The 57,671-nt window shown below is 62.0% G+C and carries 45 protein-coding genes and 1 pseudogene (2 of these 46 only partly in view); 40 read left to right on the forward strand and 6 right to left on the reverse strand.

From position 1 onward, the window contains the following. From bchB to hemA, 12 genes are all read left to right on the forward strand, one after another. Window positions 1-347, forward strand: the 3' portion of a protein-coding gene (gene bchB / locus IYY11_RS06960; RefSeq protein ID WP_196403189.1) for a ferredoxin:protochlorophyllide reductase (ATP-dependent) subunit B. Its footprint begins 1,183 nt before the window's first position; 347 of the gene's 1,530 nt are visible here — the last part of the coding sequence; its start codon lies off the left edge, out of view; its stop codon occupies window positions 345-347. After that, window positions 319-4,053 carry a magnesium chelatase subunit H gene (locus IYY11_RS06965; RefSeq protein ID WP_196403190.1) on the forward strand — a complete coding sequence of 1,245 codons (3,735 nt, stop codon included), beginning with the start codon at window positions 319-321 and terminating at the stop codon, window positions 4,051-4,053. Before bchB ends, IYY11_RS06965 begins: the two co-directional genes overlap by 29 nt. Continuing rightward, the gene (gene bchL / locus IYY11_RS06970) at window positions 4,050-4,931 is read left to right on the forward strand and encodes a ferredoxin:protochlorophyllide reductase (ATP-dependent) iron-sulfur ATP-binding protein (protein WP_196403191.1); all 882 of its coding nucleotides are present in this window, start codon (window positions 4,050-4,052) and stop codon (window positions 4,929-4,931) included. The genes IYY11_RS06965 and bchL overlap by 4 nt, the downstream gene beginning before the upstream one ends. Next, window positions 4,931-5,632, forward strand: coding sequence for a magnesium protoporphyrin IX methyltransferase (bchM, locus tag IYY11_RS06975; protein ID WP_196403192.1), 702 nt, complete (start codon window positions 4,931-4,933; stop codon window positions 5,630-5,632). The genes bchL and bchM overlap by 1 nt, the downstream gene beginning before the upstream one ends. Beyond that, entirely contained in the window at window positions 5,629-7,071 is a 1,443-nt protein-coding gene (locus tag IYY11_RS06980) for an MFS transporter (RefSeq protein WP_196403193.1), read from the forward strand. The genes bchM and IYY11_RS06980 overlap by 4 nt, the downstream gene beginning before the upstream one ends. Then, complete coding sequence (gene puhA / locus IYY11_RS06985; RefSeq protein WP_196403194.1) at window positions 7,068-7,835, forward strand: photosynthetic reaction center subunit H; 768 nt, start codon at window positions 7,068-7,070, stop codon at window positions 7,833-7,835. Before IYY11_RS06980 ends, puhA begins: the two co-directional genes overlap by 4 nt. After that, complete coding sequence (gene puhB, locus IYY11_RS23280; protein ID WP_196403195.1) at window positions 7,832-8,500, forward strand: photosynthetic complex putative assembly protein PuhB; 669 nt, start codon at window positions 7,832-7,834, stop codon at window positions 8,498-8,500. The genes puhA and puhB overlap by 4 nt, the downstream gene beginning before the upstream one ends. 21 nt (window positions 8,501-8,521) lie before the next feature. After that, window positions 8,522-9,007, forward strand: a complete 486-nt coding sequence (gene puhC, locus IYY11_RS06995) for a photosynthetic complex assembly protein PuhC (RefSeq protein WP_196403196.1) — start codon at window positions 8,522-8,524, stop codon at window positions 9,005-9,007. Beyond that, window positions 9,004-9,309, forward strand: a complete 306-nt coding sequence (locus IYY11_RS07000; protein ID WP_196403197.1) for a hypothetical protein — start codon at window positions 9,004-9,006, stop codon at window positions 9,307-9,309. Before puhC ends, IYY11_RS07000 begins: the two co-directional genes overlap by 4 nt. After that, entirely contained in the window at window positions 9,306-10,367 is a 1,062-nt protein-coding gene (gene acsF / locus IYY11_RS07005) for a magnesium-protoporphyrin IX monomethyl ester (oxidative) cyclase (RefSeq protein WP_196403198.1), read from the forward strand. The genes IYY11_RS07000 and acsF overlap by 4 nt, the downstream gene beginning before the upstream one ends. Before the next feature lie 10 nt (window positions 10,368-10,377). Continuing rightward, window positions 10,378-11,217: a putative photosynthetic complex assembly protein PuhE gene (gene puhE / locus IYY11_RS07010; protein ID WP_196403199.1), complete on the forward strand. Its 840-nt coding sequence runs from the start codon at window positions 10,378-10,380 to the stop codon at window positions 11,215-11,217. 63 nt (window positions 11,218-11,280) lie between these two features. Beyond that, the gene (gene hemA / locus IYY11_RS07015) at window positions 11,281-12,579 is read left to right on the forward strand and encodes a 5-aminolevulinate synthase (protein ID WP_246719734.1); all 1,299 of its coding nucleotides are present in this window, start codon (window positions 11,281-11,283) and stop codon (window positions 12,577-12,579) included. A 145-nt stretch (window positions 12,580-12,724) separates the two neighbouring features. On the opposite strand, the gene IYY11_RS07020 is transcribed toward hemA, so the two are convergent. Next, window positions 12,725-13,912, reverse strand: coding sequence for an MFS transporter (locus IYY11_RS07020; RefSeq protein WP_246719723.1), 1,188 nt, complete (start codon window positions 13,910-13,912; stop codon window positions 12,725-12,727). Between the two features lie 102 nt (window positions 13,913-14,014). Then, window positions 14,015-14,308 carry a general stress protein gene (locus IYY11_RS07025; RefSeq protein ID WP_196403201.1) on the reverse strand — a complete coding sequence of 98 codons (294 nt, stop codon included), beginning with the start codon at window positions 14,306-14,308 and terminating at the stop codon, window positions 14,015-14,017. Between the two features lie 553 nt (window positions 14,309-14,861). Between IYY11_RS07025 and IYY11_RS07030 the strand changes: the two genes are divergently transcribed. From IYY11_RS07030 to IYY11_RS07050, 5 genes are all read left to right on the forward strand, one after another. Further along, on the forward strand, window positions 14,862-15,254 hold the full coding sequence (locus tag IYY11_RS07030) for a hypothetical protein (protein WP_246719724.1): 393 nt from the start codon (window positions 14,862-14,864) through the stop codon (window positions 15,252-15,254). A 680-nt stretch (window positions 15,255-15,934) separates the two neighbouring features. Then, the gene (locus IYY11_RS22930) at window positions 15,935-16,219 is read left to right on the forward strand and encodes an ATP-binding protein (RefSeq protein WP_246719736.1); all 285 of its coding nucleotides are present in this window, start codon (window positions 15,935-15,937) and stop codon (window positions 16,217-16,219) included. Then, window positions 16,216-16,836, forward strand: a complete 621-nt coding sequence (fixJ, locus tag IYY11_RS07040; protein WP_196403203.1) for a response regulator FixJ — start codon at window positions 16,216-16,218, stop codon at window positions 16,834-16,836. The genes IYY11_RS22930 and fixJ overlap by 4 nt, the downstream gene beginning before the upstream one ends. A 141-nt stretch (window positions 16,837-16,977) precedes the next feature. Beyond that, on the forward strand, window positions 16,978-17,421 hold the full coding sequence (locus tag IYY11_RS07045; RefSeq protein WP_281431684.1) for a response regulator: 444 nt from the start codon (window positions 16,978-16,980) through the stop codon (window positions 17,419-17,421). Between the two features lie 484 nt (window positions 17,422-17,905). After that, window positions 17,906-21,292 carry a PAS domain S-box protein gene (locus IYY11_RS07050; protein ID WP_246719738.1) on the forward strand — a complete coding sequence of 1,129 codons (3,387 nt, stop codon included), beginning with the start codon at window positions 17,906-17,908 and terminating at the stop codon, window positions 21,290-21,292. A gap of 24 nt (window positions 21,293-21,316) precedes the next feature. Here IYY11_RS07050 and IYY11_RS07055 read toward each other — a convergent pair whose 3' ends face one another. Beyond that, complete coding sequence (locus IYY11_RS07055; protein WP_026222724.1) at window positions 21,317-21,658, reverse strand: antibiotic biosynthesis monooxygenase family protein; 342 nt, start codon at window positions 21,656-21,658, stop codon at window positions 21,317-21,319. A gap of 422 nt (window positions 21,659-22,080) precedes the next feature. On the opposite strand from IYY11_RS07055, the gene IYY11_RS07060 reads away from it, so the two are divergent. From IYY11_RS07060 to IYY11_RS07130, 16 genes and pseudogenes are all read left to right on the forward strand, one after another. Next, window positions 22,081-24,120, forward strand: a complete 2,040-nt coding sequence (locus IYY11_RS07060) for a heavy metal translocating P-type ATPase (protein ID WP_246719726.1) — start codon at window positions 22,081-22,083, stop codon at window positions 24,118-24,120. 407 nt (window positions 24,121-24,527) lie between these two features. Beyond that, window positions 24,528-26,960, forward strand: coding sequence for a TonB-dependent siderophore receptor (locus IYY11_RS07065; protein WP_196403206.1), 2,433 nt, complete (start codon window positions 24,528-24,530; stop codon window positions 26,958-26,960). Between the two features lie 15 nt (window positions 26,961-26,975). Beyond that, window positions 26,976-27,263 carry a hypothetical protein gene (locus IYY11_RS07070; RefSeq protein WP_196403207.1) on the forward strand — a complete coding sequence of 96 codons (288 nt, stop codon included), beginning with the start codon at window positions 26,976-26,978 and terminating at the stop codon, window positions 27,261-27,263. Then, on the forward strand, window positions 27,260-27,544 hold the full coding sequence (locus IYY11_RS07075; RefSeq protein WP_196403208.1) for a hypothetical protein: 285 nt from the start codon (window positions 27,260-27,262) through the stop codon (window positions 27,542-27,544). The genes IYY11_RS07070 and IYY11_RS07075 overlap by 4 nt, the downstream gene beginning before the upstream one ends. Before the next feature lie 15 nt (window positions 27,545-27,559). Then, on the forward strand, window positions 27,560-29,161 hold the full coding sequence (locus IYY11_RS07080; protein WP_196403209.1) for a PepSY domain-containing protein: 1,602 nt from the start codon (window positions 27,560-27,562) through the stop codon (window positions 29,159-29,161). Beyond that, on the forward strand, window positions 29,158-30,528 hold the full coding sequence (gene fes, locus IYY11_RS07085; protein WP_246719727.1) for an enterochelin esterase: 1,371 nt from the start codon (window positions 29,158-29,160) through the stop codon (window positions 30,526-30,528). The genes IYY11_RS07080 and fes overlap by 4 nt, the downstream gene beginning before the upstream one ends. Continuing rightward, window positions 30,525-30,749: an MbtH family protein gene (locus tag IYY11_RS07090; RefSeq protein WP_196403210.1), complete on the forward strand. Its 225-nt coding sequence runs from the start codon at window positions 30,525-30,527 to the stop codon at window positions 30,747-30,749. The genes fes and IYY11_RS07090 overlap by 4 nt, the downstream gene beginning before the upstream one ends. A gap of 43 nt (window positions 30,750-30,792) precedes the next feature. Continuing rightward, window positions 30,793-37,992 carry a non-ribosomal peptide synthetase gene (locus IYY11_RS07095; protein ID WP_312029713.1) on the forward strand — a complete coding sequence of 2,400 codons (7,200 nt, stop codon included), beginning with the start codon at window positions 30,793-30,795 and terminating at the stop codon, window positions 37,990-37,992. Between the two features lie 3 nt (window positions 37,993-37,995). Further along, window positions 37,996-39,423 carry an enterobactin transporter EntS gene (entS, locus tag IYY11_RS07100; RefSeq protein ID WP_196403211.1) on the forward strand — a complete coding sequence of 476 codons (1,428 nt, stop codon included), beginning with the start codon at window positions 37,996-37,998 and terminating at the stop codon, window positions 39,421-39,423. 72 nt (window positions 39,424-39,495) lie between these two features. Continuing rightward, window positions 39,496-40,686: an isochorismate synthase MenF gene (locus IYY11_RS07105; protein ID WP_196403212.1), complete on the forward strand. Its 1,191-nt coding sequence runs from the start codon at window positions 39,496-39,498 to the stop codon at window positions 40,684-40,686. Beyond that, the gene (locus IYY11_RS07110) at window positions 40,677-42,299 is read left to right on the forward strand and encodes a (2,3-dihydroxybenzoyl)adenylate synthase (RefSeq protein WP_196403213.1); all 1,623 of its coding nucleotides are present in this window, start codon (window positions 40,677-40,679) and stop codon (window positions 42,297-42,299) included. The genes IYY11_RS07105 and IYY11_RS07110 overlap by 10 nt, the downstream gene beginning before the upstream one ends. Before the next feature lie 19 nt (window positions 42,300-42,318). Then, window positions 42,319-43,206 carry an isochorismatase family protein gene (locus tag IYY11_RS07115; protein ID WP_196403214.1) on the forward strand — a complete coding sequence of 296 codons (888 nt, stop codon included), beginning with the start codon at window positions 42,319-42,321 and terminating at the stop codon, window positions 43,204-43,206. A 17-nt stretch (window positions 43,207-43,223) separates the two neighbouring features. Then, a complete protein-coding gene (dhbA, locus tag IYY11_RS07120; protein ID WP_196403215.1) occupies window positions 43,224-43,970 on the forward strand; it encodes a 2,3-dihydro-2,3-dihydroxybenzoate dehydrogenase in 747 nt (248 codons plus the stop codon). Between the two features lie 206 nt (window positions 43,971-44,176). Then, window positions 44,177-45,289, forward strand: coding sequence for a transporter substrate-binding domain-containing protein (locus tag IYY11_RS07125; RefSeq protein WP_196403216.1), 1,113 nt, complete (start codon window positions 44,177-44,179; stop codon window positions 45,287-45,289). Between the two features lie 188 nt (window positions 45,290-45,477). Continuing rightward, a pseudogene (locus tag IYY11_RS23795) lies at window positions 45,478-45,576 on the forward strand (GCG_CRPN prefix-to-repeats domain-containing protein); the annotation flags it as partial. Between the two features lie 406 nt (window positions 45,577-45,982). Beyond that, entirely contained in the window at window positions 45,983-46,441 is a 459-nt protein-coding gene (locus IYY11_RS07130) for a MucR family transcriptional regulator (RefSeq protein WP_196403217.1), read from the forward strand. Window positions 46,442-46,518: 77 nt separating this feature from the next. Here IYY11_RS07130 and IYY11_RS07135 read toward each other — a convergent pair whose 3' ends face one another. Next, window positions 46,519-47,133: a ParB-like protein gene (locus tag IYY11_RS07135; protein ID WP_196403218.1), complete on the reverse strand. Its 615-nt coding sequence runs from the start codon at window positions 47,131-47,133 to the stop codon at window positions 46,519-46,521. 384 nt (window positions 47,134-47,517) lie between these two features. Between IYY11_RS07135 and IYY11_RS07140 the strand changes: the two genes are divergently transcribed. Together IYY11_RS07140 and IYY11_RS07145 are read left to right on the forward strand one after the other, a co-directional pair. Beyond that, window positions 47,518-47,937, forward strand: coding sequence for an MAPEG family protein (locus IYY11_RS07140; protein WP_196403219.1), 420 nt, complete (start codon window positions 47,518-47,520; stop codon window positions 47,935-47,937). Window positions 47,938-48,119: 182 nt separating this feature from the next. After that, the gene (locus IYY11_RS07145) at window positions 48,120-49,115 is read left to right on the forward strand and encodes a glycoside hydrolase family 3 N-terminal domain-containing protein (RefSeq protein WP_196403220.1); all 996 of its coding nucleotides are present in this window, start codon (window positions 48,120-48,122) and stop codon (window positions 49,113-49,115) included. 41 nt (window positions 49,116-49,156) lie between these two features. Here the strand turns inward: IYY11_RS07145 and IYY11_RS07150 are convergent, their stop codons facing one another. Beyond that, window positions 49,157-50,104: an N-acetylmuramic acid 6-phosphate etherase gene (locus IYY11_RS07150; protein ID WP_196403221.1), complete on the reverse strand. Its 948-nt coding sequence runs from the start codon at window positions 50,102-50,104 to the stop codon at window positions 49,157-49,159. 175 nt (window positions 50,105-50,279) lie between these two features. Here IYY11_RS07150 and IYY11_RS07155 point away from each other — a divergent pair, with 175 nt between their 5' ends. The 5 genes from IYY11_RS07155 to IYY11_RS07175 all read left to right on the forward strand — a co-directional run bounded on the left by IYY11_RS07155 (window position 50,280) and on the right by IYY11_RS07175 (window position 57,118). Beyond that, window positions 50,280-51,311 (forward strand): SIS domain-containing protein, encoded by a 1,032-nt coding sequence (locus IYY11_RS07155; protein ID WP_196403222.1) that lies wholly within the window; start codon window positions 50,280-50,282, stop codon window positions 51,309-51,311. After that, window positions 51,308-52,471 (forward strand): N-acetylglucosamine-6-phosphate deacetylase, encoded by a 1,164-nt coding sequence (gene nagA / locus IYY11_RS07160; RefSeq protein WP_196403223.1) that lies wholly within the window; start codon window positions 51,308-51,310, stop codon window positions 52,469-52,471. The genes IYY11_RS07155 and nagA overlap by 4 nt, the downstream gene beginning before the upstream one ends. Window positions 52,472-52,629: 158 nt before the next feature. Then, window positions 52,630-54,282 (forward strand): hypothetical protein, encoded by a 1,653-nt coding sequence (locus tag IYY11_RS07165; RefSeq protein ID WP_210331261.1) that lies wholly within the window; start codon window positions 52,630-52,632, stop codon window positions 54,280-54,282. 131 nt (window positions 54,283-54,413) lie between these two features. Beyond that, window positions 54,414-55,721 carry an ABC transporter permease gene (locus IYY11_RS07170; protein ID WP_196403224.1) on the forward strand — a complete coding sequence of 436 codons (1,308 nt, stop codon included), beginning with the start codon at window positions 54,414-54,416 and terminating at the stop codon, window positions 55,719-55,721. Next, on the forward strand, window positions 55,718-57,118 hold the full coding sequence (locus IYY11_RS07175; RefSeq protein ID WP_196403225.1) for an ABC transporter ATP-binding protein: 1,401 nt from the start codon (window positions 55,718-55,720) through the stop codon (window positions 57,116-57,118). The genes IYY11_RS07170 and IYY11_RS07175 overlap by 4 nt, the downstream gene beginning before the upstream one ends. A gap of 36 nt (window positions 57,119-57,154) precedes the next feature. On the opposite strand, the gene IYY11_RS07180 is transcribed toward IYY11_RS07175, so the two are convergent. Beyond that, window positions 57,155-57,671 carry the 3' portion of a YkgJ family cysteine cluster protein gene (locus IYY11_RS07180; protein WP_196403226.1) on the reverse strand. It continues 218 nt past the right edge of the window, so the window shows 517 of its 735 coding nt (coding positions 219-735); its start codon lies beyond the right edge, outside the window; its stop codon occupies window positions 57,155-57,157.

Here is a 57,671-nt window from a genome sequence, read left to right on the forward strand (position 1 = left end):
TGGGCTTCGAAGGCGCGAATGTGATCTTCGATTCATGGGTGCATCCGCTGATGATGGGCCTTGAGGAGCATCTTCTGACGATGTTCCGCGACGACGCCGAGTTCCATGACGCCGCCGCGCCCTCGCATCTTGGCGAGAAGCAGCCACACCGGCAGCCGTCCGCGGCGGCGGTCGTGAGCGACATCATCCTCGCCTGGGCCGACGACGCCGAGAAGGAGCTCAAGAAGATCCCCTTCTTCGTGCGCGGCAAAGCGCGCCGGAACACCGAGAAATTCGCCGCCGAGCGCGGCCTTTCGACTATCACCGTCGAGACGCTCTATGACGCAAAAGCGCATTTCGCACGCTGAGGCGACGCCCGTGAAAGTCGTCATTGTGACGATGGACACGCATGTGGCGGCCGCGACTGATCGCGCCCGCCGTGCGCTTTCGCGCGAAATTCCCGGTCTTACGCTCAGCGTCCACGCAGCGTCGGAATTCGCCGCCGGCCCGAAGGCGCTCGACGCCTGTCTCACGGAGATCGCTGAGGCGGACATTATTGTCAACGCCATGCTCTTCCTGGAAGAGCATTTCACGCCTCTGCTCGCCGCCCTTGCGGCGCGCCGCGATCATTGCGACGCCATGATCAGCATCATGTCGGCGAGCGAGGTCGCGAAGCTGACCCGCATGGGACGCTTCGACATGAGCGCGCCGACCTCCGGTTTCATGTCGCTTCTGAAACGCTTGCGCGGAAAGAAGGGCAAGTCCGAGGCCGCCGGCGCCAAGCAAATGAAAATGCTTCGGCGTCTGCCCAAGATCCTGCGTTTCATACCAGGAACGGCGCAGGATGTGCGCGCTTATTTCCTGACGCTGCAATATTGGCTCGCGGGCTCTGACGAGAACATCGCCAATATGGTCCGCTTGCTCATCGATCGTTACGCTGACGGTCCGCGGCGCATGTTGCGCGGCGCGCTGAATCCCCACGCGCCGATCGAATATCCGGAGGTCGGCCTCTATCACCCGCTCTTGCCGGGCAGGGTGAGCGAAAGGCTCGATCAATTGCCCGAGCCCGCCGGCGACGCCAAGGCGACGATCGGCCTCTTGGTGCTGCGTTCCTATGTGCTCGCAGACAACGCGCGCCACTATGACGGCGTTATCGCGGCGATGGAGGCGCGCGGACTCAAGGTCATTCCGGCGTATGCCACCGGACTCGACGCGCGGCCGGCGATCGAGAACTTCTTCTTGCGCGACGGCAGGCCTATCATCGATGCGCTCGTCTCGCTCGTCGGATTTTCGCTCGTCGGCGGCCCCGCCTACAATGACGCGAAAGCGGCCGAGGAAATTCTCGCCAAACTCGACGTTCCCTACATTGCGGCGCATCCGGTTGAGTTTCAGACTCTGGCCGAATGGCGCGGCTCGGATCGCGGCCTGCTCCCGGTCGAATCCACCATCATGGTCTCCATTCCGGAGCTCGATGGCTCGACAGGTCCGATGATTTTTGGCGGACGTCCGCAGGAGGCCGGATCATGCGCCGCCTGCGTTCGCAACTGCGTCTTCCCGGCAAGCGACGGCGCGCGGGACATGCAGGTCTGCGTCGAGCGCGCGGAGATGCTCGCCGCGCGAGTCGAAAAGCTCGCCGTTCTGCGACGCTCCGAGAGAGCGGCGCGAAAAATCGCGATTGTGCTCTTCAATTTTCCGCCGAACGCCGGCGCGGTTGGAAGCGCCGCCTTTCTTTCCGTCTTTGAGTCGCTTCATCTCCTGCTGCATGAAATGAAGCGCAGCGGCTATGCGATTGAGCCGCCGGCGACGCTCGAGGCGCTGCGCACAGCCGTTATCGAAGGCAACGCCGCGCGTTTTGGCGCCCAGGCCAATGTCCACGCGCGTGTCGTCGCCGACGACCATGTGCGCCGCGAAACGTGGCTCGGCGACATCGAATCGCAGTGGGGTCCGGCGCCTGGGCGCCATCAGAGCGACGGCGGCTCAATTCATATCTACGGCGCGCGCTTCGGCAATGCCTTCGTCGGCGTCCAGCCCGCCTTCGGCTATGAGGGCGATCCGATGCGGCTGCTGTTCGAGAAAGGTTTTGCGCCGACGCACGCCTTCTCGGCCTTCTATCGCTGGGTGCGCGAGGATTTCGGCGCCGACGCCGTGCTGCATTTCGGCACGCATGGCGCGCTCGAATTCATGCCCGGCAAGCAGACCGGCCTCTCCGCTGACTGTTGGCCCGACCGGCTCATCGGCGATCTGCCGAACTTCTATCTCTACGCCTCCAACAATCCGTCCGAAGGCGTGCTGGCCAAGCGCCGGTCCGGCGCGACGCTCGTCAGCTATCTGACGCCGCCCGTCGCCAACGCCGGGCTTTATCGCGGACTGAACGAGTTGAAGTCTTCGATCGCTCGCTGGCGCGGCGTCAGCCCCTCCGAAACGGGCGAGCGCAATGAACTCGCCGAGCTCATCCAAACCCAGGCGGCGGCGCTCGACCTTTGTGCGGCGGCGCCGGCATGGCGCGGCGGGGCGGAACAGCAGATTGCGAAACTCGCGAGAGCCGTTCTCGAACTCGAATACACGCTCATCCCGCACGGCCTGCATGTGGTGGGCGAACCCATGGCGCTGGACGCGCGCATCGACATGCTGCTGGCGATGTCCGAGGCGTCGGGCGCGCAGATCGAGCGTGAGATAATCGAGGCGCTGACGCAAGGCGCTTCGCCCGAAAGCCTCTCCGACAATGAGGCGGCGGCCGAGACGCTGCGCATGCTTGCGCGCGCCGACGCCGCGCTCGCGCAGGATCACGAACTTAAGGCGCTGATCCATGCGCTCGACGGTCGCTTTGTGCGGCCTGTGCCAGGCGGCGACGTCTTGCGCACGGCCGACGTGCTGCCGACGGGACGCAATCTGCACGGCTTCGATCCGTTCCACATCCCGAGCGTCTTCGCCGTGCGGGACGGCGCGCGGCAGGCGGCGCGGCTCATCGGGCGCCACATGAGCGACGGTGGCGACCTCCCGGAAACGATCGCGCTTGTTCTCTGGGGCACCGACAATCTCAAGACGGAAGGCGGGCCGATCGCCCAGGCGCTGGCGCTGATCGGCGCGGAGCCGCGATTCGATGGCTACGGCCGGCTTGCCGGCGCGACCCTTCTATCGCTGGAAAAACTCGGCCGGCCGCGCATCGACGTGATGATTTCGCTCTCGGGGATCTTCCGCGATCTCCTGCCGCTGCAGATCAAACTGCTGGCGCAGGCGTGCTTGCTGGCGGCGTCCGCCGACGAGCCTGTGGAACAGAATTTCATTCGCAAACACGCGCTCGCCTACATAGGCCAGTTTGGCGGCGATATGGAAACCGCGGCGCTCCGCGTTTTCGGCAACGCTGACGGCGCCTATGGCGCCAACATTAACACCATGATCGACGGCGGCTGCTGGGACGACGAGGATCAGCTCGCCGAGGCCTATATGCGGCGTAAGGGTTTCGCCTATGGCGTTTCCGGCCAGCCGACGCGACGCAACGAGGTGTTGCAGAGCGTCCTTTGCAGCGTCGACTTCGCTTACCAGAACCTCGACTCGGTCGAACTCGGCGTCACCACGATCGATCATTACTTCGACACGCTTGGCGGCGTCAGCCGTTCGGTGAAGCGCGCCAAGGGCGTCGCCGCGCCCGTCTATATTAGCGACCAGACCAGAGGCAACGGCGTGGTGCGCACGCTCAATGAGCAGGTCTCGCTGGAGACGCGCACGCGCACGCTCAACCCCAAATGGTATGAGAGCATGCTCAAGCACGGCTACGAAGGCGTGCGTCACATCGAGTCGCATGTGACGAATACGCTCGGCTGGTCGGCGACGACGGGACAGGTCGAGCCATGGGTCTATCAGCGCCTCACGGAAACCTACGTGCTCGACGCAGAGATGCGTCGGCGCCTGGCGCAGCTCAATCCCATCGCCTCCGCGCGAATCGCCAACCGTCTCATTGAGGCGCATCAGCGTCGATACTGGACGCCGAACGAAGAAACGCTGGCGGCGCTGCAGCAGGCCAGCGAAGAGCTCGAAGACCGGCTCGAAGGCGTCGTCGAGGAGATCGCGGCATGAACATTCCGATCCGCAAGCCGGTCGAAACCGACTCCTTTCAGGTCGAACTGGATCCGGCGATCAGCATCGGCGCCGCGAAGGTCTTCGCCATCTATGGCAAAGGCGGGATCGGCAAAAGCACGACCTCGTCGAATCTCTCCGTCGCATTTTCAAAACTTGGCAAGCGGGTGCTGCAGATCGGCTGCGATCCCAAGCATGATTCGACCTTCACGCTGACCAAGCGCCTCGCGCCGACAGTGATCGACGCGCTCGAATCCGTGAAGTTCCATTCCGAGGAATTGCGCGTCGAAGACTTTGTCGTCGAGGGCTACAATGGGGTGATGTGCGTCGAGGCCGGCGGACCGCCGGCCGGCACGGGCTGCGGCGGTTATGTCGTCGGCCAGACCGTAAAGCTCCTCAAGGAGCATCATCTCCTCGAAGATACCGACGTCGTGATCTTCGACGTGCTCGGCGACGTCGTCTGCGGCGGCTTCGCCTCGCCGCTGCAGCATGCCGGCCGGGCGCTGATCGTCACGGCCAACGACTTCGATTCAATCTTCGCGATGAACCGCATCGTCGCCGCGATCCGCGCGAAGTCCAAGAATTACGAGGTGCGGCTCGGCGGCGTCATCGCCAATCGCAGCGTCGCGACCAATGAGATCGACCGCTACAATGACGCGGTCGGCCTCAGGCGCGTCGCGCATTTCCCGGATCTCGACGTCATTCGCCGCAGCCGCCTCAAGAAATCGACGCTCTTCGAGATGGAGCCGTCGCCCGAGCTTGAGGCGGTGCAGAACGAATATCTACGCCTCGCGGATGAGCTTTGGAACGGCTACGCGCCGCTCGACGCTGCGCCCATGAAGGATCGCGATCTCTTCGAATTTTTGGGGTTCGACTGATGACGACGCCAAGCTATGTCGCCAGACGCGGCGAACTCGAGGCCTATTTCGACCGGACCGCCGTCGAGGCGTGGAAGCGCCTGACCTCCGACGCGCCGGTGAATCGGATTCGCGCCACGGTGCGCGCCGGCCGTGAGGCCATGCGCAACCGGCTGTTGTCCTGGCTGCCGCAGGACCTTCGTGGCCAGCGCTTGCTCGACGCCGGTTGCGGCACGGGCGCTTTGGCGATTGAGGCGGCGCGTCGCGGCGCCGAGGTCATCGCGGTCGATCTTTCGCCGACGCTGATCGGTCTGGCGCAGGAGCGCGCGCCGCGCGATTTCGGCGCGGGCCGCGTGACCTTCGCCGTCGGCGACATGCTGAATCCGGCCTTTGGGCGTTTCGATCATGTCGTCGCCATGGACAGTCTGATCCATTACGAGGGCGCCGATATCGCGCGAACGCTCGCCGCTTTGGCGCCGCGCGTCGACGGCAGGCTGATCTTCACCATCGCGCCGCGCACGGCGGCTCTTGCGGCGATGCACGCCCTCGGACAGCTGTTCCCGCGCGGCAATCGATCCCCGGCCATTGCGCCGATCTCGCTTTCTTCACTCGAACGCCACATGGCGGCGCAGAGCGCGCTCGGCGATTGGCGCGTCGCGCAAACCGGGAAGGTCGTGAGCGGCTTTTACATCTCGCAGGCTGTGGAGGCGCGACGCTCATGAATCGCGCCAGCGCCGTTCTGGTCAAAGGCCTGATGCGGATCGGTCCGCAGATTCTGCCCTTTGCCGACGCAGGCTCCGCCGAACTGCCGATGCCGCGTCTGCTGCGGCTCTCGCTGTTCCAGGTGACGGTGGGCATGGCGGCGGTGCTGCTCATCGGCACGCTGAACCGCGTGATGATCGTCGAACTTGGCGTGCCCTCCTGGCTTGTCGCGCTGATGCTGTCGCTGCCGCTGCTCTTTGCGCCATTGCGCGCGCTCATCGGCTTTCGCTCCGACACGCATCGCTCGGTGCTCGGCTGGCGGCGCGTTCCTTACATCTGGTTCGGCACCATGCTGCAGTTCGGCGGCTTGGCGATCATGCCGTTTTCGCTGCTGATCCTCTCCGGCGATACGACGGGACCGATCATCATCGGACAAGCGGCCGCGGCGCTGGCGTTTCTTCTCGTCGGCGCGGGATTGCACACCGTGCAGACCGTTGGACTCGCGCTCGCCACCGATCTCGCGCCGGCGCATACGCGGCCGCGCGTTGTCGCGCTGCTTTGCGCCATGCTGCTCGTCGGCATGGGGGTAAGCGCGCTCGCCTTCGGCGCGCTGCTCGCCAATTTCAGCGCCATCCGCCTCATTCAAGTCGTGCAGGGCGCCGCCGTCGTGACGATGGTCTTGAATTGCGTGGCGCTCTGGAAACAGGAAGCGCGCGGCGCGCTCCCGCCCGTGCAGAACGTCGACTTCTCGGAAGCCTGGAAGCGTTTCGCGAGCACCGGCCGGGCGCGCCGACGCTTATTCGCCACGGCGCTCGGCGCTGCCGGCTTTAGCATGCAGGACATCTTGCTCGAGCCCTATGGCGGACGCGTGCTGCACTTGCCTGTCAGCGCAACGACGGCGCTCACCGCGATGCTGGCGCTCGGCAGCGGCGTGGGACTCGCCATCGCGGCGCGCTGGCTGACGCGCGGTGCCGACCCCCATCGCGTCGCCGGTGTTGGCGCGGTCGTCGGCGTCATCGCCTTCTTCGCGGTGATCTTCGCGGCGCCGGCGGATTCCTCGACGCTGTTCAGCATCGGCGTCACGCTGATCGGGCTCGGCGGCGGCCTTTTTGCGCATGGCACGCTCACCGCCTCCATGCAGACGGCGCGGCCGGAAGATCGCGGGCTTGCGCTCGGCGCATGGGGCGCCGCGCAGGCGACCGCGGCCGGTCTCTCCATAGCGGCGAGCGGCGTGATCAATGACGCAGGCTCGATGCTTGCCGCCAGCGGCGCGCTGGGCGAGGCGCTTGTGAGCCCCGCCAGCGGCTACGCCATCGTCTACGCCATCGAAATCCTCCTGCTGCTCGCGACGGTCGTCGCGATCGGACCTTTGGTCCGCTTTACGAAACAGGACGGCGAAGCGCCGACGGACTTCGATCTCGTTCCCTCGTCAAGTTTCAACTCCGGAGTGATGCAATGATACGCGGAGCCATCACCAGCAATATCGATGTCGCCCAGGTCGTCCTCTATGCCTTCTTTATCTTTTTCGCCGGCCTCGTTTTCTATCTGCGCCGCGAAGATCGCCGCGAAGGCTATCCTCTGGAATCCGAAGTTGGTCCGCAGAGGGATCGCGGGTTCCTAATGATCCCAACGCCCAAGACCTTCCTGCGCGGCGACGGCGCTAAAATTCAAGCGCCGAGTTTTAAACCCGATCCACGAACGCCGAACGCCACGAAAGTGGCGGTCTGGCCTGGCGCGCCGCTGACGCCGAACGGCGATCCCATGCTCGCCGAGGTTGGTCCCGGCGCCTATGCGCTGCGCGTCGATGTGCCGGAGAAAATGCACGACGGCCGCCATCTCATCGCGCCGTTGCGCGTCGCCACAAATTTTGCGGTGTCGAGCGAAAATCCCAATCCCATTGGCATGGAGGTCGTCGCCGCGGATCGACGCGTCGCTGGCGTCATCAAGGACGCTTGGGTTGATCGCGCGGAAGACTTTCTGCGCTTCTATGAAGTCACGCTGAGCGAGGGTCGAGGCGACGTTCTTCTGCCCGTGCCCTTCGCCAAGGTCGATGGCGCGAGGCGACAGATCCATGTCGACGCGATCCTTGCCGATCAGTTCGCCAACGTTCCAAGGACACGCAATCCCGATCAGGTGACGCTGCTCGAGGAAGAAAAGATCGCCGCCTATTATGGCGCGGGCACGCTCTACGCGACGCCCGCAAGAGTGGAGCCGCTGCTGTGAAGGCCATCAATCTCGAGAAGCTCTTGCCGGAAGACGTTCCACAAGGAGAGCGCATCTTGTGGCACGGCCGTCCTCAGTGGACGAGTCTCTTCCGCCGCGCCTACCGAGGCGACGTTGTCGCCGGCTACTTTGCGGCGCTGACCGCGTGGAACGTCTTCGACGCCGCGGTTCAATCTGGGGCGGGGTCAGCCGCGCTGGCGGGCGCTCGCACTCTGGCGATCGGTCTTGGCGCGCTGGCGCTGCTCGCCTTGCTCGCCTGGGCCTCGGCCCGCACGGCGCTCTTCATTATCACCTCGCGCCGCGTTGTGATGAAGATCGGGGTGGCCTTACAGGTCTTTTACAATCTGCCGTTCTCGCAGATTAGAGCCGCCGGCTTGCGCGTCGAAAGCGACGGTTCGGGCGATGTCATGCTGACGCTCTCACCCGACAAGCGAATCGGCTACCTGCATCTTTGGCCCTTCGCGCGGCCGTTCCGCTTCGCGCATCCAGAGCCCGCGCTGCGCGGCCTCGCCGATGCAAGACATGTCGGCGACATCTTGGGGCGCGCGCTTGTCGCGGCCGCGGCCGAACGTGGCGACATGTTCGTGATTGGCGAAGACGACACGGTCGCATCCGCTTCGTCGCAAAAAACAAGCATGCCGGCGGGCGATGCAGTCGCAGCGTGACGGATGGGAAGGGCTACGATCATGAGCCAGGCGTCTATCGGCAAGAGTCAAAGGCCTTCGAGCGCACATGACGGCGTGCCGCGCCCGATCCTACGCGGCGCCGGCGTTTTCATCGTCTTTGCTCTGCTTGCGACGGGTTTGACCCGATTCACTGGCGTCGGCGCGGTGCATATGCCGTTGAGGAATGCGGTCGAGAGTCTCGCATTGCTCTTCGAGGATCGCAATGATGGCTCAGTCGCCGTGCGCGACGCCCGTGACGGCGCGCTCTTTTATGTCGTGCAGCCGGGCGCCTACGGCTTCATTCGATCGACGTTGCGCGGGCTCGCGCGTGAGCGGCGCCGTTCGGGCCTCGACGCATCGACGCCCTTTGCCTTGACGCGTTGGAGCGACGGCACGGTTTCGCTCGAAGACTCGGCGACCGGGCGGCGCGTCAATCTGGACGCTTTCGGACCCGACAATGCGCGCGCCTTCGCGCAGCTCTTTACTGAAAGAAGGCGCGAGCCATGAACTGGTTGCTCCCCATCACCCGCCAGACGTTCGACGCGCCCTGCAGGGTCGAGATCGGCCACACCGCCGAAAGCCTCTTCGCGCATGTCGAGATCGAAGGCGATTTCGACATCAGGCCGGGCGATCGCGTGCTCGTGCAAAATGCGCCAACCGAAACGCCCTTCGGCTATCGTGTGACGGTCGAGCGCCGCGCGACGATCATTCGCGCCGGCCTCATCGAACGGTTGTGGGCGCGCTTTCTTGGCAATTTTGAGCTTACCGAACTTTACGACGTCAGCTTCACGAACAGGAGAGCGCTATGAACGCCCCGTTGCGCCACAACGTCTCGATCGAAGCGACCCGCGTCGCCCAGGAAAATACCCTTCTGAGCCCGCGGTTCTACACGACGGATTTCGCGGAGCTTGACCGGACAGATGTCTCTCCCGTTCGCAAGGAGTGGGATGCGCTGATGGAGGAGATGCGCTCCGACCCCAACAACAAGCATTTTCAGCGCACCGAGGAGTTCGACGCCGGCTTCGTCTATTCGGAAAAACTCGACAAGGAATTCCGTGACTTTCTCATCAGCTCGATCACCGCGGAGTTTTCAGGCTGCGTGCTCTATGCCGAAATGAAAAAGCGCGCGCACAATCAGGATATGAAGGACCTCTTCGGCTTCATGAGCCGCGACGAGGCGCGTCACGCTGGATTTATCAACGATACGCTGAAGGATTTCGGCATCGGCATCGATCTGAGCTTTTTAACGAAGACGAAGAAATATACGTTTTTCAAGCCGAAGTTCATTTTTTATGCGACCTACCTGTCCGAGAAAATCGGTTACGCCCGCTATATCACCATCTTCCGCCAGCTTGAGCGCCATCCCGAGCGCCGCTTCCATCCGATCTTCAAATGGTTCGAGAAGTGGTGCAACGACGAGTTCCGTCACGGCGAGGCCTTCGCATTGCTGATGCGCGCCAATCCGAAGCTCGTCTCGGGCCTCAATGTTTACTGGATCAAATTCTTCCTGCTTGCCGTTTTCGCGACCATGTATGTGCGCGATCATTGCCGCCCCGCATTCCACGCGGCGATCGGCATGAATCCTGACGACTACGACTTCAAGGTGTTGCGCCTTACGAGTGAGATCTCTCGCCAGGTCTTTCCGATCACCCTCGATCTCGATCATCCACTGTTCAAACCCGGCCTCGACCGCCTAGTGGCGATTGAACGCGCGATCGCCGCGGCCAAGAAGCAGAAGGGCGTCGTCGCCCGAGCCAAGCAGGCGGCGCTGACCGCGGCCGCGGCCGCGACCTTCGCGCGGCTCTATTTCCTGCCCGCGAAATCCAACGCGCTGCCGGCGCAAATTCGTCTTGCGCCGGTGTGGTGAGGAGCGCCGCATGTCCGACTATGCACCGCCAATCGTCGCAACGCTCCTGCTCTGGTGGGGGAGCACCGGCGTGCTGCTCTATCTCGACGGCCTTTCTCGCCGCACATTCGTGTGGAGCATGGCGGGCGCGACCGCGCTGTTCACGCTGGCGCTATGGGGCGTCGTCGCGACGCGCAGCGAAACGACGGCCTCCTCCGCCTACTATGCGTTCCTTTGCGGATTGATCGCCTGGGCGTGGCAGCTTGTGAGCTACTACATGGGCTTCATCACGGGTCCGCGAAAAACGGCCTGTCCGCCGCATTTGCGCGGCTGGCCCCGCTTCGTCGAGGCGGTGCGCACCAGCCTCTATCACGAAATCGCAATTATCCTGTGCGCAGGCGCGCTCGTCGCGCTGACTCGCAACCAGCCCAATCAGATTGGCGCGTGGACCTTCCTCATCCTTTGGTGGATGCATACGAGCGCCAAGCTCAATCTCTATTTCGGCGCGCCGAACCTAAGCGAAGAGCTGCTGCCGGAGCATTTGCGCTATCTGGCGACCTTCATGACGCGCAGGCCGATGAACCTGTTTTTCCCGCTCTCGGTGAGCGCCTCGACCATCGTCACCGTGCTGATCGCGCAAAAGGCGCTCGTCGCGACGACGCCGTTCGAGCTTGTCGGCTTTACAATTCTCGCGACGCTCATGGCGCTCGCCGTCGCCGAGCATTGGTTTCTCGTCGCGCCGCTACGCGCCAATGCGCTCTGGTCATGGGGCGTCAAAGAAACTTGTCCGGACGAAGCGAATGAATACGACTCGCTTCGTATCGTCGCGATCGAGGCGCCTCTGCGCCGCTCGCGCGTCAGTGAGGTTTAGCGCCCGCAGAATGGCGCGTCTAGGGAAGTTACGCCGATGGAGAGTCACATGAATCCGATGGCTTTGACGTACGACCAGCATTTTCAGTCGGCGATCGCGCAGTTGAAGATGGAGAAGCGCTACCGGGTTTTCGCCAATCTCGAACGCGACGCCGTTCGCTTTCCCACTGCGCTGTGGCGTCCCGAGGGCGAAGAGCACGCGCCTCGCGAAGTCACGATCTGGTGCTCCAACGATTACCTCGGGATGGGCGGCCACCGCGCTGTGGTCGACGCGGCGCGCGACGCTCTGGACCGCCACGGCGCCGGGGCGGGGGGCACGCGCAACATCTCCGGCACTCACAATCCGATCGTCGAGCTTGAGGCGGAACTCTCCGATCTGCACGGCAAGCCCGCGGCGCTCGTCTTCACATCGGGCTGGATCTCCAATCTCGCCGGCATTTCGACGATCGCGTCGCTGCTGCCGAATTGTCTTATCCTTTCCGACGCGCTCAATCACAATTCGATGATCGAAGGCGTTCGGCGGTCGGGATGCGAAAAGCAGATCTGGCGTCATAATGACGTCGGCCACCTTGAGGAATTGCTGAAGGCGGCGGGCAAGGAGCGGGCCAAGCTTATCGTCTTCGAAAGCCTCTATTCGATGGACGGCGACATTGCGCCGGTCGCGGAGATCGTCGCGCTTGCTGAAAAGTACAATGCGCTCACCTATGTCGATGAAGTGCACGCGGTCGGCATGTATGGCGCGCGCGGCGGCGGCATCTGCCAGCGCGAAGGCGTCGAAGGCCGCATCGACATCATCGAGGGCACGCTCGCCAAGGGCTTTGGCGCGCTCGGCGGCTATATCGCCGCGAGTCCGGCGATCGTCGACGCCGTGCGCAGCTACGCGCCGCAATTCATCTTCACCACCACGCTGCCGCCGATGGTCGCGGCCTGCGCTCGCGCCGCCGTTCGTCATCTCAAACATTCGGGAGATGAACGCGCGCGTCATCAGCACATGGCGATGTTGACGAAACATGCCTTGCGCGCCGCCGGCCTGCCGGTGATGGATAACAAATCGCACATCGTGCCGGTGATGGTCGGCGACGCGGCGCGCTGCAAGGAGGCGAGCGATCTGCTGCTGCGCCGCCATTCGATCTACATTCAGCCGATCAATTATCCCACCGTTGCGCTAGGCACGGAGCGCCTGCGGATCACGCCGACGCCGCGCCACAATGAGGCGCATGTCGCCGAACTCGTTGAAGCGCTGGTCGACGTCTGGTCGTCACTCAGATTGCCTTTCATCGAGGCAAAAGTCATACCGCTGCGCGCGCGCCAAGCCGCCGAGGCGCACTGCACCTATCCGGAGATGAAACGGGCGGCCGAGTAAGAAAGAGCCGAGTTTTATGGCTGACGGCGCCGCAACCATATAGCTGGGTTCCGGCGACGAACATGTTGGAGATGCTCGTCGGACGACGAGCCTTTCGCCGAACAGCTCCGCGCCGCAGCATGCGCGTTTCGGGCGCTTTGGCGGCTCACGGGCCGGTCCGAAGTTGGGCGCGTTGCGCGAAAATGCAGCTGGCGATCAGTCCGAGGATCGCGAATAGGGTGACGACGGAGAACACGTAATTGTGCCCGGCGGCCCCGGGCCACCGGTCAAGCAAATAGCCCATGAGCGGCCCCATAAAAATATCCGGCGCGTAGCCGATCACCGAGAGCAAGCCAACCGCGCTCCCCGTGTGCTGCATAGGAATTTTGCCATCTTGCATGATCGCGAAATACAGGCCACGCAGCGCGAAGACGCCGATGCTGGTGAAGACGATCGTCAAAACAAACGTCCATACCATGCCTGCGTCAATCGCGCCGGAGGCCAGCATGGCGCTCCCGGCTGCGAGCAGCACGAAACAGCCGATGATCATGAAGGGCGCGCCAAGCCGCTCAGCCAGGTAGCCGGCGCCAATGGCGGCAAATGGTCGTATCCAGAGCGATGCGACGCCGGCCCGCGCCGCCTCTACCTGATTGAGGCCAATGACTTGATTGGCGTACAGCGAAAAGTCGTCGATCGCTTTAAAGCCCACATAAGCGCACAGGATCACCGCAGCCTGCAGCCAGACTGACGGCATCGCGAACACGCGGGCGATGTCGCTTAACGACGCCGTCGCTTGCGCCGGCGTTTTACGCTCCGGCAGCGCCAGCCGGATGAGCAAGGCGGCGCCGCAGGTCATCGCGGACAACAGCAGGATGATCCACCGCAATGATTCCGTGCGCAGCGCGAGACTGGCCGTCTCGCTGTCGTCTGGCAGCAGCGCGGCGAACAGGACCACCATGATCGACGCCATGACGGCCGCGAGCGCGCCTCTGCCGCCCTCGAGCAATCCAAATGCGCGACTTTGCGAAAAGCTGAGGCCCCACTCACGCGTCGCGCGAATCAACGGCGCCCAGAACAGCGCGATCGTGGTGATTCCCCAATACCCGTATAAGATCGCCAGCGTCGATGGGGACGGAACCGCCATCATCACAAGGCCGCCGACGGCGGTGGACGTCAATGCGACAGTCAACATTGTGCGTGCGGGATATCTGTCGGCGAGCGGGCCGCCAAACAAATACGCGGCCATTGCAACCACGCCATAAACCGAATAGGCGGCGCCGAGTTCGAGATTGGTTATGCCGAACACATCGAGGAGGGTGGGCCGGAATACGCGAGGCAATACGAAAGGCAGCAAAAAAACCGATTCCCCGGCGACAATCAGCGCCGCGATCGCCAGTCCACGCTGCGGCGCGAAGCGCGCGTCATGTGCGAGCAGTGGCGCCGGCGCGACGATTGGTCATGCGCCTCCTGAAATAACGTCATCCTCGTTGCGTGTGTTGCGCGACGCATGGCCCCCTTTTCGTCCAGCTTGCGACGCAAGCTGGCGATCGACAGAAAAGCTGCGCTTCGCGGCGTTGACTGCAAGCCCGCCTTTGCGTCCCGCCGCCGACGCAAGCTCGGGATTTTTGGCGAAACTGCGCTGGTCGCCCGGCACGCTCTTGCCGCCCTTGCGCGCAATTTCACGTTGCCGCTCCGGCGTCATCGACGCGAAACCCCTTCGGGACTTGGTGGCCGCCGTTACCGTATCCATCAGTCGCGCTCCAATTCTTTGTCGAAGACGCCTCCGCAACAACCGAAGCTGCAGAAGCCGCTCAACAGCAAACCAGGCAAAGGCGCCGGTTTATGACCTTGTCGAAAGGCGGCTGAGCGATATTCATTTTGGCTAAGACTAAGCGGCTGCCAAGCTGGTAATCTTACGTAGAAAATTGATTTTTCGACCCATCAGAATCGATCAGTTCTCGATGGCCGTCGCGAGACCGTTGGTCTCGAGCTTACGAGTAAAGAGCCGCCTTTGACAGTAAGACGTCGTTAGGGATTCGCTCGGGTCGGCCCTGATGCTGCGTAACGGAATCTTTCCGGTTCCAAGTGCTCTCTGTGCTCTTCGTCCTTAGAGGCGCGCAGCGCGCCTATACACTGAATACAACAAACCGGCCGACACAATATTCCTCATACGTAAGTCTACCAATTTTGCCTTGCGCGCGGCCGTGCTTTTATGCCGAAGGAGCCGATCTCTCCAAGTAAATGCCGGTGTAAGGGCGCAACAGCGTCTTGAGCAGAGCACGAAAACACGACGGGAGCGTCCAATGTTGTCGGTGTCGCGGCGTGGGGAGCAGTCGAGTCTCGGACCGCAGGAAGGGGTTGCGACGGTTTCACCGAAGCAGAAACAGCTGCTTGCGAGCTACCTGCTGAACCTGCAAAAGGGCGAGTGGTTCGTATTCGAGATGATCGTGCTGGATATACAGGGACTTGTGGATATCGGCGCACAGTCGCTTGCGACAGACGTGTTCGTCGTCCTTCGTATTTTCATGCAGGACCGTCCGCAATTCGACGCCTTGGTGCGACGTAACCGCAAGTTCAAAGGCTTGTCAGAGAATCACTCGACGCGGCGGAAGCTCGATTCGCTGCTTGCGGCGAACGGCGAGAGGCAAACTCAGTCTGCGCTCCACGCTCAGAGAGACAAACAATCCCTGGCGTGAACTCTGCCGCCACCCATAGATCTTGGCGCGCCCTGCTGCTCAGTTCAGAAAGCCGCAATCTATCCGGAGAGGCGGGCGCGCCGCAAAAAGAATAGCGACCGGGGCGAGGCGCTGATACGCTTACGGCGATCTAAGCTGGAGTTCGCGTTTGCCGAACCTGCCGCGTATGCCGGCGAGCAAGACGAAGTTTTGGATTGAATCAGGCCAATAGGGTCGCTTCGGTGGATGATGCTGGTCCCAAAGTATCTGGCGTTAGTCTTAGAGAACTCGAACGCCTGAAAGCCATTAGCGGACTGGCTGCGACTCTCGCCCACAATATCAATCAACCGCTGACTGCGGCGAGCGCCTATCTCAGGGCGGCGCAGCGCCTCACAGGAGGGCTTCCGAAGGAGTCGGTCGCGCCGATCGTTGGAGCGCTCGACAAGGCTGTCATGCAGATCATGCGCGCCGGGCAGTTCGTCCGCAGTCTGAGCGAGCTTGTTGCGCAGGGCGAGCCAGAGAAGACGCTCCTGAGCGTTAATTCGCTGATTGAGGAGACGCTTTCCCTCTTTGAGGCGGAGGCCGCCGAGGCCGGCGTCTTGATCAGCAAGCGGCTGACCAAGGACGACGATTTTATCGTCGCCGACCGTGTCCAGATCAGACATGTTCTGGTTAATCTTATACGAAACGCCATCGAAGCGATGCAGGATTTGCCGCGACGCGAGCTGGTGATTTCCACACAGACGCAGGCGGCAAAGGCCATACGCGTTGAAGTTCAAGACACTGGCTGCGGACCTGGCGGCCGGGAAAACGCCGATCCGCTCGATCTTTTTGCAATGCGGAAAGAGGGAATGGGCATTGGGCTGTCGATTTCCCGCGCAATCGTCGAAGCGCATGATGGCCGTCTTTGGGCTAAGGTCAATCCCGAAGGCGGCGCTATATTCTCATGTGATCTTCCGTTGCGAGGGCGAGAATTTAGCGGATGAATTCGGGAACGGTATTTGTCGTGGACGACGATGCGGCGGTGCGCGACGCCCTTCAGCTTCTACTCGAATCTGAAGGATTCGCTGTCTCGAGCTTTCCCTCGGCGCCAGCTATGCTTTCGTCCATCGGGCCGGAGAGCGCCGGGTGCGTCATTGCCGACGTTCGCATGCCGGAGGTGAGCGGACTCGACCTGATTCTCGAAATGAAGAACCGAAATCTTCGTCTGCCGATCATTATCATCACCGGCCACGGCGACGTGCCTCTGGCCGTCGAGGCCATGAAGCGCGGCGCCGTCGATTTTCTCGAGAAGCCGTTCGATGACGATGCGCTCTTCGCAGCCGTCAGGCGCGCGCTATCAAAGCACGACGCCGTGCAGTCGCGTTATGCGGAAGAGCGGCAGATCTCCGAAAGATTTAAGTCGTTGACCAAGCGGGAGCGGGAAATTCTCGAAAGGCTCGCGGAAGGCCGCTCGAATAAGGTCATTGCTCATGATCTCGGCATCAGTGTGCGCACCGTGGAAGCGCATCGCGCGAATGTCATGGCGAAAATGCGCGTCAAGAACCTCGCAGAGTTGGTCCGGATGTTTCTCAACGGTCGGAATATGAGCTTGGGCGCGTGACGTCGCGAAGCGCCATCCGCCAGACTCCGCGTCGTCGATCATGCGTCGCCGGTAATTTGGGTGCGCTGAGGATGCCTTGCCGAAATGCGCGCGCTAAGTATCCAAGTGAAAATCGCGGAACGCAAGAGGAGCGAATTGGTCATGCGAGCGCCACTCTCCCCGGCAGACGCTGTCCAACGGAACGAGTTCCCCGTAACGACGCCCTCGGCGCCGCGTGTTCTCGTCATCGACGACGACAGGGACGTCGCCGACAGCATGGCGATGCTGCTGGACGTATTGGGATGCGACGTGAGAACGGCCTATAACGGAGCGGTGGGCATCTCGCTCGTATCCGCTTTCCAGCCGAGGATCGTGTTCCTAGACCTCGGCATGCCCGAGATGAACGGCTATGAAGCCGCGCGTCGCATTCGCAGCGAGCCGGCCGGTCAGCAGGCGCAGCTTATTGCGCTCTCCGGCTGGGGGCAGGATCTTGACAAAAAGCGCGCCCGTGACGCGGGGTTCGACCGCCATCTGGTCAAGCCGGCCGATATCGACATTTTGGAAGAAATCCTCGCCGCGTATGGGGACGAATCACAGCAGATTTAGGCGACATATCGGCGCAGGCGTCTTGGCGCGCCTTCTCTTAGCAAGCCTTTATTTCAGGACCTCTACCGCGTCAAACCGCTTTAGGCGCCTTGTTTGGCGCTCTCACCCCTTCAGGCGGCGGCGCGCGCGGGGGGCGATGGCGGCGTGAGCCGCAGCTGGAGCGAGGGCCGTTATTGCCGCGCCGCAGCTAGATTTTTCGTAGACGCCAGCGTTAGTAAGGATGTCCGGCGGCGGGCCCGTCCTGACATTTCCTTGCGGGGAACATCGTGACGACTAACTCCCTGGCGCGGCTGCGCATGCGGTCCGCGGATACGTTGCGCGGAAGAGAGTTGCGCGGAAGAGAGTTACGCTTACGCTTAAGCCGCCCGGAATCAACGTCTTCGAGGCGTCCATTGCGCCGGCCAAGCTGATCAACACGGCTGAATCGCTCTGCTTGGCGCCTGAGATATTCCTGTCCCTCGGATAGCAAATGACCTTTTCAAAGATGGACACGTTCTGGGTTGTAAACTGGTCAACGGATGTCGACGGAAAATGCAGTTCCATTGGCCGGCAATGGCCAATAGTTACCGGACAATCAGCCGAAGCTGCGATGGGAGAAGGATGGCTGAAAGCCTTCCACGCCGACGATCTGGAGTTGGTGAAGGGCGAGCTCGGTTTGGCGGGACGATCAGAGCGCCCGTTTCAGATCGTCGCCAGGCTTAAGCGCCAGGATGGCCAGTTTCGCTGGGCGTTAGCGGTCGGCGCGCCGCGCTATGATGCGCTGGACGCATTCATTGGCTACGGCGGCTCCATTATCGATTTCCATGATCGGATAGATATAACCGAGCGCAAAGAGCGCTTGGACGCGCTGCGGCCAAGCGAAGCGCGCGATCGTTCGCTCTTTGAGACGAGTCGCGACGGCATCGTCACCGTCGATATGAGCGGCCATATTCTCGAAGCCAACCCCGCCTACCAGAAGATGCTCGGCTACACGCTCGAAGAGCTGAAGCGTCTGACGTATCAAGAGCTGACCCCAGAAGTCTGGCGCGACATGGAAGCGGCGGTCGTGCGGGAGCACATTCTTCCGCGCGGCGAATCCGCCGAATATGAGAAGGAATATATCCGCAAGGATGGAGCGGTATTTCCGATAAGCCTGCGAACGTGGACCGTTGTCGACGAAAAGGGCCGTGTTGTCGGCATGCGCGCCTTCGTGCGCGACATCACCGAACGCAAGCAGGCCGAGGCGGCGCTGCGCGACAGTGAGGAACGGTTCCGCGTCTCCTTCGCCAACGCCTCGATCGGCTTCGCGATGAACGGGCCGGACGATACGCACCTGGACGCCAACCGCGCTTATTGCGTGATCACCGGCTACACGCGCCAGGAGCTTCTTGCCCTCAAGGGTTCGGAGCTGATCCATCCGGATGATTGGCCGGCCAACAGGGCCTTGGCCGAACGGATGCTTGCGGGCGAGATCCCGGGCTTCGTCATCGAAAACCGCTATGTTCGAAAGACCGGTGAAAACATTTGGGTCCGCAAGAGCGTTTCGCTCATTCGCGCGGCCGACGGCGAACCACGGTGGATCATCACTCTCGTCGAGGATGTCACCGAGCGCAAGCTGGCCGAAGAGGCGCTGCAGCAAAGCCGCAACGATCTCGACCGCGCCCAGGAGGTTGGAAAGATCGGCTGGTGGCGGATGGACGTGCGCCGGAACGTTTTGACCTGGTCGGACGAGAACCATCGGATCTTCGGCGTGCCGAAGGGGACGCCGCTGACCTACAACAGTTTTCTTTCCATCGTGCACCCAGACGACCGGGCCGATGTTGACGCAAAGTGGCAGGCCGGCCTTCGCGGCGAACCCTACGACATCGAGCATCGCATCGTGTCCGGGGACGAGGTCAAATGGGTGCGCGAGAAGGCCTATCTGGAATTTGACGCGGCGGGCGCGCTTCTTGGCGGCTTCGGCATCACGCAGGACATCACGGAGCGAAAGCAGGCAGAGGAGGCGCTCCGCGAGAGCGAAGCTCGGCTGCGGCTCGCGACCGAGGCCGCCAAGATCGGCGCCTTCGACTGGCGCATCCTGACGGACGTCAACATCTGGACGCCGGAATTAGAGGCGATGTATGGGCTGGGGCCGGGCGAGTTCGGCCGGAGACGGTCGGCCTGGGAGCAGTTGGTGCATCCAGACGACCGCGCGGGCGCGGTCGCCAAGGTTAACGAAACGCTGGGCTCGGGCGAGCCCGTCGAACATGAGTGGCGAGTCGTGTGGCCCGACGGCAGCGTGCATTGGGTTGCGGGGCGGTTTCAAGGTTTCAAGGACGCTGCCGGCAAGCCGGTCCGCCTCACGGGCGTGAACATCGACATTTCCGAGCGCAAGCGGGTCGAGGAGGCGCTGCGCGAAAGCGAGCTGCGCTATCGCTCACTCGTCGAAGCGGCGAGCGCAATCACATGGAGCTGTCCGCCATCCGGACTGCATCAAAAGCCGCAACAGGAATGGATGGACTTCACCGGTCAGACCGCCGAGGAAATGCTGGGCGACGGCTGGACCAAGGTCGTTCACCCTGATGACCTCGAGGCCGCGGCGGCGCAGTGGCGCGCCGCGGTCGGTCGCGGCGAGCCGTTTTGGAGCGAGCACCGCATCCGCCGACATGATGGCGAGTGGCGCTGGATGCGCGTTCAGGCAGCGCCCATTTGCGACGCAACCGGCGAGATCGTCGAATGGTTCGGCAGCAATACGGACATCGACGATCTCAAGCAGGCCGAACTGGCGCTACGGGAAAGCCAGCAGCAGCTCGCGCTGGCGCTGGAAGCCGGCCAGCTGGGATTTTGGGACTGGCACGTGCCCAGCGGCCGAGTCCAGTTCGGCGGCAGTTGGGCCTCAATGCTTGGTTATGAACTCAGCGAAATGGAACCCGATGTCCGAGCCTGGGAAAGGCTGATTCATCCCGACGAGCGTGAAACCGTTGCCGCTCGATTGTCCGATCATCTGGAGGGGCGGACCGAATTCTACGAATGCGAGCACCGTCTGCGTCACAAGGATGGGTCTTGGCGCTGGATTCTGGACCGCGGGCGGGTCGTGGAGCGGGACGCCGTTGGCCGGCCGCTAAGGGCGATCGGCACTCATGCCGACGTGACCGCGCGTCATGAGGCCGAAAGCGCGCTGCAAGAGGCCGACCGCCGCAAGGACGAGTTCCTCGCCACTCTGGCGCATGAATTGCGCAACCCGCTCACCCCGATCCGGAACGCCGTGCATATCTTGAAGAAGAAATATGGTCCCCAATTCCCTGACGCTCCGCTGTTCGCGATGGTTCAGCGACAGGTCGATCATCTAGTTCGTCTCGTCGACGACCTTCTTGAAGTGTCACGGATCAGCAGCGGCAAGGTGGACTTGCGCCAGGAAAACGTCTCCGTGTCGGATTTCTTGCGGCACGCTTTGGAGTCCTGTCAGCCGCTCATCGAAAACAAGCGCCACCGCGTAACCGTGAAGGTCGCGGATGAGCCGCTGCAGGTTTTCGGGGACTCCGTCCGTCTGGCGCAGATTGCGGCCAATATCATCAACAACGCGGCGAAATACACGCCGCCGGGCGGGCGCATTGAAATCGACGCCGCGCGCGGGGATGACGAAGTCGTACTGCGGGTTCGCGACAATGGCGTCGGCATCAGCGCCGACATGATGCCGCGCGTCTTCGATCTTTTCGCGCAGACGGACGACCAGATTCGGCTTTCCGAAGGTGGGCTCGGCATCGGGCTCGCGCTTGTGCGCAGTCTTGTCGAGATCCACGGCGGCCGGGTGGAAGCGCGCAGCGCGGGCGTCGGCCGCGGCAGCGAATTCATCGTCAGTCTGCCGCTCGCGGATCGCGCCTATCCGGCTTCGTCACGATCCTCCGGAGACTGACGCCGTGTTCTTGCAGCCTCAATACTATTCTGCGGCAGTCGGCGCATAGTTTGGATTGGATTCGGTGAGAACCGCGTCGAAGCCTTCGAATTCGGGACCGCCCAGATAGAGATCGCGGTTCTGACCAGCGTTTTTGTGGGCCTCACGGAAATGTTCGGAATGCGTCCAATCGATGAAGTGCTGCCGAGTTTCCCACAGCGCATGGGACGCATAGAGAACGTGGTCCTCCCGCTCGGGCCCCTTGAGTAAATGGAAGACGATGAAGCCGGGCCTTTCCTGAAGCCGCGACTGACGCGACCGCCAGACGTCCTCAAAGGCCTGTTCCTTTCCCTTGACGATTTTGAAGCGGTTCATTGCGACAAACATGACTCGGCTCCTGTCATTGGTCTCGGCGGGTCCCGCCGGCGTTCTTAGCTAATCGTCCTTAAGGCGAAAGGCAAAGAACGTGGTTGAAGCAGGGAGCGGCTGGGACTCGATGGCTATGGTCCCTGATCTGACGTTCGCCGCAGGCGTGATCAGCAACTCTCCGCCATATGGCATGCCTTAATGCTCTATCGCGCGGTAGCGGCTCCGCTAAGACCGCAACGCATTGTGGACCGGGGCGCCAAACTAAGTTAGGAGCGAAATCTCGCGGCCGCGTGAAGGTAGAGTCGGAGATCGCCGCTCGCAAGCATTTCCGAGAAACGCTTTTGAGGTCCTCGCTGACCATGGCGTGTGTAGAAATTGTCCATGAGTTGGACAAGCGACTGCGGTTGCGGATTTTGTCCGATGCGGACGATTTTGCGCAGATGGAAGTAGCGCTGCGACAGCTTCCCGGCGTCGCGTCCGTGCGCGCCAATCGCGCCTGCGCATCGATGACGCTGGTATATGACGGACAGCCGGAGGTCCGCGGCGCCATTCTCGCGACCGCACGTCGAACGCCTTTAATGGCCGCGGAGGTCTGGCGACCTCCGCCAGCCGCCAACGCCAGGCGCGTGACTCTTGCAGCCGGCGCGATCGCCGCCGCGCTCCTGCTTCCCGCGCCGCTCGCCGCAGCGGTCACTTGGCTTAACATCGCCGGCGTCCTCGCGCGCGGCATGCTTGCGGCGTCGCGCGGCAAGCTGAAGACCGACGTTCTTGATGCGCTCGCCATCGGCGTGCCGGCGGCGCGCCAGGAATATGCCACCGCCAGCGTGACCCGCTTCCTTCTCGCGCTGGCGGAGCATATCGAGGCCACCACCGTCCAGCAGTCAGACGAAATGCTGCGTTCGCTCCTGCGACAGGCGCCTGGCGACGTCTGGGTGGAAGGCCGCGACGGCGAGCTCGCGCGTGTGCCTTTCATGCAGCTTAAAGGCGGCGAGCGCGTCGTCGTCGGCGCCGGCGAAACCATTCCGGTCGACGGCCCGGTGGTCGCCGGCGACGCTTATGTCGATCAGTCGTCGGTGACCGGCGAAAGCCTTCCCCTGCCGCGCGCGGTTGGAGATCAGGCGCTCGCGGGCGGCGTTGTCACCGACGGACGGCTCGTGATCCAGGCTGAGCGCGTGGGCGAGGCTACGACCACCGGGCGTATCGCGCGCTATGTCCAGGAGGCGCTCGACCGTCCGGCGGAGATCGAGACTGTGTCCAGCCTCTTTGCCGATCGGCGCGTCGGCATTACGCTGGCCACGGCTGCAGCGGTGTTCGCGCTCACGCGCGACTGGCGCCGGATCGAATCCGTCTTCATGGTCGACTATTCCTGCGCCGTGAAGCTCGGCACGCCGATCGCCATAAAATCCGCAATGTACCGGGCCGCGCAAGAAGGCTGTCTGGTCAAGAGCGGAACGGCGATCGAAACGCTTGCCGGAGTCGACACGATCGTCTTCGACAAGACCGGCACGCTGACCCACAACACGCTGGAGGTCACGGACATTTGTCCGCTGGACCCGGGAATCGATGAAGAACGGGCGGCTGCGATGGTGGCGTCTCTTGGCGAACACACGAGCCATCCCATCGCGCGCGCCGTTGTCGGGCTCGCGCAGCAGCGCCGGCTCGCCCATATCCCGCATGAGGCCGTCAATTTCATTGTCGGTCACGGCGTGGAAGCGAATGTCGATGGACGTCGCATTCGGTTTGGCAGCCGGCATTATCTCGAAGACGACGAGCACATTTCATTCGCGGACGCCCGCAAGACCGTGCGAGCGCTTCAAGAACAAGGCAAATCGCTTCTCTATGTCGCCGCCGACGAGCGCCCGATTGCGGTCTTCGCCTTGCGCGATCGATTGCGGCCGGAGAGCGCGAGCACGCTTGCGCAGTTGCGCGCGTTAGGAGTCAAGCGCTTCGTGATGATCACGGGCGATCGTCAGGCGCCGGCGCTGGCTTTCGCGGAGACGCTTGGCATCGATGCGGTGCATTACGAACAGCAGCCGGAAGATAAGGCCAAGATCATAGCGGCGCTCAAGCGGGAGGGGCGCCGCGTCGCTTATATCGGCGATGGCGTGAATGACGGTCCCGCATTGATGGCGGCCGATGTCGGCATCTCGATGCCGCGCGCCGCCGATATTGCTCGGGCCACCGCCGACATCGTGTTGCTGGAAGACAGACTCGATTCCGTCGCCACGATGCTGACCATCGCCCGCGAGGCCATGGGGCTGATCCATTCGAACTTTAAAATCGCGGTTGGGGTGAATTCGGCGATTCTGGGCGCTGCGGCGTTCGGCCGTCTTTCTCCTCTCGCCGCCGCCACGCTGCACAATGGGACGACGATCGCCGTCCTGCTGCGCGCCCTGCTGAGCGGACGAGCGCAGACTCCCGCCACAGCGAAGATCTCACGCGCTTCAGTCGCACTCGAGCGCAGCCGGGCGCAAGAATAATAGCAGCGCTCCTTCCGCTCGGCGGCGCAAGCGCCCGCCGGGTGAATCGCGATGAGCTGCAAGCGTTGCGCCCAACCACGCGATCTGAAGCTCGATGCGTCCACGAGTTCGGACGCAACTCAGACCAGCACCCTCGCGATTTCCTCGGACCGGTCCGCCGCGTGATCGGATTCTATGGCTTTGGCGCTGCACGGTGACTGCGTGCGAGTCGTTTTGTTTACAACTTAAGCAACAAAGTACTATCTACTTTGGAATGAGAATAAATACACGTTATATATGGTACATATGTCACATGTGCTTAAAAGACTTCCGAAATAACGACTACATAATTGACGAAAAAAAAATATCCGCGCTATGTGCTGCATACAACGCGAGGCATCGCACTGCACACTAGTAGAGGCAGAAGAATGACTAAGAAACATTCCAAATTTTCCTGCCTCGAATCTTGGGTGATCGGGAAAAAATCCCTGCTGGTTTGTGGTCTCGGCGCGCCGGTTGTGATCGCGCTCGAAATCGCATCGGCTTCGGCGCAGAACGCCTCGCAAACACTGCCGCCGGTGACCGTGGATGCGCCGCGTGAAAAGCCGCAAGCAAAACCGCTGCAACAAACGCAACGACCAGTGGCGTCAAGCGCACGGGCGAGCAGCGTTCACCCGAGCGGCCCGAGACCGCATGTGGCTTCGACGACGCGCGGCGCGACTTCCGCCGTCCCGCAGGTCGGTCCTCCGCTGCTCTCCGGCGCCAACGGCGTCGCGCCGTCTCCGCCAACGGGCGAAATCGGCAATCTTCCGCCCGCCTATGCCGGTGGCGAGGTCGCTCGCGGCGCCCGGCTTGGCATGCTCGGCAATCGCGATTTCATGGATACGCCGTTCAATGTGACGAGCTACACGTCGGCGCTGATCGAGAACCAGCAGGCGCGCACCTTGCAGCAGGTCCTGGAGAACGATCCGTCGGTCCGCATGGCCACGTCGGCCGGGCACATTCGCGAGAATTTCAGGATTCGCGGCTTCCCCGTGCTTGGCAGCGAACTCGCGCTCAATGGCATGTATGGTCTCGCGCCCGACGGCCATGTGCCGACCGAATTCCTGGAGCGCGTCGAAGTTCTCAAGGGTCCGGGCGCGCTGCTCAACGGGATGGCGCCCTTCGGCGCGGTCGGCGGCTCGATCAATCTCGTCACCAAAAATGCCAGCGACGCGCCGATCACCAGCGTCAGCACCGACTACACATCCAGTTCTCAGTTCGGCACGCATATCGACGTCGGCCGGCGCGGCGGCGACCACAATCAATTCGGCGTTCGCTACAACGGGGTTTACCGCAGCGGCGGGACCGCGCTCGACGAGCAGTGGAAAGTGCGCGGCCTGAATGCGCTGGCGCTCGATTTTCGTGAAGAGCGCGTCAGGCTGTCGATCGACGCCTATCACAGCCAGGAAATTTCCAAGAACGGCAGCCCGTTCTTTGCAAGCTTCACTGGCATTGGAGTAGCGGCTGCGCCAAGCGCAAGCAAGAATCTGTTTATCGGTACGAACGCCCGCTTCGAGAACGCGGCGGTCATGGCGCGCGGCGAACTCGATATTGCAGAAAATGTCACCGTTTTCGCCGGCATCGGGTTTTTGGACAGCCGAAACTTCGGCTTCACCAACGGAACCAACGCCCCCAGCGTCAATCTGCTCGGCAACTTTACTGGACCGCGAATCGTCAATCTGCGCGGCTACACCAATACGCTGTCGACGCAGGGCGGCATTCGCGGCCAGTTGGACACGGGCCCGCTGCGCCATCAATTCGTGCTGAGCGCCTCGGCGCTGAAATTCAGCCAAAGTTCGGAGTTCGGGTTCAGCGGATCGTACCGATCGAACATCTATGTCCCCGTCGTGCCGCCTCAGGCGCCGCCGCCGGCGGTCGTTCCGAACACGGCGTTTAATCCCAGTCGGCTGTATTTCGAGACCGATCCGCGAAAGACCGGAGAGAACTATCTGGCGAGCCTCGCCTTCGCCGACACTATTTCCGCGTTCGACGATCGTATCCAGTTCATCGGCGGCCTGCGCAGCCAACGGGTGATGACCAAGACGTTCCAGGCCAATACCGGCTTGGAGACCAACTCCTATGATAGCCATCGTCTCTCGCCGGCCTATGCGTTGATCGTGAAGCCGTTCGACAATCGGCTGTCGCTTTACGCCAACTATATCGAGGGCCTCAGTCAGGGGTTACGAGTCACCAATCCGCTCGCAACCAATTTCAACGAGTCGTTTCCGCCCTTCGTCTCCAAGCAGATCGAAACCGGCGCGAAGCTGGATTTGGGCGTTCTCGCGAATACGCTGAGCTTCTACGAGATTACGCAACCCACTCTTTCGACCGTGACGAGCGGCGGCCTGCTCAGTTACAAGCCCGTCCGGCAACGCAACCAGGGCATCGAGTGGAACGTCTTTGGCGAGCCGATCCCGGGCGTCCGCGTGCTGGGCGGGGTCACCTATATGGTCGGCGTCATCACCCAGAGCGCTGACGGAAAGACCACCGGAAAGAACGCCTTCGGCATACCAAGATGGCAGGCGAACTTCTACGGCGAATGGGACCTTCCCTATCTGGTCGGGGTGACCGTGGAAGGCCGCGTCATCTATACGAGCGCCCTCTATGTCGACTCGTTGAACTACTACCGAATTCCTGAATGGACGCGCTTCGACGCAGGCGCTCGCTACACCACGAAGATATACGGCACAGACATGACGCTGCGGGCGAATGTGAACAATCTGTTCAATCGCAGCTACTGGTCTGGAGCGTTTAACGACGGTTTCGCCACGCTCGATGCGCCGCGCACCGTCCTCCTGTCGGCGACCTTCAACTTCTAAAGATGGGAGCGGACGATGAACCTCTCGCCCGCAGCTATTCAATTCGCCGCCTGCGCGGCCATCGCGACGGGCGCCGCCGGCCTCTATCTCGGCGCACAGAACCAGCGCTGGCTGTCGCGGCCTCTGCCTGCTCCGTGGAGCGGCCTCGCTGGCGCGGCGCTGCTGCTTCTCGGCGTCTTTCTCTGGAGTCAGGTGGTTCAGCTTTCGACCGCGATTTTCGCGGCGCTCGTTTTGATCATGCTTCTGTTCATCGCTTTTCCGTGCCTGGGGGCGCTGCGAACCTTGATCAGGAACACGCCATGAATCAGATCCGACGCGATTGGGTCAGTAAAACCTCGGCCGGCGTCATTCTGGGCTTCAGCCTCGCGATCGGTCTTGCGGGTCTCTTCGCGTGGCTCAGTCCCGGCGGACTCGCAACTCCGAATAAATTTCAGCTGGTGATGTGGCTGATCGCGCCGATCTGGCTGACGACGCTGACTCTTTGTTTCTTTTTTTCGAGCGGTATGCGCGCCTGGCTCTGGCTGGGCGGCGTAAATCTACTGGCGTACGCCGGCCTCTTCGCCTGCCGCCTTTTCCTTCGCTAATCGGGACAACGCACGATGCGCAGCGACGTTGTTCGACTCTATAAGGTTGTCCATACCTGGACAGGCATCACCGCCGGGATGTTTCTGTTCATCGCCTTCTACGCCGGCTCCATCACGGTGTTCGCCGAGCCGCTCGCGCGCTGGGTTTCATCCCCCGCGCCGGTCCGTCTCACGGCGCTCGCGCAGTCGGACGAATTGATCGCGCGCACCCTTGCCGCTCGGCCTGACGCAGCGAAGGAATTCACACTTTATCTCACCGATACCGAAGATGTTTGGACGCGCCTCACATGGCGGAAAGGCAAGGACGACAAGACGCCATGGTCGGCGGAGCTTTCTCCAGCAGGCGAGGTGCGCCTTGCGCAGTCATATCGCTCGAGTCTTGCCGACTTCGTCGACAACATTCACCGAACCGCTGGCATTCCAGGCGCGAACGACATCGGTGAGACCATCATGGGGGTCGTGAGCGCTGTCTATGCCGTCGCGCTTGTGTCAGGCTTGATCATCGTTCTGCCTTCGCTCGTTAAGGATCTCTTCGCGCTGCGAGTCGGCGCCAATCTCAAGCGCATGTGGCTCGACGCGCATAACGTCGTGGGCGTCGTCAGCCTGCCGTTCCACATCGTCATCGCGCTGAGCGCCGTCGTTTTCTCCCTGCACGACCAGCTATACGACGCGCTCGACTACGTCGTCTATGACGGCCGTCTGAAGTCAGTCATGGCCGCGAGCAACCCCTTCAACTCGATCAAAAAGGACGAGCGACCCGCGCCGATGCTGCCCGTCAACACGCTCCTTGAGCGGGTGAAGGCGGCGTCGCCAAGTTTCGTCCCAGTCGAAATGCGTTACCGAAACGCCGGGCTTCGGGGCGCCTCGGTTCAGGTTTGGGGTCATGACACCCGCTATATGACGAGAGGCAAGGGGTTTGCGGTCATCAGTCCAGTCACCGGCGAGATCGCCAACACGGACTATCTGCCGGGCAGAGAGGGAACTTGGACGGGCGTCGTGGCGACGTTCTTCGCCCTGCATTTCGCCACCTTCGGCGGCGATGCCGTGCGCGTCTGCTACTTCCTTCTCGGCGTCGCGGGCGCCTTCCTTTTCTATTCCGGCAATTTGCTTTGGATCGAATCTCGTCGGCGAACTGAACGGAGAAACGGCGGGCCCGTAATTCAGAAGACATCGACGCGGCTGATGTCCGCCGCCACCGTCGGCGTTTGTCTCGGCGCGATCTGCGCGATCTCCATCACGATCGTGGCGGCGAAATGGTTGAACGGCCGCGTCGCGAACATCGACGTGTGGCACAATGGCGTTTATTACGCCGTGTTCGTGGCGAGCGTGCTTTGGTCGTTCCTTCGGGGAGCCGCCGCGGCCAGCGTCGAGCTTCTCTGGCTTGCCGCGATAGCCGCCGCGGCAATTCCTTTCACCACACTGTTCAGTTGGACATCGCCTGCGCTCGGCATGCAAGGTTCGGCGAGCATGGCCGCGCTCGGCGTCGATCTCGTCGCGCTTTCCGCCGCACTATGTTTCGTCTGGATGGCGCGCTCTGCAGCTCATCGCGTCGAATATGGGCCCGCCGACAGCGTCTGGTCCGCGTCACACCGGCAATTGCAGGAGGACGCGCGATGACGACGCCCTGCGAGCAATTGTTGGAAGCGCGCTTCGGCCAAGACGTGGGTTCGAATCGTTGGTGGCGCCGCGTCGCCATCGAAGGCTGCCCAATTGTCCAGGCGATCGGCGGCGACCGGGCGCGCGTCTTGTTCTTGTGGCGAGACCCCGAAGGCGATGCGACGGCCTCGAGGACTCTATCGGTTTATATCGATATCTGCTCAGTCACTGATCATCAAAGCAATGAGTCCGCCTCTTTAGAGCGGATCGCCGGAACGGACGTCTGGCATTGGTTCTTTGAGGTCGAGGCTGAATGGCGCGGAAGCTATTGCTTCATTCCTCTCAACGACGACCATCTCCTTGGCGCACATGGCGTCGGCCGCGAAACGACTCCGAAGGAGTGGTGGCGTTCGGCGTTGAAGTTCGCGCAGACCGATCCGCTGAACCCCAACTTTGGCCATGTCGGTCTGCGCGGACAGCCATTATCCGCGGCGCATCTTCCACAGGCGCCATTCCAAACGGCGTGGCGTGACGTCGACCGCAATAACCGCGCAGCAGCCGATCAAAGTCGCCTGCATCTCATGGAATGGAGCAGCGCTCGGTTGCGTAACACTCGCCGTGTTTGGATTTATCGCACGGGCGCGACGACACAAGAGAGCAAGCTTCCTCTTGTCGTGCTCCTGGACGGCCAATATTGGGCCAAAGCCATGCCGGTCTTCTCGGCCCTGGATCATGCCACGCAAGCCGACTTGCTCCCGCCGAGCGTCTATGTGCTCATCGACTCGCTGGATGCAAAAATACGAACGCGCGAACTCGCGTGTGACGAAGCCTTTCTGGAGGCCGTTCAACAGGAGCTATTAACAATAGTGGCAGGCCTCGCGCCGTGCTGCCATGATCCGAGCAAGACCGTCATCGCGGGACAGAGTTTTGGCGGACTCGCGGCGCTTTTCGCCGGACTTCGCTCGCCAGAATGCTTCGGTTGCGTGCTCAGCCAATCTGGCTCGTTTTGGTGGCCGGGAAGCTATGTGGGGGAGGAGCTGCGCCCGCACGTTCCGGACACGCGCAGCCATGCGCGAGACGTCGTCGCCGATTTGATCGAGAGCAGCAAGAGCGGCGTTTCCCGTCTGCGCGTCTTTCTGGAGGCTGGAAGCTTTGAGAAAGTCATTCGCGTCGCCAGCGACCGCACTCACCGGACTCTCATCGACGCGGGGCACGACGCCCACTATCGCGTCTATTCGGGCGGGCACGATCCGCTCTGCTGGCGTGGCGGATTGATCGACGGACTGTCCCGTCTGCTCGCCGACCATCGTGCGGCGCCCGCGGGCGTTACGGCGTCTCGCTCGGACGCTTCAAGACGCGATTACAAACGCGACGGAGTGAATGTGTGAACGACGCGCAGCCAAATCCATTCGACGACGAAAGCCTTACGTTTCTCGTTCTGGTCAATTCCCAGGGGCAGCACAGTCTCTGGCCGACATTCGCCCCGAAGCCCGCAGGTTGGCGACGGCTCTTCGGCCCGAGCGATCGGAGCGACTGTATAAACTTTGTCGATGAGCATTGGACGGACATGCGCCCAAAGTCTCTTCGTGAGGCCTCTCGTCCGCGCTAACAAACGATTTCGTCGACAGCCTTTCCTTCGAAGGGAACGATAAGTGCTTCTTGCCCCGCCTTTGCGACCTTCCTTGCCGATCGCGCTTGAGCTCCCGCTCATTGCAGCGCAGCCGGGCATCTGGATGGGCGATCAGGTTTCACCGACGCTAAACGCCTTCATCGTTGCACAATATGTGGAGCTGAATGGCGACGTCGATCTTGAATCGCTGCGCCTTGCCATTCGCATCGGACTTTCCGAGGCCGATACAGTTCATGCCCGATTTATCGAGACGGAGGGCCGGCTCTCGCAAATCATTCCTCAACGCATAAATGCTGGGGAGTCGCCCGATCCGGATGTCGTTGACGTCAGCGAAGAACCCGCTCCGGAGGCTGCAGCGCTTGCCTTCATGCGCGCCGATCTGGCGGCGGATCTGCCGTTGGATGGCGACGCGCTGCTTTATCGGCACGCGCTGATTCGTCTCGGTGATACATCGAACGGCGAGCGTTGGTTCTGGTATCAGCGCTACCACCATTTGATGGTCGACGGTTTCAGCTTTGCCGCCATCGCGCGGCGCATCGCCGATATCTACACGGCGCTAAGGCGCCGTAAGCCTTTAAGGGATTCGCCTTTCACCTCCTTCGCCGAGGTCGTCGAAGAATACCAGTCCTACGAGGGCTCGAAGGCGCAGGAAGCAGACCGATTGTTTTGGCTCGGCCACGCCCAAAATCTGCCGACCCCGATCGCATTGTCGCAGCCGAGCGCGAAGACGCCCCAGGCCGGGGCTGTGTCCTTGCCGCTGCGGCGACGAATATCTCTTCCGCCAGACGTTATGACGGCGTTCGAGGCGCAAGGCGCCGCCGTGCGCGTCTCCGGCGTCGAAATGGCGATGGCGGCCGTCTTCGCGTATCTGCATCGGATGAGCGGCGCCACGCGATTGACGGTCGGCATGCCTTTCATGCGCCGCATGGGATCCATCGCGCTCTTCGCCGCAGGTCCTGTCGTCAACGTCCTGCCTGTGCAACTGAGCATCGACCCCTCGATGTTATTGTCGGAGGCGGCGACAGCGCTTGCCTTGGAACTGAGGGCGGTGCGGCGGCGCCAACGGTACGAAGCCGAACAGCTGCGGCGCGATCTCGGGCTGGTCGGCTCGGATCGCTCTCTCTACGGGCCGATGCTCAATCTCAAGATGTTCGATTATCGGCTCGATTTCCATGGCGTCGCGGGCGTAACGCATCAGCTCGCGTCGGGGCCGGTCGAAGACATGGAACTCGATCTTTATGTCGACGACGGCAGGCTGACGATCGATCTCGTCGGCAATTGCGATCGCTACGACGAGCAGGATCTGGAACTGCACGCGAAGAGGCTCGCCTGTCTTGTGGAGCGCCTCGCGGCAGATCCCAAGCTCGCAATCGGCGCGGCGCCGCTCCTGACCGAAGGCGAGCGCGCGCTGATCGCGGCGGCGAACGACACAACGAAAGATGTTCCACGGCTGACGTTATGCGACATGCTTGCCGCCCAGGCGGCAAAGACGCCAGACGCTATAGCGCTCGTTGATCCAGACCATACGCTGACCTACCGAGAGGTTCGGCGGCAGATCTCTCGACTTGCGCAAATGCTTGCAACCGCGGGGGTGGTCGCTGAGGATCATGTCGCGATCGCGCTTCCCCGGATTGTTCACTTAAGTCTTGCGATCATGGCGGTGCTGGAAACGGGCGCCGCCTACCTGCCCCTCGATATCAATTATCCCGACGAGCGACTGGCCTACATGGCTGAGGACGCAGCGCCGCGCGTGATCATCACCAGCGAGAATCTGCGAAGCCGGTTCGAAAGTATGGGACCGGTTCTGATCTTCGATGATCTTGCGCCCGGCGTCGAAGATTATCCTTCAGCGCCAAAGACGGCGCTCACGCTGGGCCACCCGGCCTATATCATCTACACGTCAGGCAGCACCGGGAAGCCGAAGGGCGTCGTTGTTTCTCACGGCGCGGTCGTCAATCTCCTGTACTGGCTTCAAGACGAATATTCGCTGACCGCCGCCGACGTTGCGTTGCAGAAGACGCCCTGCAGCTTCGATGTCTCCGTCGGCGAGTTCTTCTGGCCCTTGACCGGCGGCGCCCGCCTCGTGATGGCTCCGGAAGAAGTCGACCGGGATCCGGAAGCCCTTCTGCAGGTCATCCGCGACTATCGGGTCACGACGATGAATTTCGTGCCGTCGCTGCTGGCCGCCTTTGTCGCCGGCGTTCGGACGACGGCGAACGCCGCGCGTGACGCTGCAAGCCTGCGGGCAGTGTTTTGCATTGGCGAGGCCCTGTCGAAGGAACTCGCCGAAGCCTTCGGAAATCTTTTTCACGCGCCGCTGCATAATGTCTATGGACCGACGGAAGCCACGGTCGAGGTGACGTATCAGCCTGCATTCGGACAGGCGCTCGCCTCGGCGCGGGGACCGGGCGTGCCGATCGGGCGGCCTTTGTGGAACACAGGCTTGCGCATATTGGACGCGCGCTTGCGCCCTGCGCCGATCGGCGTCGCCGGCGATCTCTATCTGACAGGGGCGCAACTCGCGCAAGGCTATTGGCGCCGTGCTTCGCTGACCGCCAGCCGGTTCGTCGCCGACCCCGAAGCCGATGGCGAGCGCATGTACCGCACCGGCGACATCGCGCGCTGGCTGTCCGACGGAACCGTCGATTATCTGGGTCGCAGCGACGATCAGCTCAAAATACGCGGCCAGAGAATCGAACTCGGCGAAATCGAAAGCGCTTTGCGGGATCAGCCTGGCGTCGCGCAGGCGGCGGTGATCGCGCGCGTTCTCGGCCGTGGGGATGCGTCGGCGCTTGCTTCTGACGCTCGACAACTCATCGGCTATGTCACGCCCGCGACGCGCGGCGACGAACTCGACGGCGAAGCGCTGCGCGCGGCGCTGGGCAAGCGCCTTCCTGCCTATATGACGCCGATTGCGATCATGATTTTGGAGGAATTGCCGCTGAGCGCCAACGGCAAGCTCGATCGGAACGCTTTGCCCGATCCGTCTGAAGCGGCTCAGTCGAAAAGCCGCCAGCCGCTTCCTGGACCCGAAGCGATGCTGGCCGATCTTATCGCCGACATCCTGCGCGTAGACCACGTCGGCGCCGATGACGACTTTTTCCTTCTCGGCGGCGACAGCATTTCCGCGATAGGTCTTTGTGCGGCGCTGCGTCGGCGCAGCGCCTTGTTGCGGCCGCGAGACATCTTCGAGTGCCGCAGCGTCGCGCGTATGGCGAAGGCGCTCGAGTCGAAGTCTGAGGTGGCGCCCGCCGAAACTCTTGAGAGCAGCGAAATCAGCGAGGCGGAGCTGGATGCCTTGCGCGAGCGTTACGGTCCTATCGCCGCCGTATTGCCTGCCTTGCCGTTACAAGAAGGACTGCTGTTCCATGCCCGGCTCGGCGAGCAAGCCAGCCGCTACAACGCTATCTCCCGCTTTGATTTCGAAGGTCCGCTTGATGTCGAAAGACTGAAGGATGCGCTGGAGACGCTGCTCCGCCGTCACCCCCAGCTGGCGGCGGTCTTCGATGTTCAGCAGGGCGCGGCGCTGCAAATCCTTCCGCGGCTCGATGAGGGTTCCAGTCTACGTCACTGGCCATGGAAGCGTTGTAAACTCGACGCATGCGATGAAGAGCAGCAGTTCGCGGAACTCGATCGTCTCGAGCGAGCGGAGCTCGACCGCGATTTTCTTGGCGCCGAGGCGCAAGAGCGAATGATGGCGCAGGCGACGCTCGTGCGCCTTGCCGGCGACAGGCATGTTCTGCTCATCTGCTCGCATCATTTGATCGGCGACGGCTGGTCTTCAACGATCATGCTGCGAGAGCTGCTCGGCGCCTATGCGGGTCATGCGCTGCCACCTCTCACGCCCGACTATCCAACGGTCGTGCGTCGCCTCACAAGCCGCGACCCGGCCCCTGCGCGTCTCGCCTGGCGAGAGGCGCTGCAGGGCGCTGCGCCGACATTGCTGTATGAAGACACGAAGCGCTTCGGAGCCATTCATGAATTGCCGCTTCGACTTCGGCCCGGATTCCTGGAAGAACTTGAGACGCTGCGCCGCAGCCGCGGGCTGACGCTCAACTCGCTGATGCAAGGCGTATGGGGCGCTTTCCTTGCAACTATGACGGGCCGCAGCGACGTCGTGTTCGGATCGCCGATGTCGGGACGTTCCGAGGCGATCGAAGGCATCGAAGCGCATATTGGACTTTTCACCAACACGCTACCGGTCCGCTTGCGGCTGCGCCCAGATCAGCCGCTGCTCGAGCAGCTTGTCAATGTCCAGCAGCGCCAAATTCGGCTGCTGGAGCATGACGGCGTTGGGCTTGGCGAAATCCAACGACTGTGCGGCGTCGCGAACCTCTTCGACACATTGCTCGTGGTGGAGAATTATCCGGAAGATGCGAATCTGTTCGCGGCGGACTTCGGCGGTCTGCGATGCGTCGGCGCCCGCAACCGCGGCTATACGCATTATCCTTTGACGCTGATGGTTCTGCCGGGGCGCGAACTGGAGCTGCGGCTCGAATATCGCGAAGGCGTCAAGGAGCCGGAGCGCATTGCCCGCCGTGTGACGAGACTGCTGGAACAGCTCGTCGACCGACCCGATGCGCCGCTCTCTGTGATGGACGTTTTGCTCCCTGATGAGCGAGATCTTCTCGCGCGCGTCAACGCGACGAAGGTGGAAATTCATCCGAGCACCCTGTGCGAGCTGTTGGCGGACCAGGCGCAGCGCACGCCGGACGCCATAGCGCTGGTCGACGGCGATCATGCGCTGTCCTACCGCGAGGTTCGGCGGCAAGTAACGGCGCTCGCGCGCAACTTCGCGGCCATCGGCGTCACGACCGGCGACATCGTCGCGATCGCGCTGCCGCGTTCAGTTCGACTGGTTATCGCGCTGATGGCCGCGCAAGAAGCGGGCGCCGCCTATTTGCCGCTCGACACAAGCTATCCGGAAGAACGTCTTGCGTATATGGCGCAAGACGCTCGACCTCGCCTCATCGTCACGACGCGAGAACTGCAGGAGCGCTTCGAGCAATTGGGCGCATCGCTCGTCTATGATGAGCTGTCGGATGGTCCGAGCGAAGACAGCTTGAACAGAGTCATCCGCCCAAGCCCCGACGATGCGGCCTATGTCATCTATACTTCCGGCTCGACGGGTCGTCCTAAGGGCGTGACTATCTCTCACAAGGCGATCGTCAATCGATTGCGCTGGATGCAGCATGAGTACCGATTGACTGCTGACGACGTCGTCTTGCAGAAGACGCCAAGCAGCTTCGATGTTTCGGTATGGGAGTTTTTTTGGCCGCTGATTACGGGCGCGCGACTCGTCGTCGCGCCGCCGGAAGCACATCGCGATCCGCGCGAGCTGCTTCGGCTCATTCATGACCACCGGATCAGCGTGATCCATTTCGTTCCGTCAATGCTCGCGACCTTCGTCGCGACGGCCAAATCCGAATCCGGCCATGCGGCGGACTCCAGCAGTTTGCGTCTCGTCTTTTGCAGCGGCGAAGCGCTGTCGAAAGAATTGGCCCGGTCCTATGAGACGCTGTTCAGCGCGCCGCTGCATAATCTCTACGGTCCGACAGAGGCGGCTGTCGACGTCACCTATCAACAGGCGTGCGGAGTAGGTGCAGAAGACGCTGCTGAGGCGGCCAGCGTTCCCCTCGGCCGGCCCGTGTGGAACACAGGCTTGCGGGTTCTCGATGGCTGGCTGCGGCCGACGCCAGTCGGAGTCGCGGGCGAACTTTATCTTTCCGGCGTGCAACTTGCCGATGGTTACCTCGGCCGCCGATCGCTCACGGCCAGTCGTTTCGTCGCCGATCCTTTTGCGGACGGCGAGAGAATGTATCGCACAGGCGATATCGTCCGCTGGTTCGGGAGGGGAACCGTCGAATATCTTGGTCGAGGCGACGACCAGATCAAGATCCGCGGTCAGCGGATCGAACTCGGCGAAATCGAAAGCGTGCTGCTGGAGCAGCCTGGCGTCGCGCAGGCCGCGGTCATAGCAAGAGCGACGGGCGAACGCGTGGGCGGCGGCGCCGATGAGCGTCAGTTGATCGGCTATGTCGTTCCATCAAAGGATGCGGAACTCGACGGCGAGGCGTTGCGCGGCGCGCTTTTGCGGCGTCTGCCAGGCCATATGACTCCGACTTCGGTCATCTGCCTCAAGGAATTCCCGCTGAACGCCAGCGGCAAACTTGACAGAAAGGCGTTGCCGGCGCCGGGAAATGGGCTTCAACGCCAAGGCCGCAAGCCGCTTCCGGGAATTGAAACGACTCTTTCAGAAATATTCGCGCGTGTTCTTGGGATCGATGAGGTCAACGCCGACGATGACTTCTTCGCGCTCGGCGGACATTCCTTGCTCGCCATGCAGCTCGCCGCGGCGTTGGAGGCGGAATTCAAGACGCCTGTCTCCGTCGGCGAAGTCATCGTCAATTCGAGCGTTGAACGGCTTGCGCGCGCGCTTTTCGACGAACAAGCGGGCGAAGAGCGCAAGGCGGGTTTCGGCGAAGTGCTGCATCTGCGCTCGGGCGCCGATGCGCCGCTGATCTGCATTCATCCAGCTTCCGGCTTTTCGTGGCAGTTCAGCGTCCTTACCCGCTACCTCCAAAGCGACAGCCCCGTGATCGGACTTCAGTCGCCGCGGCCGAACGGAGTCATCGCCGTCTGCGATACGATGGATGAGGTCTGCAAGAGACATCTCGACACGATCCGCAGCATACAGCCTCGCGGGCCCTACCGCCTGCTTGGCTATTCGCTCGGCGGCGTGGTGGCGCAGGCGATCGCCGCGCGCCTGGTTGAAGACGGCGACGTGGTCGACTTTCTCGGACTGCTCGACACCTATCCGCCGGAAATCCAGGACTGGAGCAGACCGCCGACGGAAGACGAAGAGCGCGAGATCGAGAAGGAGCGCGCGCTGTTCATGAACGCCTCCAAAGACGCTCTCGACTCGGCCTTGGCGAAGGAGAAGGCGGAGATGTTCGGCAATATCATGCGGAACTACGAAGATTCAGTGCGTCTACTCTCCACCGCGAGGACGGCGCGCTATCCCGGAGCGGCGACGCTATTCGTAGCGAGGCGGACCTTGCCGCCGGGAATGGACGTCCAGGAGACCTGGCGTCCCTATGTGGGCCAGCTCAACGTCGTCGACCTGGACTGCGCCCACACGGACATTGTCTCTCCGCGCTCCCTGCAGGCTTTGGGGCCAATCCTCAACGACTTGCTGCGCGACAGAGAGGCGAGGAGCTAGGGGATGGACACTCAGCGCGCCCCAGAAGCGTCGCAAGAGACGCGCAACGAAGGCCATGCCGTGTCGCCGGGTTCATCTCGTGATCCGGCGGGCGCCGTCGCCAAAAACATCGTCAAGAACATCGTCAAGAACAAATCCACTCTGCTGTTGGACCTCAGTCTGCTGCGCGACAATGCGCCATTTCGCACCGTCGTCATCGCCCGAACCCTTTCGGTGTTTTCGCTGGGCATGCTGACAGTAGCGGCGCCCGTCCAAATCCAGGAATTGACCGGCTCGCCTATGCAAGTCGGAATAGCCATGGCGCTGGGCGGCGGCGGCGCCTTCGCCGGGCTGTTGGCGGGCGGGGTGCTCGCGGACCGGTGGGATAGACGCAAGCTCATCCTCTTTGCGCGGTCGGTATGCGGCATTGGCTTCGCGGCGCTCGCCGTCAATGGCTTCAGCGCGTCGCCGTCAGTGCTGGCGATCTATGCGTTGGCGCTATGGGACGGATTTTTCAGCGCGCTCGGCGTTACTGCGCTGCTCGCCGCAACGCCTTTTCTCGTCGGCCGCGAAAATCTTGGCGCTGCCGGCCAGTTCAACATGCTGACGATTCGCATGGGCGGAATCCTCTCTCCGGCGCTCGGCGGGATGGTGATCGCGTCTTTCGGCGTGGGCTGGAATTTCCTTGCAGCCGCGATCGGCGCGCTGCTCACCGTCGCTCAGCTCATGCGGCTTCCACCGATGCCTCCTGCCAGACGCGAACCGCAGCACCCCCTGCGCGCGCTCGGGGCGGGCGTAGGCTATCTTTTCGTTAACAGGCTCGTCGGCGCCGTCGTCGCCGTGGGCGCGCTTGTCAGTCTCGGCGGCGGCGTCCGCATTCTCTTGCCGGCGCTTGCCGAGGACATATACCGCGTCGGGCCGTCGGCGGTGGGGATGATGTATGCCGCAGCGCCGCTGGGCGCGACGGCAGCCGCCTTAACAGGAGGTTGGCTCGGCGGCTTTGCTCGTTCCGGAGCGCTGCTGCTCGCAAGCGGCCCGGCGGCTTTCGTCGCGCTCGGGTCGCTCGGATTTGTCAGCGATCCAGTCGTCGCCTTTATGGCGCTCGCGGGCTTTGGCTATTTGAGCTCGATCGCATCGCTTCTGCAGTTCACGCTTGTCCAACGCCACACGCCGGAACATTTGTTGGGCCGGGTCAATGGTCTATGGGCCGCCCAGGCGGTCACCGGCGATGCTTTTGGCGCGCTTGCGCTTGGAGGCCTGACTCGCGTTTTTCCGCTGACGTCAGCCATTCTCATTTTCAGCCTTATCGCGCTTCTTTCGAGCGGGGCGATGGCGATCGGATTTCGTTCGCTTCGTTTCGCCTCGTCAAAGAGGAGCGAGGATTTGCCTTCGACGAGCGCCGAAAAGAGCGAACGGCCGCAGCCTCAACTCTCGAAGACCGAGAAAGCTTGATGTGCACGCCGTGCATGTCGGCGACGCTTTTTGATGAAGAACGAAATCGATAGCGGTAGGTAGAGGTGCGACATGAATGCGATTAATCTTGCTCCTTCAGTTTCGACCATTGAAGCCAATACCAGCTTTGTGTTCACTTCGCCGCATCGAAGCATCAAAGCATTCGGCATCGCCGAGAGAATTTGTCTTTCGGCGTGCGGCGCGGCGCATTCGGATAGTTTCCTGCAGACGGCCGTGCAGGGCGCAATCAATCGGGCGCGGCAGGCCGGACAGGTAAATCCCATTGTTGCGGGCGCCATTCCTTTCGACATACGGCAGCCCTGCTCACTGTTCGTGCCAATGAGTTATACGGATTTCGCAAGAGGGTCGCTGATGGTCGAGGAGCGACGCTCGGAGCGGGCGCCCACGGTGCTCGGCATGCGTAGCCTCCCCGACAAGGACGCATTCAAAGACGCCGTCACGCGCGCGATCACAAGCTTTCGCGCCGGGAAAATGTCGAAAGCGGTTCTATCCCGCATCCTCGAGATCGAACTCGCGCAACCGGTCGACGTCGCAGCGATCTTGAACGCCTTGGTGAAGCAAAATCCCAGCGGCTATCATTTCAAGGCGCCCTTGACCGATGGGGCGATATTGCTTGGCGCAAGTCCTGAGCTCCTGATCCGAAAGGACGGCGCCGCCATTCGCTCCAATCCCTTGGCCGGTTCGGCCAAACGCAGATCGGACCCGGAAGAGGATCGGCTGGCGAGCCGCACGCTGTTGCAGTCGAACAAGGACAATTTCGAGCACAGGCTCGTCGTGGATGAGATACAGGAAGCGCTGGAGCCCGTATGCAAAGCTCTGACGACGCCCGCTGGGCCAGCGCTCATGAACACGTCGACGATGTGGCATCTCTCGACGTTGATCACCGGCGAGCTGGCGAACCACCACACGTCGGCGCTTCAACTAGCCTGCCGTTTGCATCCGACGCCTGCGGTCTGCGGCTATCCAACCGCCGAGTCGCGGTCGTTGATTGGCGCTCTGGAGCCATTCGACCGCGGCGTTTTCAGCGGCGCCGTCGGATGGTGCGATTCAGAGGGTAATGGCGAGTGGGCGGTGGCGATAAGGTGCGGAACGGTTCACGACAAAGCCATTCGACTCTTTGCCGGCGCCGGCATCGTCGAAGCTTCTGATCCGGAATCCGAATGGGCGGAAACTGAAGCCAAGTTAGGCACGATGCTGCGCGCCTTCGGAATAGAAACGGGGGAGCGCCCGGCATGCCGATAGAGTTCACGCCCTGGCCCGAAGCCTTCGCCCGTAGATATCGCGAGAAAGGCTATTGGCGCGGCGAGCCGCTGACGGAGATTTTGCAGCGCGCCTGCCATCGTCATCCTGGCGCCGTCGCGCTCATTTGCGGCGAGCGACATCTCACTTACGCTGAGTTGGACGCCAAGTCCTCGCGACTTGCGTCAAGCCTCATGCGACGCGGAATAGAGCAGGGCGATACCGCGCTCGTTCAACTTCCCAACGTCGCCGAGTTTTACATCGTTTTTTTTGCGCTGCTCAAAATGGGCGTGGCGCCGGTCAATGCGCTGTTCAGCCACGACAGGCTGGAGATGACCGCCTATGCGCAGCAGCTTCAACCCAAGCTTCTCATCGCGTCCGCCGAACATCGTCTCTTCGCGGACGGCGTCTATGTCACAGGCTTGCGGAGCTTCGCGCCGACATTGAGCGTCGTGGCCATCCACGGACGAACTGAATATGCTGAAAATCTTGAGTCGCTGTGGGAATGTGACTCAGACGGCGCGGCGGACGAACCGCGCCCTTCTGCGGCCGATCAGGTGGCGTTTTTCCAATTGTCGGGCGGCAGCACCGGCGTTCCCAAGCTCATTCCGCGCACCCATGACGACTATTACTATAGCGTGCGGCGAAGCGCGGAAATCTGCGGTCTGACGGCGGAGAGCCGCTACCTGTGCGCGCTACCGGCGCCGCATAATTATCCGCTCAGTTCGCCCGGCGCGCTCGGCGTCTTTCACGTCGGCGGAACAGTGGTGATGGCGCGAAATCCAAGCGCGGATCTCTGCTTCGATCTCATGCGCCGTCACAAGGTAAACTTCACGGCCATTGTGCCGACGATTGCTTCGTTATGGCTTGACGCGACTGTTGACGCCTCTCTGAAAGCGCCGACCTTGAGCGTGATGCATGTCGGCGGCGCGCGACTGAGCGAGACGGTCGCCCGCCGAATTGTCGCCGTCTTCGGCTGTCGGCTGCAGCAGGTTTTCGGCATGGCGGAGGGGCTCGTCAACTACACGCGTCTCGATGATGCGCCCGAGCGCATTTTCACGACTCAAGGCCGGCCGATGAGTCCCGATGATGAGCTGAAAGTCGTCGATGCAGATGGCGAAGAGGTCGCCGCGGGCGAAGTCGGAGAACTGCTGACTCGCGGTCCCTACACGATCCGGGGGTACTATCGCTGTCCCGAATACAACGCCCGCGCTTTCGATGAAGATGGTTTCTATCGCACAGGCGATCTCGTCGTGATGACGGCGGACGGCGATGTGAAAGTCGTGGGCCGCAAGAAGGATCAGATTAACCGGGGCGGCGAGAAGATTCCTGCGGAAGAGATCGAGAATGTGCTGCTTCAGCACGAAGCTGTGGTCCACGCGGCTCTCATTTCCATGCCTGACGCCGTCATGGGGGAGAAAAGTTGCGCTTACATTGTCACGAGCGACGCGGCGCTAAGACCGATCGCCTTGCGCAAGCACCTCCGCAGCCAGGGTGTCGCTGAATTCAAACTCCCTGACCGTTTTGAATTCATCGATCAAATGCCGCTTACCGCCTTCGGGAAGGTCGACAAGCAAACGCTTCGCGACGACATCCAGGCGAAGCTCAACGTCTAAACGCAAACAGGAATTGACCATGGCCATACAATCCCTTGCATCCTACGCCATGCCGGGCCCGGATTCCTTCCGAATAAACAAAGTCAATTGGAGTTTTGCGCCCGAGCGCGCGGCGCTGCTGATCCACGACATGCAAGACTATTTCGTCGGCTTCTACGGCGAGGAAAGTCCACTCGTCGATCAGCTCGTTTCGAACATTCGTAGGCTGCGCGCCTTTTTCAGGGCCCACGGCGCCCCCGTGATCTATACGGCTCAGCCCATTGAACAGAGCGACGAAGATCGCGGCTTGCTAAATGACATGTGGGGATCTGGTCTGAACGCCCAACCGCATAGACGCAAAATTGTTGAGCCTCTATTGCCGGACGCCGGGGAGACAGTGCTGACGAAGTGGCGCTACAGCGCCTTCAAGCGTTCGTCGCTGGCCGAGATGATGAAGGACATGGGCAGAGATCAACTGGCGATCTGCGGCGTCTACGGCCACATCGGTTGTCTGTCGACGGCGCTCGACGCCTTCATGCATGACATCAAGCCTTTCATGATCGCCAACGCTATCGGCGATTTCTCGCTCGAAGATCATCTCATGACTCTGAACTATGTCGCCGGACGCTGCGGCATGGTGATCGGCGTCGACGACGTGCTCGCCGCGCGAAACACGCATTCTGCGCCTCTGACCAGAGAAGACCTCAAAAAGCAGCTCTTGTCGGCGCTCGATGTCGAGGAGTCAGACTTCGACCCCGACGAAAACCTTATCGATTACGGCCTCGACTCGGTGCGAGTCATGATGCTGGTCACCGAATGGCGCAAGCTCGGCATAGATGTGGGTTTTGACGAGCTGGCGAAAAAGCCGACCTTGAATGGCTGGTGGGACATCATCGATCGCCGGCTCGCAGCGGTCGTCTCCGCGTGACGTCTCGGCGGTTGCGAATGGATTTTTCAGGAAAGCGGATCTGGGTCACCGGCGCCGGCCAGGGAATTGGCTATGCGACGGCCGCTCAATTCGTGGCGCTCGGCGGCGACGTTGTCGGGCTGGACAAGACGTTCGCGGGCTCGATCTATCCTTTCGCGACCGTGCGCCTCGACGTCAGCGCGCGCGATCAGGTACAAGAGACCTGTCGGGCTTTGCTGAAAGAGCGTCCGAGATTGGATGTGCTGGTTAGCGCCGCAGGCGTGCTGCGTCTTGGTTTGACGGAAGAGCTGAGCCTGGATGATTGGGCCGCGTGCATGAACGTCAACGCGTCCGGCCCCTTCCACCTGTTTCAGCAGACCATTCCGCAGTTCAAACGGCAGCGCTCGGGGGCGATCGTCAGCGTCGGCTCCAACGCCGCGCATACGCCGCGCATGCTGATGAGCGCCTATTGCGCCTCGAAGGCGGCGCTGACCAGTCTGACGCACTGCGTGGGCTTGGAGCTCGCGCCGTATGGCGTTCGCTGCAACCTCGTATCCCCTGGCTCCACTGACACCGCCATGCAGCGCTCCATGTGGCGCGCGGCAGACGCCGAGGCGCAAGTGATCGCTGGAGACCTTGAGTCCTTCAAATTGGGAATTCCGCTGGGAAAGATCGCTGCCTCCGAGGAGATCGCAAGCGCCGTCGTGTTTCTTGCGTCGGATCTTGCCAGCCACATCACGCTTCAGGACCTTGTCGTGGACGGCGGCGCGACGCTTGCCGCTTAACGGCTGATCGACGCACCGCCGGCGGGCCTCCGACATGCCTGCCGGACGTCCGCCCGCCGTCATGCCCGTCCCGCAGCCGAGGCAGAGCGGGCGCAGCACCGACATCTGCGCCTCGGCGTTGGTCTTTGGCGAGACCGCTTCGACAAGTTATAAATCACCAGCGCGATTGCGACACTCAAGCTTTAGAGCGCCAGCCCCTGGCCGGAATGATGATCAAAATCAACATCCTAATGTCAACGATGTTAGCCTGCTTGGCCATCGTTGTGTCCACGCCCGCATGCCCGGAAACCAGCTCCCCTCCCGCGAAAAAGATGCAGGTTGTGGTGTTGGAAAGTCCGCCGTTCGTCATGAAGACCGACCAGGGATTCACTGGATTTGCGATCGACCTGTGGGAGGAGAGCGCCAAACGCATGGGCTTGGATTACGAATATCGGGAAGCATCAACTCTCCAAGAGCTTCTCGATTCAGTAACCACGGGAAAATCCGATGTTGCCGTCACCGAGTTGACGATAAACGCCGAGCGGATGGAGCGAATGGATTTTTCCCAGCCGTGGTTCGATGCGGGCTTGCAGATGATGATTCATCAAGCGCCCCCCGCTGGTTTCTGGAGTTTCTTCAAGCAGCTTGAGGAGAACGGCCATCTTAGAGTGTATCTTTGGATGGGGCTCGGCGTGATCGTCGCTTCTTTTCTCCTTACGGCGCTGGACAGGCGCCTGGACCCCGAGTTTCCAGCGGAGTGGAAACAGGGCTTTTCCGAGAGTTTTTATCACGTCCTCTCGGTGCTGACGTCTGGGAAGACAAATCACAAGCTGGTGTTCGGAAGTTACGGGACGATGATCGCAGGTCTCTGGCTCGTCATGGGCGCGGGCGTTGTGGCTTACATAACCTCCTCGATCACCAGCGTCATGACTGTAAACTCTCTGGAACGGCGCATATGGGTCGCAGACAAAGGCAGGATCGAGGATTTAACGGATCTTAAAGGCAAGATTGTTGGCACGCTCAGCGGGAGCGTCGCGAACATGTATGTCGCGAAGGCGGGGCTGTCCGGCCGGGGATTCAGCACCCTCGGCAGTCTCGTCAATGCGCTAGCGGAAAATCGCGTGGATGCGATCGTCGGCGACCAGCCTTCCCTCGTTTATCACCTACATCAGCACCCTGATTTACCCGTGATCGCCGTAGGTAAGGTCGTAAGACACGAAAAGTATGGGTTCGCCCTGAAGGCCGGGAGCCCAATCCGTCTGAAGCTCTCGAAACAGGTGATGCTCGCCTGGGAGACCGGCCTGATAGACCGTTTACGAAAAAAATATCTTGGCGGCTGAGCGCGCACGAAACGACGTGGCGCAATTGCGAATTAAGAGATAGCGTGTCGCCGATAACTACAGGAGAACTTATGGCACACTTTCGGATTTTGGTGACCGCGGCTACACTTGGTCTTGGTTTTGCTTTCGCGCCTACAGCATCGAACGCCATGCCGGCGGCCTCGGTGAATGCTGCGGTTCAGGCTCCGATCGAGAAAGTTTATGGGGGATGTGGCGTTTACGGACACCGTGGCCCATATGGCGGTTGCCGGGCTGGCGGGCAGGCTACTGGGCGCTATCGCAGGTAAGCGCTATTCTTTGGCCAATGCAAAGCACCCGAGGACTTGACCTCCTCCGGGCGACGCACTTGAGACCTGGTTGGCGAGTTTAAGACGGGCTCTCAAGATTCTAAAGGAGGGGCGCTGGCTGCTGCGCCCTTTCCGCTTTGAGTTCTTTGGGAGGGAGCCTTTGGCTGGCGCTCCATTTTTTGGAAGAGATTGCGCTGCACTCCGCAGCCTGGAAACGCCTCAACTCCGCTGACGACCGCCTATAGCCTAGCGTGACATCGGGTAAGCAGGTCGACGATTAGATAGACCTTCGTCGCCCAGAGTTCGGAGCCGCGGTATTCGCGGCGCAAGTAGTAGAAGGGCGCCTATCGACGCGGAGCCAATGTCCGCGTATCGAGGGCGGGTACGATCGCTTCGAGGATTTTCCGTGACATCAAATACAGATCAGCCGAATACGACCGAACTCGCCGCCGAAATCGTGGCGGCCTTCGTTTCTCGCAATTCGCTTCCGGTGTCGGAGCTTCCCGCTCTGATCTTGTCCGTGGATGCGACGTTGCGCCGCCTCGCCACGGGCGCGCCGGTGACGCCGGCTTCGCCAGCCGAGCAACCCACGCCCGCCGTCTCCATCCGTAAGTCGATCACCGCGGACCATCTGATCTGTCTGGATGACGGGAAGCGGTTCAAATCGCTCAAGCGGCATCTCGCAACGCTGGGGATGACGCCGGAGGAGTATCGCGCCAAATGGGGCTTGCCCGCCGACTATCCCATGGTCGCGGCGAATTACGCGGCGCGGCGCTCGGACCTGGCGAAGAGCATGGGGCTCGGTCAGTCGCGCGACAAGGCGGCCCCGGCAAAGCGCGGGCGCAAGCCGAAGGCGAGCGCTTAAATTGGTGAAGCGGGTGGTGATCTGAGAGGCATTGCCCGTCCCAAAACGCTCGTGATCGGCCTTATCCACCGAGGCGCCTATGAAACCGCTTCTTCCCTGCAGCGGCATTCAACGCATGGGTCTTTGCACCACGCGTCGCGAATCAGCCTTTTGGCGGCTTTGATCGCGAGGGCAGGGTCACTTCGATGTAAATCGAGGTTGAGATGGACGCGCAGGAAATCGGCCCAGCGAAACTCGGCGAAAGGCGCATGATCCTTCGGGCATCCGCAGTCCCGGCGCAGTCGGGCTATGAGGCTCCGGAACGGATCGTCCGCCAAGTCCTGGAGCGCGTGCGGCAACTCCGAAAGGGTCCGCGGCGCGCCGCTAGAGCAAACCAAGCCGCGTTTTCGTAGCGCCACGAAAAACTGATTAGCATCGAGGCTGGACAGGTCTTCGATCTGACGCACTGAAACTAAGTCGATGCTCTCCTGAAGAAGCGCGAGCGCCATGTGATGGCCGTCAATCAGGAAATATTGCGCGCCAGGTCCGCATACAGCAGGAAAAGGGTGAGACGCGAGAAAACGGAGTTTTTCTCCAGCCGACAAGGCTCGCCACTTCGCGCGCTTAGCGCCGACCTCCTCATATCCGACCGCTGTCTGGGTCGGTCGCAGCTGCGCAAGCTTGACTGAAACAGTTTTCGCGGCGGCTTCCATTCTTGGCAACCATTCTGACGCCGTCTTTGACGTGGCCACGCCGGCTCGCGCTCACAAAGCGCTTGTGGGGGTAGGGGAAACGGTCTGGCCAGATCCCGCTGAAGAAAACGCCCAGACTGAGCGGGCGCATTCAGGAAGGAGTCCAGCTGATCCTGTGAGCGAACCGCCGTCTGCTGCAATGCGGTCATTCGACGCGCGGATCAGCCTGCCGGTTTTCCTTCGGCTCAATATGAAGAGCCTTGGCGAAGCTTTGGAAAGCGGCGATCGACGTAGATCGTCGACGCGCTGCCTGCTCCCTTGCCGGAAACGGAACGGATCAGATAGAGTTGCGCACATGTCGGCGTGCCGCTGGCTTCAGCGCAACTTTCATGGGGACGCTTTGATATGACTGGGCTTCTCACGCCCGTTTTTGTGCTTGTCTCATTGGCCTTCACATTGCTGTTCTGGTTGGGAGGATCGCGCTATTTGAGCATCCGAAATCGGGAAGTGAGAGTTTCCGAGATTGCGCTAGGCCAGCCGGCATGGCCCAGTCGTCTGACTCAGATTGATCGCGCCTATCACAATCAATTTGAGCTTCCCCTCCTGTTTTATGCGCTCGTCGGCCTCGTCATCGTCACCGGCGCGCAACCCTCGGGCTTCCGATTTCTCGAATGGCTATTCGTGATCCTGCGTCTCGCCCATGCCTATGTTCACGTGACGTCGAATCAGCTGCGCGCAAGATTTTTGCTGTTTGCCGCCGGGGCGACGACGCTGCTCGCGATGTGGGTCCTGTTTGGCGTCCGCCTTTTTGGCGGCGGTAATTAGATTGTTGCGCAGACGTTCGTCGCGCGCGCGCCGCTATCGCGAGACATCTGCTTCGCCATTCGGCGACAACGACCGATTGCGCCTCGTGAGTAGTCTGACCCACGGCCAATCGGCGCAAGCTTGAGATGGTAGGCGTCGAGCGACCGCTTTGACAGTCCTCTGACCATTACTATTTTACGCTCATGGATCTGCCGATCGGCGAACTGTTCATCTTGGGCTTTCGCGACCCGCTCATACCTGGCTGGCTGCAGGATTTTGCCCGTCACTTCGGCTTGGGCGGAGTCATTCTTTTCGACTACGACTGTACTGATCGGAAATTCGAGCGGAACGTCTATGGCCCGGCTCAGCTTGAGGAGCTTTGCGAGCGTCTTCACGCTCTCCCCTCGCGCCCCCTCATTTTTATCGATCAGGAAGGCGGCAAGGTCCGCCGGTTGAAGGAAGAGCGGGGCTTCCTCCCGCTGCCCAGCGCCCGCCAATTCGGGCGATTGACCCCTGCGGAGCGGCAGGCCGTTTTACGCCCGTCCTATGCGCAAATGCGACAGATCGGCATCGATGTGAACCTGTCGCCGGTCGTCGATCTCGACATCAACCCCGACAGCCCGGATGTGGGGTCCGTCCAGCGCAGCTATTCAAGCGATCCCAAGGTTGTAAAGGCATGCGTGGAGGCGCTGGCGGAAGTCGCCGGTTCGGTGAATTTGAAACTTTGCCTGAAGCACTTCCCCGGTACCGGCGGCGCGAAGGTCAATCCCCACGACCACGTCATGGATCTTTCCGAGTGCCTCACGGACGCACAAGTCGACGTGTTCCAGGAGCTGATCTCGCGCGTGCCGATGGTTCTGTTCAGTCACGGCATCGTCAACCAATGGGAGAAAGACACGCCCGTCTGCCTCTCCGCCGTCGCGGTGAATAAAATGCGCGCCTGGGCGCCGGACGCCTGCATCCTGACCGACGATCTGCAAATGCAGGGCGTGCAAAAGCTGATGTCGACGGGCGAAGCCTGCATGAAGGCGGTTCACGCCGGCGCGGATTTCATCCTCATCGGCAACAACATGAAAGACGAGCAGGAGCAGGCGGCGGAATTCGCGCGGCGGCTGCTCTCGGCCTGTAAGCAGGATGCGTCCATGCGGGCGCACGCCGAGGCCTCCATCGAGCGAATTAGAAAGCTGAAATTCGGATGAAGCGCGGAGCGCGCCGAGCCACAAACTGGCGCGATTGAGCCCTAGTCGTGCGTCACATCCTCCCGAATGTTCTCGCGAAGGTCCGCCGCCTTTCGCCGCTCGACCATCAAGCTCATGGCGCGACGTAAATGGCCCTCGGCCTCATCCAGCGCCGCCGCCGCCTCGGCGAGCCCGTAACCCTGCAGCAGCAGAAAGGCGAGCTTCACGCTTCCGCCTGCGCGATGCAAGGCCTCATGGATCTCCTCGTCGCCGCGGCCGGTCAGCCGGGACAGGATTTTTTCGCTCCGTCGGACCAGTTTCTTGTTCGACGCCTGCACGTCGACCATGAGGCCGTCATAGACGCGCCCGAGCAGGATCATGACGAGTGAAGACAGCAGGATAAGCGTGATTCGCTGGGCGGTTCCCGCCTTCATCCGCGTCGAGCCGGCGATCGGTTCCGCGCCGGTTTCGAGAAAAATCGCATAGTCGGCCTCCTGGAGAAGCGGCGTCCCGCGATTGTTCGCGACGCCGATTGTCAGGGAGCCTCTGTTTTTCGCCTCGCGCAAACAGGCGAGCGTAAAAGGCGTCGTGCCGCTTGCGGCCACCGCGATGGTGACGTCGGACGCCCCAATCTCATGGCGCCGAACCAGTTCGATCGCCTGATGGTCCTGGTCTTCGGCGCCTTCAACAGCGTGTAGCAGGGCGGTCTGTCCGCCCGCCATCAGGAGCAGAAGTCGATCTTGCGGCCAGCCGAAGGTCGGCATGAGCTCCGCCCCGTCCTGAGCAGCCAAGCGGCCGGATGTGCCGGCGCCGACGTAAACGAGCCGTCCGGGTCCGCGCAGCCGGCGCTCAATCGCTAGCGCCGCCCGCTCGATCGCGGGGCGCGCGGCGCGAACGGCGGCGACGGCGGAAAATTGCCCTTCGATCATGGAATCCAGGATCTCGGCCGGTTCCCAGACGTCGATTTTGGCATAGCGCGGACTTTGGCGTTCGGTCTCCGTCGGGCACATCGGCGCATTCCAGGTGATAAGCCGCATATGGCCAAATGGTGGGGAGAGTTCAAGCTAAGCTTCCTGTCAGCCAGCTCATGACGCCGGCGCCGACGCGGGAGCTGCGCTGGAACTTGCTTTCCCGCGCGTCCGGCTCAATCTCTGTGCTGATGGGTTTGACCGAAAGCCTAAACCAATGACCGTCCTCGACGCGCAGATGATTTCCGATATGCGAGAGGCGCCGGCGGCCGTGCGACGGCAGGGTGACGGGCTCGCCGAGGTTCTCCCAGTTCTCGCGGATCGGTTACGGCGCAAGCCGCCGCAAGTCGTCGTCACCTGCGCGCGCGGCAGTTCAGCGCACGCAGCGACCTTCGGCAAGCATCTGATCGAGCGATACATCGGCGTCGTGGTGGCGCCTGCCGCGCCCAGCATCACGACGATCTATCATCGGCCTCTGCGCCTGGCTGACCAGCTCTTTCTGGCGATTTCACAGTCGGGCGAAAGCAGCGACATCATCGAACAGGCCGCTGCGGCGCGCTCTTGCGGGGCCGTGACCGCCTGCATCACAAATGACCCGGCGAGCGGACTGGCGCAGGCTTGCGAATTCCTGTTGCCGATGGCGGCGGGCCCCGAGCTCAGCATCCCCGCGACCAAGACCTTCATCGCATCGGTGGCGGCGCTCGCCCGACTGGTCGCCTTTTGGGCCGAGGACAAGCCGCTCGCGAACGCGCTGACGGCATTGCCGGATCGTCTCGCCGCCGCCGGCGATCTCGACTGGAGCTGCGTCCTGGAGAAGATCGCAGGCGCCGAAAGCCTCGTCACGATTGGACGGGGTCCCACACTCGCCATCGCGCGCGAGGCCGCCCTGAAATTGAAAGAAACCTCGGATCTCCACGCGGAGTGCTTTTCGTCGGCCGAATTCCTCCACGGCCCGGTCGCTCTGGTGGCGCCCGACTATCCCGTGCTCATGTTTGCGCCGACCGACGCCGCCGCCGCCGGGATGACGCAGCTCGCCGCGGATCTCAGGGCAAAGGGAGCCGCGGTCTTCATCACCTCATCGGAGGCGGGAACGCCGGACCGGCTTCCGGCCTTGTCCCCTGAACATCCCGAAACCGACGCGATCTGTCTGATCCAGAGCTTCTACGCCATGGTCGTGCGGCTGGCCGCGATGCGCGGAAAGAACGCTGACCGGCCGCGCCACCTGCGCAAGATTACGCGCACCCGATGAACGGCTGCTCTCGACGCGCGGTGGCCGCGGACGTCGTCTTCGACGGCGAAAAAAAACATCACGACTGTGCCGTCGTGATTGAAGGTCAGCAAATCGCGGCGCTGACGCGGCGATCGGATCTTCCTTCTTCGATTGAAGTCTACAACGTCCCCCAAGGCGCATGGCTCGCGCCGGGCTTTATCGACATTCAGGTCAACGGCGGCGGCGACGTCCTTTTCAACGCCGATCCGACGCCCGCCGCTTTGGCGAAGATGGCGCAGGCGCATCGCAAGTTCGGCGTGACGTCGTTTTTGCCGACGCTCATCACCGACAGCGATAAGGCTATGGCGGCGGCGCTTGACGCGGTCAGCGCGATCATGCCGCGCGAGCCCGGCATTCTCGGAATTCATCTCGAGGGCCCTTTTCTCTCTCCGCAAAAACCGGGCGTTCATCGGCGAGAGTTTATCCGCCGTCCACAAGCCCATCATCGCCAGATGCTCGGCGCGTTTCGTGCGGGCGTCTTGCTGGTGACGCTCGCGCCCGAGGATGCGCCCGACGGCTTCATCGCCGAACTTGTCGCTGCGGGCGCGAAGGTCTCGCTCGGTCATTCGATGGCGACTTATGAGCAAACCCGCGCCGCAATGGCCGAGGGCCTGACGGGCTTCACGCATTTGTTCAACGCGATGCGTCCGCTTTCCGCGCGCGAGCCCGGACCTGCCGCGGCGGCGCTCGAATCGCCCGACGCCTCTTACGGGCTCATCGTTGACGGCGAGCACGTCGCCCCCGCCATGCTGGGATTGGCGATGCGCGGCGTCGGGCGTCCCATGCTGGTGAGCGACGCCATGCCGCCGGTCGGCGGGACGAAAGTCGAGTTCAATCTCCTTGGCGCGCGGATCATGGTCCGCGACGGCAGTTGCCGCACGCAGGAGGGCGCGCTTGCAGGATCGTCGATCGAGATGGCGAGCGCGGTTCGCAACTGCGTGCGGCTTCTCGGACTGCCTCTGGAGCAAGCCCTGCGCTGCGCCTCTCGCCACCCTGCCGAGTTTCTAGGTCTCGGACGCTCGCTTGGCCGCCTCGCGCCGGGATATCGCGCCGACATGGCGGCGTTCGACCCGACGGATATTTCGGTCTCCGCCGCCTGGGTCGCCGGCGAAAGATCGGATTATTGTCCCGGAGCGTAGCTCGTTGGCCGATCTAGGTGCGCGACCGCCTCGCTCAAGCGAATCTTGCGCATCCACAAAAGTGCTTGCCGGGCGAAGAACTCTATCGCAGACCTATCTGACTTATCGATCCATTCAATGGATTGGATCAAGCTCGCTGCGCGCATAGGGAGAGACCGATGTCTGCCGATCAAAACTTCCCGTCGGAAAAAGTGGTGTCGGAACTCGCCGCGCCGCAGGGTGTGCGGCCTCTCAATCAGCGTGGCCGGGTGGAACGTCGAGAGGTGCTGCGCGCCGGCGCCGCCGGAATCATCGGGACCATTTTCGGCGGCAAATCCGCCAATGCGACAGGGCTGTTCTCACGCCTGATGGGAGACACGGCGTCGGCGGCGGAGGCGAGCGCGCCGCGTCTTGCGACGCTTGGCGACTACGTCTGGCTCACGCCGACGAAGCTCGGCGGGGGCGCTCAGGTGCAGGATCTTGCGACCGGCAAGACAATGGCCTGGATCGAATATTGGAATTACGGCGACAGCTGCCCGATCGCTCATCATCTCGCGGCCTTTCCTTCGGCCGACCCGCGCAAAGGCTTCGAGTTCGTAAACTCGACCCAGGGTGCGCAGAACGTGCTGATTTATGGCATCCCCACGCAGATCCGGGAACATGGAATGCTCGATCCTTTGTGGGGTCAGGGCAATCAGATCTATCGCGTCGGCTTCGACGGGCAGCAGATGAGTTTGCTCGAGAACGTCGCCGAGACCACAGGGATCGGACTTGGCGTGCACACCGTCATCTTCCCGGATGCGTCTGGTTTCACGGTCGCGGACGGACAAAAGGATGTGGTCGCCTTCTTCAATCGCGCGACCGGAAATCAGAAGACGACGGTGATCGACGCCTTCCGTTTCGACTGGCGTGGAAACGAGCCGGACGGCGTGCTCGAGGACAACTGGTTCAAGGGAGGGACCGTTCGCGTTTCCCGTCTCGTAAAGGCGCCCGACACCGGGCTCTACGATTATCGCGGCGTCAAGGGAAACAAGCTCGATTGGGAGATGGTGCCGATGGGCGAGTATCTCGCCTATTCGGGACAGCTTCCGGGCGACTCGGTGAAGACGCTGACCGGCGCCGATAATTGCGTCCACCATCCGATCCATCCGCTCTCGCTGGTGACGCTTCGCATGTTCGCCGTCGGCGTCGTCATCGACCGCACGACGATGGAGCCGGTTGCGTGTATTTCTTCTCCGGACGGCACGACCAAGGAAAGCATTCCGGTCAAGAAAATCGCCGACGGCATTTGGGACATCAAGCTGGATAATGTCGTGTCCTCCGGACACGAATGCGGCTTTGGACCACACGGCAAATGGTTCACCATGACGAACAACACCCGCCAAAACAGCATGGGCGTGTTCGATTGTTCGGACCGCGATCCGCGCAACTGGAAGCGAGTCGCCGAGTTCAAGGATTCGCACTGGGTCGGCTCGACGCCGAGCCCGTTCCACATCACCTATTCGATGGACGGCTCAAAGATGTTTGTCTCAGAGCTGCATCGCAAGCCGGCGAAAAGCGCCATCGTCGTCGTCGACACCAACACCTGGACGACAATCAAGCGCTTCGAGAATGTGGGCGTTGACCTGCAGACGATGCATGTCACCTATGACGGCAAATATGTGCTCGCAATCTTCAGCGGATTCCAGCGGCTCGAAGGAGGAACCTTCGTCTTCACGCAGGATACGCTGGAGCCCGTCGGTTATATTCCGAACTTTGGCGGTCACCACGACTGCGTTATTGTTCCGCGAAACAATGAGGAACTGATCCACAGCCGCTGCACCACGGTCTGACGGGAACGGCGAACCCGCAAAGGCGACTCGCTTGCGTCCGGCGACGAGCCCCTCAAGCGATCGCTCCTCCTCAACGAATCGGCCCGGCGTCACGCGCCTGACCGCATCGCCCTGCAGATAATGGTTCACCTATGACGAAACGCCATCGCTCGCGCTTCCTGCTGGTGCGGCTCGGCGCTCAGAACGTCGGACGCCGGCTGCTGCGCAGTCTCTTGCTCGGCATGGCGGTGATGATCGCCGTCGGGGTTGTCTTCTCCGGCTTCGTCACCGGCTGGTCGCTGCGAGAAGGAATTTTGACGACCTTTTCGCGAATGGGCGCCGATCTCATTGTCGTGCCGCATGGCGCCTTGGTGAACATCACCAGCACGTTGCTCACAGTGCAGCCGACGGATCTCGATCTGGATGCTGCTCTGGGCGACAAGCTCAGAGCCGTTCCCGGCGTGGCGACGGTCGCCGCGCAGCGTCTCATCCGCGCGAGCGTCGAGGGGCGCGCGATCAATCTAATCGCCTATGATCAGGCGACCGATTTCACCGTCGAATCCTGGCTGCCCGCGGGCGAGAAACCCGTGGCCGCGACCGGGGGCCTGCTCGTTGGGGAGCGGGTCGCGCTGAAGACTGGCGAAGCCCTGACGATTTGCGGTCGGTCGCTGGTCGTGACGGGACGATTGGGCCGAACGGGCGTGGGTCCCTTTGACGAATCCTATTTCATCACCTTTTCCGCGCTCGACGAGCTTGTCGCCGCCGCGATCCGGGCGCGCCCTGCGAACATCCCTGTTCATCCGCCCGCGTCTTCGCCTTCGAAAGGGGATGACGCGACGCATCATGATCACGCCGCAGGACGGGCCGAATGCCTTCCGCCAATCGCGCAGGATCGTGTCTCTGCATTTCTCTTGCAACTGTCGCCCGGCGCCTCGGCGGAGCAAGCGCGTTTCGCCATTGGACAGATCCCGGCCATCAAAATCGTCACGGGCAATCCGATCTTCACCGCCGCGCGCCAATCGCTCGGAAGTCTCTTCGGGGGCGTGGCGATTTTTGCTGGCTTGCTGATGCTGGCGATCTTCTTTCTCGTGTCGTTGTTGTTTTCCGCCATCGTTCAGGAGCGCTATCGTGAACTCGGCGTGTTGCGGGCCATTGGCGCACGGCCGGCGCAGATCATATCCATCACTTTGATCGAGGCGGGGCTCATCACAGGCTTTGGCGGCCTGTTAGGCATCGGCGCGGGTTTCTCGCTGATCTTCGTTTTTGCCCGTTCTCTCGGCTTTTACTTCTCGTCTCTCGGCGTGCCGTTCGACGCGCCGCCTGCCGGAATCATATGGATCGCCGCGGGCGCCGCGGCGCTCTGCGGCGTTACGATCGGCGTCGGAGGGGCTTTCGTCGCCGCTTGGCGGACACGGCGTCTTGAACCCTACGCGATGATCCAGATGGAAAGCGCGCGATGATTCTTTCCGCCACGGGTTTGCGGAAGCATTACGGCGGCGATCCTGGCGTGGACGCGGTAATCTCTGCCGATTTGATCATTGGCGCAGGCGAGTTCGTTTCGATCGTCGGACGATCTGGCTCTGGTAAATCGACGCTGCTCGCCATGGTCGGCGGGTTGACGCCGCCGACGGCGGGCAGGATTCAACTCGCGGGGGACGAGCTCTGGGATCTTCCCGAGGCGCAGCTTGCCGATATCAGGCGAGAGCGGATCGGCTTCGTCTTCCAGTTCCAGAGTCTCCTTCCGAATCTTCGCGCCATCGACAATGTCGCCTTGCCGGCGCTTCTGGGCGACGACGTGACGCCGGAATGCGCCTATGCGCGCGCGCAAGACCTTCTCGCCCGCGTGGGTCTGAGCGATCGGATGACAGCCTTCCCAGGACAGATGTCCGGCGGCGAGCAGCGTCGCGTCGTCATCGCTCGGGCCTTGATCAATGAACCGCAATTGCTTCTCGGGGACGAACCGACAAGCGACCTCGACGAGGAGACGGAAGAAGAAATCTTCACGCTGCTCGACAATTTGCGACGAGAGGAAAATTTCGCAATAGCGCTCGTCACGCACAACCATGCGCTGGCGCAACGCGCTGATCGCATGTTCGAGATGCGGCAAGGAATTCTCCTTCCGAGCGATGCGCCGCGCGCCTTCGTCGCTGCGCCGATCCGGCGCTCCGAACCGTCCGCGCCAAAAACGCCCGCGCCGGTCGGCGCCGATGCAGACGGCGCGCGCGATTTCGAAAAACTTGGCAAGACGCTGTGGGCGACAGCGGGACGCATCTTCGCCGCCGCGGCGCTGTTGTTCATTCTCGCGTCGTCGGCCAATTACGGCGTGGCGCGCTACCAGCAGTATGAACTTGACGCCGGTCGGCAGCGACTCGCCGCCCTCGAAGAACTTGCGACGTCCACTTTGCAGAGCGACATCGCGTCGATTACGCAGCTCGGCGACGGTCGTTATGAGGTGACGATTTATCTTGAGAACACAAAAGCCGAACAACCCATTTACGTCATGTCGCCGAGCGTGCAGGGTTTCGTGCAGGTTGGAGTCGGCTGGCAGGAAGCGCCGCTGACGCCGATCGACGACGCCACCGCCGCGGTGCTGAAAGTCACAGGGCGGCAGCTCTACCGCTTCGTTTTTGAGGCTCGCCTCACGAAATTCACCGAATTGTTGCCCCACTACATGCATGTGCGCTTCAGCAACAGCATGCTTGTCAGTCCCGAGAGCACACCCACGAATGAGTTATTTCAGCGCGTCGACAACTACTATGTCTATCTGAAACCAGACAATGTCGACGACGCGACGATCGCAAAGGATGTTCGGTTTCCCGGGCCGCCGCCGCTCTGGATCTGGATGCCGCCGCACTGACGTCTCTCCCTCAAGTCGATGGGCGCAATCCTCGCGCTACGCGGTTGCGGCGTCCAAAATCGCCGCTGCTTCGATAAGGTCGAAGTCGGGAATGCGCGCGTTGGTCAAAGGGTCTTCGCCCGATATCCATTGCTCGAGCGCATGTGGCGCGGAGAGCGCGCAATTGAGCGCTCTGTTGACTTCATAGAGTCCCCACGCCAGTCCGGCGCGCCGCAGCGCCGCCATCAGGGCGTTCTGAACGAGGCTGCGGACGACGAGATGCGGCGTGGAGATCGGCGCTTCAACGGCTTCGCCTCTCACCGCCGCAAGGCATAACGCCTTGTCGAACGCCGCATGACCGCGGCAAGCAAGCGGACGAATTTTATAGGCGAGGCATAAGTCGCCTTCGATCAGCGGGCAGGCATGCTGGGCGGTCAGCCGCTGTTCTTCGGATAGGCCGCCAACGGCCTGATCGGCGTCGGCGATGCGCTTACCGAGCATTATGCCGCGCTCCTGAAAGGCGGCGGCGTTGACGGAAATGAAGCGCGCGAGCAGAAATATCTCCGGCGCCGTC

The sequence above is a fragment of the Methylocystis sp. H62 genome (genome assembly GCF_015709515.1).
Classification (GTDB): Bacteria; Pseudomonadota; Alphaproteobacteria; order Rhizobiales; family Beijerinckiaceae; genus Methylocystis.

Bases quoted from the DNA above. Each gene is read 5' to 3' on its own strand.
- IYY11_RS06965 (WP_196403190.1), top strand. From the start codon at position 319: ATGACGCAAAAGCGCATTTCGCACGCTGAGGCGACGCCCGTGAAAGTC.
- bchL (WP_196403191.1), top strand. From the start codon at position 4,050: ATGAACATTCCGATCCGCAAGCCGGTCGAAACCGACTCCTTTCAGGTC.
- bchM (WP_196403192.1), top strand. From the start codon at position 4,931: ATGACGACGCCAAGCTATGTCGCCAGACGCGGCGAACTCGAGGCCTAT.
- IYY11_RS06980 (WP_196403193.1), top strand. From the start codon at position 5,629: ATGAATCGCGCCAGCGCCGTTCTGGTCAAAGGCCTGATGCGGATCGGT.
- puhA (WP_196403194.1), top strand. From the start codon at position 7,068: ATGATACGCGGAGCCATCACCAGCAATATCGATGTCGCCCAGGTCGTC.
- puhC (WP_196403196.1), top strand. From the start codon at position 8,522: ATGAGCCAGGCGTCTATCGGCAAGAGTCAAAGGCCTTCGAGCGCACAT.
- IYY11_RS07000 (WP_196403197.1), top strand. From the start codon at position 9,004: ATGAACTGGTTGCTCCCCATCACCCGCCAGACGTTCGACGCGCCCTGC.
- acsF (WP_196403198.1), top strand. From the start codon at position 9,306: ATGAACGCCCCGTTGCGCCACAACGTCTCGATCGAAGCGACCCGCGTC.
- puhE (WP_196403199.1), top strand. From the start codon at position 10,378: ATGTCCGACTATGCACCGCCAATCGTCGCAACGCTCCTGCTCTGGTGG.
- IYY11_RS07025 (WP_196403201.1), bottom strand. From the start codon at position 14,308: ATGGATACGGTAACGGCGGCCACCAAGTCCCGAAGGGGTTTCGCGTCG.
- IYY11_RS07030 (WP_246719724.1), top strand. From the start codon at position 14,862: ATGTTGTCGGTGTCGCGGCGTGGGGAGCAGTCGAGTCTCGGACCGCAG.
- IYY11_RS22930 (WP_246719736.1), top strand. From the start codon at position 15,935: ATGCAGGATTTGCCGCGACGCGAGCTGGTGATTTCCACACAGACGCAG.
- fixJ (WP_196403203.1), top strand. From the start codon at position 16,216: ATGAATTCGGGAACGGTATTTGTCGTGGACGACGATGCGGCGGTGCGC.
- IYY11_RS07045 (WP_281431684.1), top strand. From the start codon at position 16,978: ATGCGAGCGCCACTCTCCCCGGCAGACGCTGTCCAACGGAACGAGTTC.
- IYY11_RS07050 (WP_246719738.1), top strand. From the start codon at position 17,906: ATGGACACGTTCTGGGTTGTAAACTGGTCAACGGATGTCGACGGAAAA.
- IYY11_RS07055 (WP_026222724.1), bottom strand. From the start codon at position 21,658: ATGTTTGTCGCAATGAACCGCTTCAAAATCGTCAAGGGAAAGGAACAG.
- IYY11_RS07060 (WP_246719726.1), top strand. From the start codon at position 22,081: ATGGAAGTAGCGCTGCGACAGCTTCCCGGCGTCGCGTCCGTGCGCGCC.
- IYY11_RS07065 (WP_196403206.1), top strand. From the start codon at position 24,528: ATGACTAAGAAACATTCCAAATTTTCCTGCCTCGAATCTTGGGTGATC.
- IYY11_RS07070 (WP_196403207.1), top strand. From the start codon at position 26,976: ATGAACCTCTCGCCCGCAGCTATTCAATTCGCCGCCTGCGCGGCCATC.
- IYY11_RS07075 (WP_196403208.1), top strand. From the start codon at position 27,260: ATGAATCAGATCCGACGCGATTGGGTCAGTAAAACCTCGGCCGGCGTC.
- IYY11_RS07080 (WP_196403209.1), top strand. From the start codon at position 27,560: ATGCGCAGCGACGTTGTTCGACTCTATAAGGTTGTCCATACCTGGACA.
- fes (WP_246719727.1), top strand. From the start codon at position 29,158: ATGACGACGCCCTGCGAGCAATTGTTGGAAGCGCGCTTCGGCCAAGAC.
- entS (WP_196403211.1), top strand. From the start codon at position 37,996: ATGGACACTCAGCGCGCCCCAGAAGCGTCGCAAGAGACGCGCAACGAA.
- IYY11_RS07105 (WP_196403212.1), top strand. From the start codon at position 39,496: ATGAATGCGATTAATCTTGCTCCTTCAGTTTCGACCATTGAAGCCAAT.
- IYY11_RS07110 (WP_196403213.1), top strand. From the start codon at position 40,677: ATGCCGATAGAGTTCACGCCCTGGCCCGAAGCCTTCGCCCGTAGATAT.
- IYY11_RS07115 (WP_196403214.1), top strand. From the start codon at position 42,319: ATGGCCATACAATCCCTTGCATCCTACGCCATGCCGGGCCCGGATTCC.
- dhbA (WP_196403215.1), top strand. From the start codon at position 43,224: ATGGATTTTTCAGGAAAGCGGATCTGGGTCACCGGCGCCGGCCAGGGA.
- IYY11_RS07125 (WP_196403216.1), top strand. From the start codon at position 44,177: ATGATGATCAAAATCAACATCCTAATGTCAACGATGTTAGCCTGCTTG.
- IYY11_RS07135 (WP_196403218.1), bottom strand. From the start codon at position 47,133: ATGGAAGCCGCCGCGAAAACTGTTTCAGTCAAGCTTGCGCAGCTGCGA.
- IYY11_RS07140 (WP_196403219.1), top strand. From the start codon at position 47,518: ATGACTGGGCTTCTCACGCCCGTTTTTGTGCTTGTCTCATTGGCCTTC.
- IYY11_RS07145 (WP_196403220.1), top strand. From the start codon at position 48,120: ATGGATCTGCCGATCGGCGAACTGTTCATCTTGGGCTTTCGCGACCCG.
- IYY11_RS07150 (WP_196403221.1), bottom strand. From the start codon at position 50,104: ATGTGCCCGACGGAGACCGAACGCCAAAGTCCGCGCTATGCCAAAATC.
- IYY11_RS07155 (WP_196403222.1), top strand. From the start codon at position 50,280: ATGACCGTCCTCGACGCGCAGATGATTTCCGATATGCGAGAGGCGCCG.
- nagA (WP_196403223.1), top strand. From the start codon at position 51,308: ATGAACGGCTGCTCTCGACGCGCGGTGGCCGCGGACGTCGTCTTCGAC.
- IYY11_RS07165 (WP_210331261.1), top strand. From the start codon at position 52,630: ATGTCTGCCGATCAAAACTTCCCGTCGGAAAAAGTGGTGTCGGAACTC.
- IYY11_RS07170 (WP_196403224.1), top strand. From the start codon at position 54,414: ATGACGAAACGCCATCGCTCGCGCTTCCTGCTGGTGCGGCTCGGCGCT.
- IYY11_RS07175 (WP_196403225.1), top strand. From the start codon at position 55,718: ATGATTCTTTCCGCCACGGGTTTGCGGAAGCATTACGGCGGCGATCCT.